We start from the raw sequence: 57040 nt of genomic DNA on the forward strand, positions 1-57040 counted from the left end.
CGAGGTCCACGGCGCCGTCGCCCTGGAGCGCGTTCATCTTCTCCACCAGTTCGGGCAGGGTCGCCGCGGTGACGGTGTCCGGGCTGTTCTCGATCACCTCGCGGACCAGCCAGCGGTTGCCCAACAGGGTGTCGCGCAGGAAGCCGGCCGCGCTGCGCTCCCGCAGCGACGGATTGAACTCCGCACCGGAGATGGCAAGCTCCTTCAAGGCGATGCGCTGGTTCAGAAGCTGCCAGGACCAGGCCCGCTCCTGCCCGCAGATGCGGGTGACCAGCTCACGCGTGTCGAAGCCGCCGACCAGGGGCGCCGGTCCGATCCGCTCGCCCCGCCAGTTCAGCCAGAGCGCCGATTTCGGCGGCACCAGCGACAGGCCGTGATCGGGCTTGCGCGGGCGCCAGTGGCGGATGCCGGCGGCATAGTTCCACATCCGGTCCAGACCGGAGACGACCCCGCCGACGGCCTCCACGGCATCGTGCAGGCGGCCGTCGGCGAAGCGGTGGGAGCCGTTCAGGATCGTCTCCGGCGGCCGGCCCCAGTCGGCGTGCCAGTGCCGGCGCACCCGCTCCAGGCAGCCGTTGATGCCGCCCGCGGCCACCACGACGCAGTCGGCCGTGGCGGTGAAGGGCCGCTCCGTCTCCCCCGTCATGACGCCGATGCAGCCGCTGACGCGGCCCGCCGCCTCCGTCAGCGCCTCGACCCGGTGATCGAAGCGCAGGGTCAGGGCGTCGCGCCGCGGATGCTCCCGCAGCAGGCCGGCCAGCCGCGTCGCCAGCCGGTGCCCGGTCCCCCAGGTGACGTGCCAGCGCGGGACCGAGTTGCCGTCGCCCTGCTCGCCCCGCTCGACCCAGAGCGGCACCGGCAGGAAGCCGATGTCCCGCGCCCTGAGCCAGCGGTAGATCTCCCCCTCGCTCTCGTGGACATAGGCTTCGGCCCAGCGCCGGGGCCAGCGTTCGGCCTCGGCTTCGCGGCCGAACGCCCCGAAGGAGAGCCAGTCGCGCAGCGCCAGGTCCGGGGTGTCGCGGATGCCGGTGCGGCGCTGCTCGGGCGTTCCCACCAGCAGGATGCCGCCGAAGCTCTCCTTCGCCTGCCCGCCGAAGGCGTCTTTCCTGTCGCGGTCCAGCAGGGTGACGCTGCGCCCCGCCGACAGCAGTTCCAGGGCCGTGACGATGCCGGCCAGACCACCCCCGATCACCAGAACATCGCTACGATACTGCTGCATCCGCCGCTTTCCGACCTGTCCGCCGAAAGGAGGGTCGGCCCGGATCATGCCGCAGTGCGAAAAGAACTTCCGCACGACGGCAGGCGGGGCCGGCACCTTTCCAGAGGACTATCGGCAGCGGCAACGCAGACTGTCCAATGACTTATCTTCCCTGACCGATAGCCGGTGGTTATCGATCGGGGGCGGCTGGCCCCGGCAGGCTCCCTGAAGGTCGGGCCGAAGATACCAACGCGGAGGTCGTGCCCCCCGGAGCGGCGCAAGCCGGTCAGAAGAATTCGTCGAGCAGGCAGTAGCAGTCCAGGCGGTCGGGATCGGCCGGACGACCATAGTGCGCCAGGAAGGGGGCGATCCAGGCCTCGCCCCAGCAGTCCGCGATGCTGCGGCAGGCCAGGGCAAGGTCCTGGTGGCGGTCGGCCACCCCCAGCCGGCCGCAGTCGATGAAGCCGGCGAAGCGCCCGCCATCAGTCATGAGATTGTCCGGGCAGGCGTCGCCATGCGTCACGACCAGATCCTCCCGCGCGGGACGCCGTGCCCGCAGCTCTGCCAGGAGATCGGCCGCGCTCCGGCCCTGCCGCACCTCGTCGAAATCCTCCTCGTCCACCAGACCGGCGGCGACCCGCGCCGCGGCCAGCGCGATCTGCCCGTCGATCCGCTGGTCGAAGGGGCAGGCGGCGATGTCCAGCGCGTGCAGGGTGCGGAGGGCTCCGGCATAAAGGGCAACGCGGCGCCCGGTGTCGAGGTCCGGCGCTTCCTCCAGGACATGGCCCGGCAGGGCCGACATCAGAAGCCAGTGCCGCCCCGCCTCTTCCGTGGCCTGCAGCACCGCCGGACAGGGAATGCCCTGCCCGGCCAGCCAGCGCAGCCGGGCGATCTCTCCCGGCAACTCCGCAAGAGGCTCCGCGGGTTCCGTCTTGACGTACAGGACCGGTCGTCCGGGCGCGTCCAGCCGGAACACCGCCGCGTCGGAGCAACCGCCGGAGGGCCGGGTCCAGGCGTAGCCTTCCAGCCGCTCCCGCCAGCCGGCCGGCGGCTCCGGCATCCCGCCCGCTCCAGGGTTCCCGTAATTTCCGGCCTGCATGTCGCCTCCGCTCCGTCCGTTCTTCAGGCCGGCAGCGGATGCAGCGCGGCCGGAATGGTGCCCGACGGCGCTTCCGCCGTCTCCTTCAGGAACTGGAGGAAGCTCCGCGCCGCGCGGGACAGCGTCTTGCCCTGGAGATGGACGGCATTCCAGCGGCGGCACAGCGGGAAGCCGGCGATGTCCAGGATCACCAGCCGGTGCGCCGCCAGTTCCAGTTCGATGCTGTGCATCGGCAGCACCGACAGGCCCAGCCCCGCCATCACCGCCTGCTTGATCGCCTCGGTGCTGCCCAGTTCCATGTAGGGCTCGATGGTCAGGCCCTGCCCCGCCAGTTCCCGCTCGAAGGAGGTGCGCGTGCCGGACCCCGGTTCGCGCATCAGCCAGCGCTCCCCGGCCAGGTCCGGCAGGGCGAGACCCGCCTGGTCCGCGCCGGGATGGTGCGGGTGCGCGACCACGACAAGCCGGTTCTCGATGATCGGGTGCGCGACCAGGGGCAGGTCGTCGGGCACCTGCCCCATGATGACGAAATCGTCCAGGTTCTCGCCCAGCCGCTGGATCAGCCGCGCCCGGTTCGTGACGACCAGCCGCGGCACCACCGCCGGATGGTCCGCCACGAAGCGGCCCAGCAGATGCGGCGTGAAATACTTGGCCGTCGTCGCCACGGCCAGCCGCAGCGGACCGCGCAGCGTGTCGGCCAGTTCGTCCAGTTCGTCGTCCAGCGACCTCAGCCGTGTCAGGACGTCGCAGGCGGTGGCGTACATCGCCTCCCCCGCCGGGGTCAGGAAGAAGCGCTTGCCCAGATGCTCGATCAGGGGCGTCCCGGCATTCTCCTCCAGCCGGCGGATCTGGATGGAGACCGCCGGCTGGGTCAGGTGCAGTTCTTCCGCGGCACGGGTGAAGCTCCGGTGCCTCGCCACCGCCTCGAACAGGCGGAGCTGCTGAAGGGTCAGGTGCATGACAGGGGTCCCACCATCCGGCCGTCGATAAACGGAAGTAAATACTGACGATTAGATATATTAGTTTTTATCTATATTCGCGCTCCTCTAGGGTCAAGGCGCAACAACGCCGCTGCCCCGGCCGCCATCCGCGGAGGGCGGCGGCGTGTACCGGGACAAGAGGAGCACAGGATGGGCAAGACCTATCAGGCAGGCGTCAAAGAGTACCGTGAGACCTACTGGGACCCGAACTACACGCCGAAGGACAGCGACATCCTGGCCTGCTTCAAGGTGGTCCCGCAGCCGGGGGTCCCGCGCGAAGAAGCCGCAGCGGCCGTCTGCGCCGAATCCTCCACCGCGACCTGGACCACGGTCTGGACCGACCTGCTGACCGACCTCGACTACTACAAGGGCCGGGCCTACGCGATCGAGGACGTGCCGGGCGATGACGAGGCGTTCTACGCCTTCGTGGCCTACCCGATGGGCCTGTTCGAGGAGGGCTCCATCGTCAACGTCTTCACCTCGCTGGTCGGCAACGTCTTCGGCTTCAAGGCGGTGCGCTCCCTGCGGCTGGAGGATGTGCGCTTCCCGCTCTGGTTCGTCACCACCTGCGACGGCCCGCCCCACGGCATCCAGGTCGAGCGCGACAAGCTGGACAAGTACGGCCGCCCGCTGCTGGGCTGCACGATCAAGCCGAAGCTCGGGCTGTCGGCGAAGAACTACGGCCGGGCGGTCTATGAGTGCCTGCGCGGCGGCCTGGACTTCACCAAGGACGACGAGAACGTCAACTCCCAGCCCTTCATGCGCTGGCGCGACCGCTTCCTGTTCTGCCAGGAGGCGATCGAGAAGGCCGAGGCGGAGACCGGCGAGCGCAAGGGCCACTACCTGAACGTCACAGCGCCCAACATGGAGGAGATCTACCGCCGGGCCGAGTACGCCAAGGAGATCGGCTCGCCGATCATCATGAGCGACTATCTGACGATCGGCTGGGCGGCCCATTCCAGCCTGTCGCGCTGGTGCCGCAACAACGGGATGCTGCTGCACGTCCACCGGGCGATGCACGGCGTCATCGACCGCAACCCGCGGCACGGCATCAACTTCCGGGTCCTGGCCAAGCTGCTGCGCCTGCTGGGCGGCGACCACCTGCATTCCGGCACCGTCGTCGGCAAGCTGGAAGGCGACCGCGAGGCGACGCTCGGCTGGGTGGACCTGATGCGCGAGCGCCATGTGAAGGAGGATCGCAGCCGCGGCCTCTTCTTCGACCAGGAATGGGGCCACATGGCGCCGGTCATGCCGGTCGCTTCGGGCGGCATCCATGTCTGGCACATGCCGGCCCTGCTCTCGATCTTCGGTGACGATGCCGTCTTCCAGTTCGGCGGCGGCACGCTGGGGCATCCCTGGGGCAACGCTGCCGGCGCCTGTGCCAACCGCGTGGCGCTGGAGGCCTGCGTCGAGGCGCGCAACCAGGGCCGCGACGTGGAGCGCGAGGGCAAGGACATCCTGACCGCCGCCGCCCGCCACAGCCCCGAACTGAAGATGGCGATGGAGACCTGGAAGGAGGTCCGCTTCGAGTTCGACGTGGTGGACAAGCTCGACGTCGTCCACCGCTGACCAAGCCCTTCCCGAACCGGAGACCCCGACCATGAGCGTGATGCAGGACTATCCTTCCCGTCTTTCCGATCCGGGCAGCCGCAAGCTCGGCACCTTCTCCTACCTGCCGCCGCTGGACGCGACGCAGATCCGCCGGCAGGTGGAGTACATCGTCGCCAAGGGCTGGAACCCGGCCCTGGAGCACACCGAGCCCGAGCATGCCGCCAGCCACTACTGGTACATGTGGAAGCTGCCGCTGTTCGGCGAGACGGACGTGGACCGCGTCCTGGCCGAGATCGAGGCGTGCCGGCAGGCCAATCCCGGCCACCACATCCGCCTGATCGGCTACGACAACATCAAGCAGAGCCAGGGCACCAGCATGGTCGTCCATCGGGCGCCCGTGGCGCGCTGATCCGGCGCGCTTCCGGTGTCCGCAGGGGCCGGCGGCCTCCCCCTTTCACCGCCGGCCCCGTTCCTGCCGCCCCTTCCCGAGGATGCCTCCCATGAGCGAGATCGACGCCGCGCAGTACCGGGTCGCGGCGATGCCCTACTACCGCCCGGTCGGCAACGAGACGGAGCTGTACGAGGCCGCCTACGCCGCCCGCATGCCGCTGATCCTGAAAGGCCCGACGGGCTGCGGGAAGTCCCGCTTCGTCGAACACATGGCCTGGCGGCTGGACCGGCCGCTGATCACCGTCGCCTGCAACGAGGACATGACGGCCGCCGACCTGGTCGGGCGCTTCCTGCTGGACCTGAACGGCACCCGCTGGCAGGACGGCCCGCTGACGGTGGCGGCCCGCATCGGCGCCATCTGCTACCTGGACGAGGTGGTGGAGACCCGTCAGGACACGCTGGTGGTCATCCACTCCCTGACCGACCACCGCCGCATGCTGCCCCTGGACAAGAAGGGCGAACTGGTCGCCGCCCATCCCGACTTCCAGATGGTGATCAGCTACAACCCCGGATACCAGAGCCTGAACAAGGAGCTGAAGCCGTCCACGCGGCAGCGCTTCGGGGCCATGGCCTTCGACTATCCCCTGCCGGAGATCGAGGCCGAGATCGTCGCGCACGAAAGCGGGGTCGCCCCTGCCCAGGCGGCGAAGCTGGTGCAGATGGCCCACCGCTCCCGCAACCTGAAGGGCCACGGGCTGGACGAGGGCATCTCGACCCGCCTGCTGATCTATGCCGGGCGCCTGATCGTGCAGGGCATCCCGCCCGCCGAAGCCTGCCGCATGGCGCTGGTCCGGCCCCTGACCGACGATCCCGACATGCAGGACACGCTCGACGCCGCCATCGACACCCTGTTCGGCTGACCGGCCGACCGCAGCCCGAGGATCGACGTTCCATGTCCACCGACCTTGAGGACATCCGGCGGGAGCTTGTCGCAGCCGCACCGGACCTGGCGGGTACGCTGGCTGTCCCCCTGCACGAGATGTCGCGCCTCGTCTCCCCGGCGGGCCGGCGCGACTACCTGGACGGTGCCCTGGCACTGGCCCGCCTGGGCCGGGGCAGCCGCCTGCCCGCGGCCTATCTGGCGGCGATGCCGCAGGTCGCCCGCGACTGCGGTGAGGATGCGGTGGCCGACTGCCGGCATGCCGCGATGAAGCTGGCTTCCATGACCTCGGGCGAGGTGCTGGAACTGGTCTTCGCCAGCCTGCCGACGGCCGCGGCACGGCTGGGCGACGCAGACCTGCTGGCCGCCTACATGCAGGTCCTGCACCGGCTGGCGGCGCGGGCGCCCCGCGGCCTGCGCCCCATGCTGGGGGTGCTGGACGAGCTGCTGAGCCGGCTTACGCTCTCCGGCCTGCGCCGGTGGGTGGAATTCGGGGCCGAGAGCCATCGCGGCGACGTGGCGGCGCAGGTCGCCTATTTCGGCCTCACATCGCCGGAAAGCCGGTCGGTGCTGCAACGGGAACGGCGCGGCACGCAGTTCGTGGACAGCCAGCGCCGGCTCGGCGCCTTTCTGCGCGCCCTCTGGGGCCGCGATTTCCGACTGCGGCCGGCGGCGTCCGACCAGCCGGGGTTCCGCCCCTTCGTCGATGCCGGCGCCCTGCACCTGCCCGACGCCGTGGACGCGGCCGGCGGGCTGGGCGGGCTGGACGTGCTGCGCGCCATGGCGGCGCACATGGCGGCCCATCTGCTCTACCGCCGCCGGCCGCTGCCGGTGGACGGTTCCGCCCCGGCCGCCCGTTTCCTGATCGGGCTGGTGGAGGACGCCCGGGTGGAGCGGGAGGCCCTGATCCGCTTCCCCGGCCTGCGCCGCCTCTGGGCGCCGTTGCTGGCCGCGAACCTGCCCCCCTTCCCCGGGCATCCCGGCATGGATCTGGTGGAAGCAGCGGCCCGCGCCCTGCTGGACCCCGCGCAGCGCACCGGCGATGCGGCGCTCGACGCCCTGGTGGACCGCTTCCATGCCGGAGCCGGCCTGCCGGGGGCGGAGGAGACGCTCGCAATCACCCTGGGCCACGACCTGCACGATCTTCTCTCGGCGCGCCGGCTGCTGCCCAGCCTGCGCATCCTGGAGAGCCACCGCCTTGCCTACCGCGACGACAACCACCTGCTCTGGACGGCGGAGGCGTTCGACGACTTCGGCGACCCGGCGGGCGACGGGGAAGCTCAGGGACAGGTCCGCCGCCGCGTCGGCCTGATGGAATTCATCAATGAGACCGACGTGGAGAATGCCGGGGAGGACGCGCAGGAGATCTGGGTCCTGGGCACCGAGCTGTTCCCCTACGAGGATGACGGCATCTCCTTCAACGAGCGGGAAGGCCGGCCGCCCGTCTCCGATCCCGTCCGCTACCCGGAATGGGACGACCGCGGGCAGCACTACCGGCCCGACTGGGTGACGCTGCGCGAGCACCGCCCGGCCCGGGGCGATCCCGCCACCATCGACGCGGTGCTGGAGCGGCACCGGGGCGTGACGGCGCAGGTTCGCCGGATCGTGGACCGTCTGCGCCCCCAGGGCGTGGAAAGGCGGCGACGTCTGGACGACGGCGACGAGCTGGACATCGGCCCCGCCGTGGACGCCATGGTGATGCTGCGCGCAGGGCTCCAGCCCGACAGCCGCATCACCCGCCGCTCCATCCTGCACCGGCGCGACCTCGCGGTGCTGGTCCTGCTCGACCTGTCTGCCTCGACCAACGATCCCGTGCGCGGCAGCGACACCACGATCCTGGAGCTGACGCGCGACGCCTGCACCCTGCTGGCAACGGCCGTATCCGGGATCGGCGATCCCTTCGCCATCCACGGCTTCGCCTCCGACGGGCGGCAGGATGTCCGCTACTACCGGATCAAGGACTTCGAGCAGCGGTTCGACGGCGACGCCCGGAGCCGGCTGGCCGGGCTGGAGGGCGGGCTCTCCACCCGCCTGGGCACGGCGCTACGCCACGCCGCCCACCATCTGGGCCGGCGCCCCGAGGCGCACCGACTGCTGCTGGTGGTTACCGACGGCGAGCCGGCCGACGTGGACGAGCGCGACCCGCAGCATCTGCGCCAGGACGCCCGCCGGGCGGTGGAGGAGCTGCGCGCCCAGGGCATCCGGCCCTTCTGCCTGACGCTGGACCCGCTGGCCGACCGCTATGTCGCCCGCATCTTCGGCATCAACGGTTACACGGTGATCGACCATGTCCGTCGCCTGCCGGAACGGCTGCCGGGCCTCTTCGCCGCCCTGACCCGCTAGCACCGCAGCCACAGGCCCGGCACCAGACCGTTCCCCCGGTCGCCCCCTTTCACTTCCTGGCGACCAGGGGGGAACGGTCCAGCCAGAGATCCACATAGGCGGAGACCTTGCCGTAGCTGTTGTCCAGGGCCGTCACCCGCCGCGACAGCAGCGCCGACAGGATCACCCCGTGCAGCCGGTCGGTCACTACATGGTCATGGCGGGCGAGCAGCCGCTCCGCCCGGCGCGCCAGCCGGCGGGCCAGCGGCTGCCAGAGCGGGGCGACGGGCAGATGGCGCCGCGCCGCGATCTGGAGCAGGCGGAAGCAGCGCCGCTCGACGGGGTGGATCAGATCGCCCCAGTCGCACACCGCGGCCGGTGCCGTGGCCTCTGGTCCCGCCGTGGCCGGCGCCTCCTGGTCACGGCGCAGGAGGTGCAGCCGTCCGCCACCGCCGCCGTCCGGCCGGTTCCGCCAGAGCAGGTGGGCCATGTCGGGCACCAGCACGACATCCTCGATCCCGGCCTCGGCCAAAGCCCGCGCGGATGTGCGGTCGCGCACGCAGACGGTCAGGCGCCGATGCCGCCGGAAGGGTTCCAGCAGGTGCCAGAGACTGCCGTCGCCGAAATGCACCGTCTGCGGCATGACGACGATGCGGTTGTCCGGAAACCGTTCCACGACCGCCCGCCGGAACTCCTGGTGCGCCGGATAGAGGTCCCCGAAGTTCCCGCCGCCATGCAGGCAGATCAGGTCTCCGGTTCCGATCCGGCGCGCGATCCGCGCGGGGGATGCGGCGCAGGTCGTGCGCAGCACCACCCGTTGCTGCTGCTCCGCCAGGAACCGTTCCGTTCCCAGATAGATCAGCAGGTCACCGACATTGCCGTGCAACGGCAGGTCCAGATAGGCGACGCGGCCGCCCGGCGGGAAGAGGCGCGCGAGGGTGCGGACCTGCGCCGCCAGCCGGGCCATGACCCGTGCGTGTGCGGCCGCCCCTTCAGGAAGCGGCGCGGCATGCGGACCGTCGAAGATCACGCCAGGGGCGGAAACGGCAGGCGCAGGAACAGCAGGGGCGGCGGCGCAGCGGCCCCGTCCGGCGGAAAGCGGCATCGGTCAGCTCCGGGAAGATCAACCCGACCGATGAACACCCCGCACGGCAAGAGGGCGCTGGCGCCGCGGTGACAAAGATGCGGCATCCCCTTCCGGTGACCGCGGCTGCGCTCCCTCCCTCAGGCCCGGCCGGGCAACGGGGCCGAACGTCCCGTCTGTCCCCGCATCCAGCCGTCGATCCAGGCGGCCGATGCTCCGGGTTCCTCCACGAAGGGATTGTCCAGCGCCGTCTCTCCCCGGCCGGCGGCTGCCAGTCCCATGGCCTGGGCCAGCAGGGCGAAGCCGGTCAGGGGAAGAACCGGGGTCCGACCGTCCATGAGCATCGCGCGCCCTCCCGAATGGTGAAGGGACCATATCGTTTCACCATCCGGGGCACCTTGACGTGGATCAACCGCCGGACCGGACACGCACCGTCGCAGCCGGTCAGGCCGCCTGCGGGCCGGGGCGCCTGGGATCGACCGTGAAGACGGCGCGGGTGGAGAGCGTTCCGCCGGGCGTGCTGACCTTGTCCAGAACCTTGACGTGCGCCGTCCAGGCCTTGGGCGTGACCTCGTGCAGGTGGTAGCCGCGCTGGTCGTTCAGCAGCTTGAGGTGCGGGTTGGCGGCCAGGATGCCGGCACCGTTGGCGCGGATCTCCCCGCCATCGGCGCCCGAGCTGATGGAGGTCGCCAGGAACTCCGTCGCCACGGTGGGCGAGTCGGGATCGCCGGCCCGCAGCTTGACGTCCCCGATCCAGTTCTGGTGCTCGTCGCCGGTGAGGACGACCGTGTTGCTGATCCGGCGGTCGTGCAGGAAGGACAGCAGCCGGGTCCGGGCCGCCCGGTAGGCGTCCCAGCTGTCCATGTTGCGGATGTCCTCCTCGCCGGGCTCGCGGTCCATGTCCATCAGCATCACCTGCTGGGCAAGCCCGGTCCAGCGGGCCTTGGAGGCGGCGAGCCCGTCATAGAGCCACTTCTCCTGCTCGGCCCCCAGCACGGAGGCGGTGTCCGCATCCATACCCGCGCACGGCGCCTTGAAGCCGTCGCCGCAGGGCTGGTCGGTGCGGAACTGCCGGGTGTCCAGCACATGCAGGTCCAGCAGCGATCCGAAGGAGAGGCGGCGGTAGATCTGCATCGCCGGTCCCAGCGGCCAGGCCGACCGCCGGAACGGCAGGTTTTCGTAATAGGCCTGCGCCGCCGCGATCCGGCGCAGCAGGAACACCTCCGGCGGGGTGCCGTCCTGATCGCGGTCGGCCACCCAGTTGTTGTCCACCTCATGGTCGTCCCAGGCCGGGATGAAGGCGGCCGAGGCGTGCGCCATCTGGAGGTTCGGGTCGAGCTTGTAGAGCGCATAGCGCCGCCGGTACTCGTCCAGCGAATAGAGTTCCCGGCCGTCGAAGGGACGCGGGGTCGGCAGCGTCCGTTCCTGGTGACGGTCGAAATAGAAGCTGCGGACGCCGCCTTCGTAGATGTAGTCGCCGTAGTGGTAGATGAAATCCAGATCGCTCTCGTCGGAGATGCAGCGCCAGGCGGTGTAGTGCCCGTGCTCGTAGGCCTGGCAGCCGCCGACGGCGAAGCGGAGCCTCTCCACCGGCGCACCGAGGGCGGGGGCCGTCCGCGCCCGGCCGACCATCGACCGCTCCGTTCCGGCGACGAAGCGATACCAGTAGGGCCGGCCCGGCTCCAGCCCGGCCACCTCCACATGCACCGCATGGCCCAGCTCCGGCCGGGCCACGGCCGTCCCTTTCTGCACGACGGTGCGGAAGCGGTCGTCGGCCGCGACCTGCCAGTCCACCTCCACCGGCTGGGCCGGCATGCCGTAGCCGGGCTCCAGCGGCTGCGGCGCCAGCCGGGTCCAGATCACGAAGCCGTCCGGTGCGGGGTCACCCGCCGCGACCCCGAGCTGGAACGGCGGCGCGACGAAGACCGGCTGCGCCAGGGACTGGCGGAGCGTCGGCGGCAGCGACAGGGCGGTGACGGCAGCAGCGCCGAAGGTCTTCAGCAACTGCCGCCGGCCGAGGCGGAAGGGATCGAGGATCGGCATCGGAGTTCCGGTGGAAATCAGCGGACGGGCGGCGTCAGGAACCGATCGGCCCCCCGCCGTCCTTGGTGATTACCACCACCGAGGGGCGCGGGGGCACTTTCTCGTCGAAATCCGGCCAGCGGGTGCCCGGATGCTCGAAGGTCGCCCGCTCGCCGGTGGCCACGACCTGCGACACGCCGTCCACGCCAGGATGCTGCACGGCCAGGAACAGCGCCGTGTCGTCGGGCGTGAAGAAGGGGCCGCACATCTCCGCCCCGATCGGGCAGCGGAAGAAGGCCTTGGCGGTGCCGCGCAGGGGACCTTCCGTCTCCACCGCCCAGAGCCCGTCCGCCGAACCGCTGGAGGTGGGCCAGGAATTGCCCTGGTCGGTGGCGACCCAGAGGCGGCCCTGGCCGTCCACCACGCAGTTGTCCGGACAGGCGAACCAGCCGTTCTCCGTGGTCGCGGGGTTGAAGGTCGCCTTCACCTTCGGGTCGGCCGGGTTGCCGGCCTGAAGCAGGATCGTCCAGCGGAAGGTCTCCGCCGTGTGGTCGTCCTCCGGCGCCGACATCTCGACGATGTGGCCCCAGAGATTGCCGACTCGGGGATTGGCCGCATCCACATGGGTGATGGACGGATGCTCTGGGCTGACCGGACGGCGGTCGCTGTTGTTGGTCAGCATCGCATAGACCTTCTGGGTCCTGTGATTGACCTCGATGTCCTCGGGCCGGTCCATGCGGGTGGCACCGACCAGGGTAGCGGCGTGGCGGGTGTTGATGGAGACGTCGGCCTGGGTCCGGAAGCCGTTCTCAGGAGTCAGCGGCCCCTGCCCCTGGACCAGCGGCAGCCAGGTCAGGGTGCCGTCGGCGTTGTAGCGGGCGGCATAGAGCGTGCCGTCCTCCAGCAGCGTCATGTTCTTCGCCCGATCGTTCGGATCGAAGCGGTTGCGGCTGACGAAGCGGTAGATGTGTTCGAACACCTGGTCGTCGCCCATGTAGACGACGACGCGGCCGTCCTTGTTGACGACGACGCCCGCCCCTTCATGCTTGGCGCGGCCCAGAGCCGTGTGCTTGCGCGGAGTCGAGGTGGGGTCGTAGGGATCGACCTCGACCACCCAGCCGAAGCGGTTGGCCTCGTTCGGTTCCTTGTTCACGTCGAAGCGCGGGTGGTGCAGGCCCCAGAGGTAGCGGCTGCCCGGCACCGTGTAGCGGTCGTAGTTGCGCTGCTCGGGGTGCGACTGGTCGATGGTCCCGATGAAGTAGCCGTCGAAGTTCTCTTCGCAGGTCAGGAAGGTGCCCCAGGGCGTGACGCCGCCGGCGCAGTTGTTCATCATGCCGATGACGCGGGTGCCGGTCGGATCGGCACTGGTGCGCATCCGCTCATGACCGGCGGCGGGGCCGGTGAACGCCATCTCGGTGGCGAGCGGGGAGAGGCGGCGGTTGTACGGGCTGCCCTTCACATAGGTCCAGTCGCCGTCGGCACCGCGCTTCAGTTCCACGATGCTGCCGCCGTGCGCGGCCATCTCGACCTCGGCGATCTCCCGGGTGATGAGCTGAGCGGCCCTGTCCTGCGGGATGCGGTCCATGCCGGCCGGGATCAGGCCGGGGAACATCACCTCGGTGTTGGTGTATTCGTGGTTCACCCAGAGCAGACCGTGGTCGCTCGACCGGCTGCCCAGCGGCAGGGGCAGGTAGCCCACGAAGTCGTTGTTGTAGCCGAACTGCCCGAGCTGCTTCTCCGCCGTCTGGGCATAGGGGTCGAACTCGGGCGCCCCCGGCAGCAGCGGATCGCCCCAGCGCAGCAGCACCTTGGCCTGATAGCCCTTGGCGACGTGGTGGGTCTCGTCGACTCCGCGCGCCAGCTCCTCGAAGGGGAACCGGCTCTCCGCATCGACGGACCGGGCCGCGTCCTGCGCCGCCGCCGTCCGCGACGCCGGCAGCAGCAGCGACAGCGGCAGTGCGGCCAGCGCCGTGCTGGCGAGCGCACCGCGCAGCAGCTCGCGCCGGCCGAACCGCCGCTGGAGCACCTCACCGAAGGTCGGCGTCGTGTCCGGGCTGGACGGGAGGTCCGCGCGGTCCTCGAACTCGTCCGCGGAAAGGTGCGTGAAGGGGGCGGTCATGGCAGGGAACTCCGGTGGGGCTGGGGCGTCCGGGCAGATATCGTGGGGCCGTCCGAAGGGACAACGGCGCCGGCCATCCCGCTGACCGGACAGGCGATTCCGCCGCACCCGGGGCTTATAGCGGCCTCATCTTACAATCGTATGACAGTGCCGCGGAACAGCGGCCCGATCCTTCCGGGACAGGCACGGTCGGCGGAACGCGCGCCCGACCTTGCCGAGGACGGGCGAAGCCGTTACGTTCCGTGGCTCCATCTCGGAATTGTTGTATCCTGCGGGTTCAGCCTGATGAAGACGCTGTTGCGCGCCGCCTTCGCGGCCGTCCTTGTGCTCTGTGCGGCGATGGCGGGGCCGGCCGCGGCCTTCGAACCGGCCATCGTGTTCGACATGGGCGGCCGCTTCGACAAGTCCTTCAACGAGGGCGCCAACGACGGTGCCGAGCGTTTCAAGGCCGAAACGGGCGTCAACTTCCGATTCTTCGAAGTGACGAACGAGGCGCAGCGGGAGCAGTTCCTGCGCCGGCTGGCCCAGCGCGGAACGGACATCGTCGTCGCGGTCGGATTCTCGATGGCGCCGGCGGTCGAGAAGATCGCCAAGGAATTCCCCAAGGCCCGCTTCACCCTGATCGACAACGTGGTCGATCTGCCGAACGTGCAGTCGATCATGTTCGCCGAGCACGAGGGCTCCTACCTCGTCGGCATGCTGGCCGCGATGGCGAGCAAGACCGGCACGGTCGGGTTCGTCGGCGGCATGGACATCCCCCTGATCCGGCGCTTCTCCTGCGGCTATGAGCAGGGGGTGAAGGCCGTCAATCCGCAGGCCACCCTGCTGGTGAACATGGCCGGTTCCACCCCCGCCGCGTGGTCGGACCCGACCCGCGGCAGCGAGCTGGCGAAGAGCCAGTTCGACCGCGGGGCCGACGTCGTCTTCGCCGCCGCCGGGCAGACCGGCATGGGCGTGCTCCAGGCGGCGGCGGATGCGGGCCGGCTCTCCATCGGCGTGGACAGCAACCAGAACCACCTGTTCCCCGGCAGTGTCCTGACCTCCATGGTCAAGCGGGTGGACGTGGCCGCCTACAACGCCTTCAAGACGGCACAGGACGGCACCTGGAAGCCGGGGCTGCAGTATCTGGGTCTGAAGGATGACGGCGTCATCTGGGCCTATGACGAGAACAACAAGGACCTCATCACGCCCGAGATGAAGGCGCGCGTCGACGCGGCGGCGCAGGAGATCAAGGCCGGCACCCGCACCGTCGCGAACTACAGCGACGCCGACGGCTGCAAGTACTGATCCCCGCGCGCTCCGTGACCCGTCCAGCCCCCACTCCGGACGCCACCCGTTCCGACTCCGTCCCCTTCGCCGTCGAACTCCTGGGCATCGACAAGCGGTTCGGTCCCGTCCACGCCAACCGGGACGTGACCATCCGCTTCGCCCCGGGCAGCATCCACGGGCTGGTGGGCGAGAACGGCGCCGGCAAATCGACGCTGATGAGCATCCTGTACGGCTTCTATCAGGCCGACGGGGGCGAGATCCGCGTCGGCGGGAAACCGGCCCGCATCGCCACCCCGCAGGACGCTATCCGGCTGGGCATCGGCATGGTCCACCAGCACTTCATGCTGGTGGAGACCTTCACCGTGCTGGAGAACCTGCTGCTGGGCGCCGAGGGCGGCGCCCGACTGGGTCCGGCGCGCGAGCGCACCCGCGTCGAGGTGGAGGAGCTGGAAAGCAGCTTCGGCCTGGAGGTGCCGCTCGACGCACGGGTGTCGGACCTGCCGGTCGGGGTGCAGCAGCGGGTGGAGATCCTGAAGGCCCTGCACCGCGGTGCGGAGGTGCTGATCCTGGACGAGCCGACGGCCGTCCTCTCCCCGCCGGAGGTTGCGCAGCTCTTCCGCATCCTGGAACGCCTGCGCGAGCAGGGCCGGACGGTCGTGCTGATCACCCACAAGCTGAAGGAGATCATGGCCGTCACCGACCGGGTGACGGTGCTCCGCCAGGGTCAGGTGGTCGCCGAATTCGCCACGGCCGGGACGGACGAGCAGCAACTGGCGGACGCCATGGTCGGGCGCCGGGCCTCGCTGTCGCTGGAGAAGGCGCCAGCGGCGCCCGGGGCGCCGGTGCTGGAGGTGCGCGACCTCAGCGTCGTGGACGCCCTCGGGGTCGAGCGGCTGAAATCCGTGGGCTTCGATCTGCGCGCGGGTGAGATCGTCGGCATCGCCGGCGTGGCCGGGAACGGCCAGTCGGAGCTGCTGCACGCGCTGGCGGGCATGACCGCGCCGTCCAAGGGCAGCATCCGCCTGAAGGGAACGGAGATCGCCGGGCTCACGCCGGGCGAGGTGCGGCGCAGGGGCGTCGCCCATGTCCCCGAGGACCGGCTGCGGCTTGCCCTGGTGAAGCCCTTTCCGGCCTACCAGAACGCCATCCTGGGCTATCAGGACGATGCCGGGCTGGGACGCGGTCCCTGGCTGGACTGGCGTCGGGCGCTGGAGCGCACCGCCGCCCTGATGGAACGGTTCGATGTGCGGCCACGCCAGCCGGGGCTGCGCTCCTCCCTCTTCTCCGGCGGCAACCAGCAGAAGCTGGTGATGGCACGGGAGATCACCCGCGACCCGGACGTGCTGCTGGTCGGCCAGCCCACCCGCGGCGTGGACATCGGCGCGATCGCCTTCATCCACCGGCAGCTCGTGGACCTGCGCGACCGCGGCAAGGCGATCCTGCTGGTCTCCGCGGAACTGGACGAGATCATGGCCCTGAGCGACCGCATCCTGGTGATGTGCGACGGCCGCATCGTCGGCGGACTGGCGCCGTCGGAGGCGAGCGACGGCCGCATCGGCCGCATGATGGCCGGCATCGCCGATCCCCTCCCCGCTTCCGGCGCGGGAGCGACGGCATGAGCGCGGGCATGACCGCGGCCGACGGGCTGCCGCGCTGGGTCTCCCTGGCGCTGCTGCCGGCCATCAACATCACCGTCGCGCTGCTGGTGTCGGCGCTGGTCATCCTCGCCATCGGGGAGGACCCGGCGGGGGCGCTGTGGACGATGCTGGTCGGCGCCTTCGGCAGCGGCACCGGCCTCGGCTACACGCTCTACTACGCGACCAGCCTGATCTTCACCGGCCTGTCCGTCGGCGTCGCCTTCCATGCCGGCCTGTTCAACATCGGCAGCGAGGGGCAGGCCTATATCGGCGGGCTGGGCGTCGGGCTGGTCTGCCTCACGCTGGGGGGCTGGCCCTGGTGGGCGGCGCTGCCGCTGACGGTGCTGGCCGCCATGGCCTTCGGGGGCGCCTGGGCCTTCATCCCGGGCTATCTCCAGGCCTACCGCGGCAGCCATGTCGTCATCACGACGATCATGTTCAATTTCCTGGCCAGCGCCCTGATGGTCTACCTGCTGGTCAACGTGCTGATCCGGCCGGGCCAGATGTCGCCGGAGAGCCGGGAGATCGACCCGTCGCTGTTCCTGCCGACGTTGCACGACATGCTGGGCGCCCTGGGGCTGGAGATCGACGTCACGCCCCTGAACCTGAGCTTCTTCCTGGCGCTGGCGGCCTGCCTGCTGGTCTGGCTGTTCATCTGGCACACCCGCCAGGGCTTCGCCCTGCGCACGGTCGGCGCCAACGAGCAGGCGGCGCACTATGCCGGCATCGACCCGCGCCGGACCGTGATCGTCGCCATGCTGATCTCCGGTGCGCTCGCGGGGTTGCTGGGGATCAACGAGATCCAGGGCGTGCAGCACCGGCTGATGCTGAACTTCCCGGCCGGCATGGGCTTCACCGGCATCGCCGTGGCCCTGATGGGCCGGGCCCATCCGGCCGGCATCATCCCCGCCGCCATCCTGTTCGGCGCGCTCTACCAGGGCGGAGCGGAACTGGCCTTCGAGTACCAGTCGATCAGCCCCGAGCTGGTGGTGGTCATCCAGGGCGTGGTGATCCTGTTCGCCGGGGCGCTGGAGCACCTGTTCCGGCCGGCGCTGGTCCGGCTGTTCGCCCGCCGGGGCGACCGCGCGGCGGAGGCGTGAGATGGATTCGGTCTGGCTCCTGTCCCTGCTGGACAGCACGGTGCGCCTTGCCGCCCCGCTGATCCTGGCCGCCATGGCCGGCTATTTCTCGGAGCGGGCCGGCGTCGTCGATCTGGCGCTGGAAGGCAAGATGCTGGCCGGGGCCTTCGCCGCGGCCGCCGCCGCCGCGGCCACCGGGTCGGCCTGGCTGGGGCTGGGGGCGGCCATCGCCGCATCCGTCCTGCTGGCGCTGCTGCACGGCTTCGCCTGCATCTCCCAGAAGGGGGAGCAGGTGGTATCCGGCGTCGCCATCAACACCATCGCGCTGGGACTGACCACGGTGCTGGCCTCGGCCTGGTTCGGCCTGGGTGGCCGCACGCCGTCGCTGGAGGCCGGCGCCCGCTTCCAGGAAATCACCCTGCCGCTGGCGGAGACGCTGCGGCCCGTGCCGCTGCTGGGCCCTGTCTATGCCGAGCTGGTGAGCGGGCACACGCTGCTGGCCTACGTCGCCTTCGCGGCCGTGGCGCTGGCGGCCTGGGTCTCCGCCCAGACGCGGTTCGGCCTGCGCCTGCGGGCGGTGGGCGAGAACCCGGCCGCGGTGGACACGGCCGGGATCTCCGTCACCGGGCTGCGCTATCAGGCCGTGGCGATCGCCGGCGTGCTCTGCGGCATCGCCGGCGCCTATCTGTCCACCGCCCAGGGCGCGGCCTTCCAGGAGAACATGACCGCCGGCAAGGGCTTCCTGGCCCTGGCGGCGCTGATCCTGGGCAAGTGGCGCCCGGTCCCGGCCATGGCCGCCTGCCTGCTGTTCGCCGCCGCCGACGCCGTGCAGACGCGGTTGCAGGGTGTGCCGCTGCCGGGCGTCGGGCAGGTGCCGGTGCAACTGATCGAGGCGCTGCCCTATCTGCTGACGGTGCTGCTGCTGGCGGGCTTCGTCGGCCGCGCCATCCCGCCGAAGGCGCTGGGCACCCCCTACGTCAAGGACCGCTGAGCGGACGGAGCGCAGGTCGTGGGGGACCGCTGGCCGTTTTGCGCCGGCCCTGCCATGCCCATGCGCTTTAACCCGTCACCGGCCCTGGGGTATATGGTCGCCTCCTCATCCGTTCGGGCTGTATCTTCAGGGAGCCATCGTCCGTGATCCGTGCCCTTGGCCGCCGCCGGCCCTTCGCCGGCCTCGCCCTTCTCGCCGCGCTGGTCCTCGTCCCGCTGCTGCCCGCCCGGGCAGAGGACCGGATCGAGTTGCAGGTCCTGACCACGACCGACCTGCACATGGCGCTGATGGACTACGACTACTATGCGGACCGCCAGGACCCGTCGATCGGGCTGGTCCGGGTCGCCTCTCTGATCCGCGCGGCGCGGGCCGCCAACCCGAACACGCTGCTGCTGGACAACGGCGACCTGATCCAGGGGACGCCGCTGGGCGACTGGGTGGTACGGGAGCGCGGCATCGGCCCCGGCCGGCCGCACCCGGCCATGGTGGCGCTGAACCATCTCGGCTACGACGCGGCCGTGCTGGGCAACCACGAGTTCAATTTCGGCCTGGACGTGCTGAAGCAGACCTATGCCGCAGCGGCCTTCCCGGTGCTGGCCGGCAATGTCTTCGTCGTGGACGGTGACGACGATCCCGCCAACGACAGGCCGCTCTATCCCGGCTACACGATCCTGGAGCGGCAGCTCCGCGATACGGCCGGCGCGATGCACACCGTCCGGATCGGCGTCATCGGCGTGCTGACGCCGCAGATCATGGTCTGGGACCGCGACAAGCTGGACGGCAAGGTCACGACCCGGGACATCGTGGACACCGCCCGCCGGCTGGTGCCGGAGGTCCGGGCCGCCGGGGCCGACATCGTGATCGCGCTGTCCCATGCCGGGCTGTCCGGCGCACCGCGCGTCGGCGGGGAGGAGCAGGCCTCCGCCTACCTGACGGAGATCCCCGGCATCGACGCCGTCGTCACCGGCCATTCGCACGGCGTCTTTCCCGGACCGGACTATGCCGGCCTGCCCGGCGCCGATCTGACGAAGGGCACGGTGAACGGCGTGCCCCTGGTCATGGCCGGCTACAGCGGCAACCAGCTCGGCGTGATCGAGCTGACGCTGGAACAGCGCGACGGCCGCTGGACCGTGGCGGACGGGCGCGGCTCCACCCGCCCGTTGACGGAGCGGCGCGACGGCCGCAACGTCCCCGCCGCCGAGCCCGACGCCGGACTGGCCGCGCTTCTGGCGACCGACCACCAGGGCACGCTGGCCTATGTCCGACGCGCCGTCGGCCGCACCAGCGGCCCGATCCACAGCTACTGCGCCTTCGTCGGCGACACGCCGGGCCTGGAGCTGATCTCCGAGGCGGAACGCTTCTACATGGAGCGGGCCCTGCGCGGCACGCCCCATGCCGGCCTGCCGATCCTGGCCGCCGCGGCGGTGTTCAAGTCGGGCGGGCGCTTCGGCCCCGACTTCTACGCCGACATCCCGGCCGGGGAGATCGCCATCCGCAACATCGCGGACATCTATCCCTATCCGAACATGCTGGTCGCCGTGAAGGTGACCGGCGCCCAGGTGCGCGAGTGGCTGGAGATGTCGGCCCGCGTCTTCAACCGGATCGACCCGGCCGACGCGAAGCCGCAGATGCTCCTGGACCGGCGCGTGCCGGGCTACAATTTCGACGTCATCGACGGCGTGACCTATGCCGTGGACCTGACCCAGCCGCCGCGGTACGACCGTGACGGCAAGCTGGCGGCACCCGACGCGCACCGTATCCGCGACCTGTCCTTCCAGGGGAAGCCGATCGACGAGGCGCAGGAGTTCATCGTCGTCACCAACAACTACCGCGCCAACGGCGGCGGCAGCTTCCCCGGCCTGGACGGCAGCACCGTCGTCTTCCAGGCGCCGGAGACGGCCCAGGAGGCGATCCTGGACTACATCCGCACCCAGGGCGTGGTCGAACCGCGCACCGATTCGACCTTCCGCTTCCAGCCGGTGACGGCTCCGGTCACGGTGCTCTACGACAGTTCGCCCCGGACCCGGCAGCATCTGGCGGAGTGCCCGACCCTGACCTATCACGGCCCCGGCGAGAACGGCTTCGACCTGTTCCGGGTCGATCTCTCGGGCAAGGGGACCCGGCCGTGAGCGCCGCCCCCCGCGTCTACCTTGCCGGGCCGGATGTCTTCCTGCCCGACCCCATGGCAGCGGCGGAAACGATGCGCGCGGCCTGCGCCGCCGCCGGGCTTGAAGGGGTGTTTCCGCTGGACGCCGCCCTGGTCCGGATGCACGAGGAACCGCTGACGGCCTTCGCCGCCCGTATCCGGGCGGCCAATCTGGACCTGATCCGGGGCTGTGCGGGGGTGATCGCCAACGTCTCCCCGTTCCGGGGGCCGTCGGCCGACGACGGTACGGCCTATGAGATGGGCTTCGCCACCGCGCTGGGGCTGCCGGTCTTCACCTGGTCGTCGGACACGCGCAGTCTGCTGGCGCGCACCCGCGACCTGATCGACCTGTTCGCCCATGGCGCCGACTGGCGCGATGCCGAGGGCATGCTGGTGGAGGAGTTCGGCCTGCCGGTCAACCTGATGCTGGTCGATCCGGCGACCGGACCGGTGCATCCGCATTTCGAGGCGGCCGTCGCCACCGCGGCCGCCCGCCTGCTGACGGACTGACAGAGCGGGTCACGGCCAGGCCGGGGACCGGCAGGCCCGGACCCCGGACATGGCAAGGGCGCCCGGCGGTTTCCCGCGGGCGCCCCGTTCCCCTTGCCGGCACTGACCCTGCCGCGGCTGTTTCAGGCCGCGTTCTGCGTGGTCGGTCCCAGGCGGCGGAACCGCTCGGGATCGTTCACGACCTCCAGGGCCAACGACAGCCGGTCGCTGGACCGGCCGTCCACCAGGAATTCGACATGCGGCGGATGGCCGGGACGTGAATGGACGGCATGGACGAGCAGGCGGCGCCTCGGCAGCTTCACTTCCTCCATCCACTCGCCCGGTTTAGGCGGCTCGGGCGCACGCCTCGACAAGACCATGGTGATGACTCCCCAGATGCAGGCCGGAATCTCCGCAGGCGGCCGGCCAACCGCGCGGGCGTACGGGGGTACGACCAGGAAAGCTGTAAGATAGTGCAATCCCCGGCCGGTTGGGTATAGCGACCTTCAACGGTTGTCGTCGGCAACGATCGATGGCGGGGGGGTGCCTCATTTTTGCTACGGTGCCTGCCCGCCGGACCGACGGGGGCAGCGGAACATCCCCCGCCGCACTACATTGTTGCGGATCAGGAGGTGCCGGTGCGCTCAGCTCCGGTGCCGCCAAGGCTGTCCGAAGGACCCCATGTTCGACTGGATTCTCGACGTCATCACATCCGCCGGCTATCTGGGTCTCGTGGCCCTGATGTTCCTGGAGAATCTGTTTCCGCCGATTCCGTCCGAACTGATCATGCCGCTGGCCGGGTTCCTGGCGGCGCGGGGAGAGATGGACCCGGTCCTGGTCGTGCTGACCGGCACGCTGGGGTCCGTCCTGGGGGCGCTGCCCTGGTACTGGGTCGGCCGCCGCTTCGGCCGAGACCGGCTGGACCGCCTTGTCGAACGGCACGGCGTCTGGCTGACGATGGAGCCGTGCGACGTGGCCCGGGCGCATGACTGGTTCCGGCGCAGAGGCTGGCGCGCCGTTCTGTTCGGCCGGCTGGTGCCGGCCGTCCGTACCCTGATCTCCGTCCCCGCGGGGCTGGCACGGATGCGTCTGCTGCCCTTCCTCGCGTTGACGACGGCCGGGTCGCTGGCCTGGGTCACGGTCCTGACCGGGGCCGGCTATCTGCTCCAGGACCAGTACCAGCGGGTAGAAGCCGTGGTGAACCCGGTCTCCACCGCCGTGGTCGCCGGCATCCTGCTGCTCTATGTCTGGCGCGTCGGCACACGGCTGGCGCGCGGCTGACGCCGGGCGCCGAGGCCAGTGTCAGTGTCAGTGTCAGTGTCAGTGTGCCATCAGCACGGGCAGGGGCGCATTGCGCAACACATGCCGCGTGGCGCCCCCCAGGGCCCATTCGCGCAGCCAGGAGCGGCCATAGGCCCCCATCACCAGGAGATCGGCCCCGCCCGCCGCGGCATGGCGCAGGATACCAGCCCCGGCCTCGGCCTCCGGCACCTCCAGCGGGACAGCCTCCACGGGCGCGCAGCCCGGCCCGGCATGGCGGGCGAGATGCACGGCGATGTCAACCGGTGGGCGCCGGGTGATGCTGGGATACCGCTCCTTGGAGCGGCCCAGCAGTACCGTGATCCGCTCCGCCAGGGCGATGAAGGGCAGGGCCGCCTGCACGGCCCGGGCGGATTCGCGGGAGCCGTTCCAGGCCACAAGCACATGCCGTCCGACAACGGGAAAGGCGCCCTGCCGCGGGACGACCAGCACCGGCCGGCCACAGGTCCCCAGGGCCGCCTCCGGCACGTCCACGCCCAGCTCCTCCGTGCCGGGGTCGGTCTGCCCGATCACCACCAGGTCATGGTAGCGGCCGGCAAGGCCCAGCAGTTCGGCCGTGTCCCCCTCGCCCACCTGGAACCCGAACTCCACGCCCCCGCTGCCGGCCAGGGTCCGCAGCCGCTCCTCCGCGTCCGTGGCCAGCCGGGCCGCCTCCTGCACGCGCTGTTCCACGATCGCGGCGCTGGACGGATAGAGCAGCTTCAGCATGGCCAGGTCGCGCAGCGTCAGCAGGCCGGTCAGCCGGGCGCCGTGCCAAGCGGCAAGACGCAGGGCGACCTGCACGGACTCGCCGTCCACGGCATGCGGCCGCACATGCACCAGGATGTCTTTGAAGCCCATCGCATCCTCCCTCCGGCTGTTCGTCGCGCTACCCTCGGCTGCCGGACGGCGCGCGGGCGATGACCTGGGTCAAGCTGCGCCGAAGGAGCCCACCGGCGTGGACACCGGCGCAGGTCCGCGCCACATGGTCCACTGACAGGGGGCGCCCGGCAGCGGGCGGTCCTGCTTCACCAGCCGGAAGCCGTGCCGCTCGTAGAGCCGCAGGTTCGCCGGCGTGGAATTCTCCAGATAGGCCGGCAGCCCGTCCGCATCCACCCGGGCGAGCGTCGCCGCCAGGATGGCGGAGCCGAGCCCCCGCCCCTTGAGGGCGGGATCGACCGCCAGGAAATAGAGATACCAGTGCGGTGGCGCGGGGGGATGGTTCCTCTCCATCATGTCCCCGAGCGCGATCAGCCGCCGTGCCCGCGCGACCCCGCAGAAGCGAAGATAGCGGGGCACCATCATCAGCTTGCGCCAGAACGGATAGTGCCGGACAGCCATGTCGGGCGGCAGCCAGATCGCACAGGCGGAGGCATCACCCGCCATGAAGCTGGTGCCGAACGGCAGCACCTCCGCAAGCTGGTCATCGTAGAAGCCGTACAGCGCCTCCGCCCGGCCGGCCCCGTCCCGCACCCACCAGTCCATCACCGGATCGGTGGCGAAAGCCGCCGCCAGCAGGCGCGCCAAGGGAGCGCGGTCCTTCGGTCCGGCGACCCGGGGGCTGGCGGCGGCGGCCCGGGCTTCGTGCGGAACCGATACCATCTCAGGGACCGGACAGACGCCGGATGATGCCGGAGAAGCCGAACAGGGTGCGCTCGCCCGACGTCAGCAGGCCGCGCACGAAGACGAGGCTGCGCGAGGCGCGGGTCACCTCCCCCGTCGCCTCCACCAGCTCCCCCTCCTTTCCGGCCGCGATGAAGTCCCCGTGCAGGGACACCGTGACCGCCGGCCCGGTGCCGATCAGGGGATGGGCAATGGCGAACAGGGCGAAGTCGGCGAAGGTCATCAGGCACCCGCCATGGATCACGCCCAGACCGTTCAGGTGCTTGGGCTCGACCCGGAAGGCGCAGCGCACGACCTCGCCCTCCCGGCGGAAATAGAAGGGGCCGGTCAACGTCTCCCAGGGGTCGCGCCCGCTCCAGCTCCGCCAGCCCGCGAACGGCCCCTCGGTGACCAGCGGCAGGTCGGTATCCGCTCCGTCCTCCGATGCGCCGGAGAACGGGGTCGCGCAGGCCGCAGATCGGGCCATCAGGCGCCCCCGCCGGCTGCCATGTCCGCCGGCAGAGTCCGCGCGCGCACCATGCCCATGCCGACATGGCTCATCACCACCTCACCGTCCTGGTTCAGGGCCTCCAGCCGCTGGCGGACGATCCCGATGGAGGGCTTGCTCTGCGACCGCCGGACCTCCAGCGTCGTGACCCGGACGCGCAGCCGGTCCCCCGGCCGCACCGGCCTGTGCCAGCGCAGCTCGTCCAGGCCCGGGGAGCCGAGGCTGGTCTCCGGATGCAGGTACTCGTCCACCAGCATCCGCATCACCATGGCGGCGGTATGCCAGCCGCTGGCGACCAGCCCGCCGAAATGGGTGCGGGCCCCGGCCGCCTCGTCCAGGTGGAAGGGCTGGGGGTCATAGTCACGGGCGAAGGCGACGATCTCCTCCGCCGTCACCAGACGGTCGCCGAACTCGACCGTCTGGCCCGGTTCGATGTCTTCCAGATAGCGCGGCTGTGCGGGCACTCGTGGTCTCCCTGCAGGGACGCCCGCAGCATCGGGCGCTTGCATATGGTGACCGACCCGGCGCGAGGATGCCAGCACACGGCAGGCCGGCGCGTCCGGCCGATCGGCATCGCACCGCAGCGCGGTCACCCGCCCCGCCCCAGGAGCTACCGGGAGCTGCCGAAGGCGGCCGCGATCTGGGCGACCTGGGTCTCCGAGGTCCGGGCGACCAGCGCATAGGCGAAGTTCTTGCCGCGCCAGCAGCCGACGACATAGCCGTGGACCTCACTGAGTTCGAGCTGGTCGGGACCGGCCGATTCCTCCGGCACCATGGCGAGCGTGACCCGGCGGCCGGTCCGGTCCTCGTAGACCAGCATGCCGGACATGCCCTGGTCCCCGTCCTCCAGCGTCGCCCCCACGAGGCGGAGCCCGATCATGTGCAACTCGGGAAGCTTCACCGGCTCGCCCATACGGGCGGAGAGCCAGCGCGACACCTCCTCCTGGCGGACACCGGCCGCCTCGATCACCTTTGCATCAGCACCGCCCAGCGCCTCATGGACGGCCAGGGCATCCTGCGCATAGGCCGGCAGGACCAGCGCGGGCATGCGGTCGGACAGTTCCGCCGCGATCCAGCCCGCCCCGAACAGCAACAGCCCCACCGCGGCCCGCAGCGCCCGCTCGCGCGGGCGGGAGCGCTGCCAGCGCGCCAGCAGATGCCGCATCACCGGCAGCGCCGCGGCCTCCCGTCCGTCCGCCTCCCCTTCCGCCTGGGACATGCGCAGCAGCAGCATCTGCTCGGCATAGGCCCGCATCCGCTCGCGCGTTGCGGGGTTCGCCTCGATAAAGGCCCGGACGGCGGCTTCCCGCCGGGGTTCGAGCTGCCCGTCGAGGTAAGCGTGCAGGTCGAACTCGTCGATCTCGTCGATCTGGTCGGTCATGACTTGCCCCCCACAAGGCGCAGCCGGGGCCGCACCCCCTCATCCATAAGCCGCCGCAGGGCCTCCCGCCCGCGGGCGAGACGGGACATCAGCGTACCGACCGGAATGCCCAGCCGGCGCGCCGCGTCCTCGTACTTCATGTCCTCCAGGGCGACCAGCACGATGGCCTCCCGCTGCGCCGCCGGCAGCCGGTCCAGCGCGGACAGGACACGCTTCACCTCCAGCCGGCGGGGCTGTTCGGGATCGGCGGACGTCTCCGGCACCTCCCCCTGCTGCGCCCGGGCCCGCACCTGCTGCTTGCGCAGGAGACTGACATGGCAGGTGTAGAGGATGCGGAACAGCCAGGCGCGCAGATCCGTGCCGGGCTGCCACTGGTCCGCGCAGGACAGCGCCTTGGCGAGGCAGTCCTGCACCAGATCTTCCGCCTCCGTCCGGCTCCGGGTCAGGACCAGCGCATAGCGCCTGAGGGCTGCGATCTGTTCGGCGAGCTGGTCCTCGAACGGGTTGCTGGGCATCTCAGCGGCCGGCCTCCGGAAGGAATGATGGATCACGAACGCACGGGCGCCGGCTTTAATCCCCGGGAGGGGCGGGGCCAGGGGCACGGGCGCGATTTCCGCTCGCCTTCCGCCGCCGCTCCCGGCAGGGTGCCGGAAATCCGTGCCCGCCTGGAAGCGAAAGATGCGCCGCGACCGCTACCGCCTGATCGAGAGTCCGCAGAACCCCGGCTTCAAGCTCTGGGACTCGCTGCTGGACCGGCGGGGTCTGCGCCGGCACGGCCGCTTCCTGCTGGCCGGACGCAAGACGGTGCCGGAGGCGCTCATGCGCCACCCGGATCGGTTCGGGACCGTGCTGGCGGCCGATCCGGGCCAGATCGACGCGCTGCCGCTGCCGCCGGGGATCGAGGCGCTGCTGCTGGCGCCCGCCCTGTTCGAGCGGCTGGACGTCACCGGCACCGGCTTTCCGCTGTTGGTCGGGAGCGTGCCGGCGATGCCGGCGATCGACCTGTCCGCCCCGCCTGTGGGGCTGGAACTGGTCTGCGCCCTGGGCGACCCGGCGAACCTGGGGGCCCTGATGCGCAGCGCCGCCGCCTTCGGGGTCCGGACCCTGATCCTGCTGGAGGAGGCGGCGCACCCCTTCCACCCGAAATGCCTGCGCGCCGCGGCGAACGCGCAGTTCGAGCTGTCCCTGCGGACGGGACCGGGCTGGCGGGGGCTGGCGGGGATCGCGGGGCCGGTCTTCGGGCTGGACGGGGGCGGACACGACCTGACGGATTTCGACTGGCCGGCGGATGTGCGGCTGGTGCTGGGCGAAGAGGGACAAGGACTGCCGCCGGACCTGCCGGTCGAACGGCTGGCCGTTCCGACAACGGGGGCGGTGGAATCGCTCAATGCCATGGTGGCCGCCAGCATCGCGCTCTACAGCCACCATGCATCCCGGCGCCATCGTCCTGACGCATGACTGAGACATGCGAACCTTCCTCTCATCCTACCCCGATCTATACTGGTAGTCTTCGCTGATTTCCCCGCGCGGGGTCTTGCCGGAGCCGTTGCCTCCCACGTCGCCGCTGGTCCATCGTGCCGGCGGACCAGGAGGACGTGAGCATGGCAACCCAGGAGACGCCCCTGCGGGAGGCGGCCGCCGCCCTGCGCGGCGATTCCGACCCGGCGCCCGGCGCAGAGGCGCCGCTGGTGGAGCGGCTGACCCGTGAGCTGATGCTGGCGCGGGCACGGATCGACGAGTTGCAGAGGCGCCTGGAGACGGTGCAGGAACAGCGGCTTGAGGAGGCGCGCGAGCTGGGCGAGGTGCGCCGCCACCGGGAAGGACTGCTGTTCAAGGTCGATTACCTGGAAGAGAAGCTGGACATCGCCAAGCGCGCCGTCCGCCCGCGCCGCCGCTCCCTGTGGCAGCGCCTGACCGGCAGCGGCAGTTCCGCCCCGGACTGACGATCACCGTCGTGCCCACCCTCCCGGCGGCTTGTGCCCGGCCGGCGCGCCCCGCACACTTCCCCCGGGGCCTGTCGGTCCCCGGAACGGACGGAGGCGGCGGATGGACGGTCCGGTGGACCTGCTGGTGGTGGGCGGCGGCATCAACGGCACCGGCATTGCCCGCGACGCGGCCGGCTGCGGCCTGTCGGTCGTGCTGTGCGAACAGGATGATCTGGCCGCCGCGACCTCCTCGGCCAGTTCGAAGCTGATCCATGGCGGCCTGCGCTACCTGGAGCACCGGGAGTTCCGGCTGGTGCGGGAATCCCTGGCGGAGCGGGAGGTGCTGCTGCACTCGGCCCCGCACATCATCCGGCCCCTGCGCTTCGTGCTGCCGCACCATGACGGGCTGCGCCCGGCCTGGATGCTGCGGGCGGGACTGTTCCTCTACGACCATCTGGGCTGGCGGCCGGGCGTCCGCTCGCACCTGCCGCCGACGCGGACGCTGCACCTGCGCACCGATCCGGCCGGCGTGCCGCTGCGGCCCGCCTTCCGGCTGGGATTCGCCTATTCCGACTGCTGGGTCGAGGATTCGCGGCTGGTGGTGCTGACCGCCCTGGACGCGGCCGAGCGCGGCGCCCGCATCCTGACCCGGACCCGCCTTGCCGCCGCCCGCCGGGCCGGCGATGTCTGGGAGGCAGAGCTTGAGGATGCCGGAACCGGCCGGCGGACGCCGCTGCGGGCCCGTGCCCTGGTGAACGCCGCCGGCCCCTGGGTCGCGTCCGTGCAGGCGCTGCTGGGTTGGCCGGCCGGGCGCCGGGTGCGGCTGGTCAAGGGCAGCCACATCGTCGTGCCCCGCCTCTACGAGGGGGAGCAGGCCTATACCCTTCAGAACGCCGACGGCCGCATCGTCTTCGTCATTCCCTACGAGGGGGCGTTCAGCCTGATCGGCACGACCGACGTGCCGGTCACCGGCGATCCCGGGACGGTAACCGCGTCGGCGGAGGAGACCGCCTATCTCTGCGGCGTCGTCGCGGACTACTTCGAGCGGCCGCCGACACCGGCGGACGTGGTCTGGAGCTTCGCCGGGGTGCGCCCGCTGCATGATGACGGCAGCGCCGATGCGTCGGCGGTGACCCGAGACTATGCGCTGGACCTCGACGGGCCGGCAGACGGGCAGGAGGACGGGCCGCCGCTGCTGACCGTTCATGGCGGCAAGCTGACCACCTTCCGTCGGCTGGCAGAGGATGCGCTGGTGAAGCTGATGCCCCGGCTGGGTCGGCAGGCTGCCCCCTGGACGGAGGGTGCGACGCTGCCGGGCGGCGACATTCCGGACGGTGACGTCGACCGCTTCGAGGCGGAAACCGCGCGCCGCTATCCGTTTCTGCCGCCGGCAATGCGGCACCGGCTCTGCCGCGCCTACGGCACCCGGATCGCGCGGGTGCTGGGCGATGCCCGCTCGCTGGCTGCGCTGGGACGGGATTTCGGCGGCGTGACGGAGGCGGAACTGGACCACCTCCGCCGCGAGGAATGGGCCAGGACCGGCGAGGATGTGCTGTGGCGCCGGTCCCGGCTGGGGCTGCACCTGGACGCCGACGCCATGGCGGGCGTCGGCGCCTGGTTCGCGGGGGAACGCGCCCCCGCCCCTATTCCTGCTTCAGCCCGGCCTGGATGAACTTCCGCACATCGTCGACCAGCTTATCCAGCGCCGGCTTGTTCACGTACATCATGTGACCGCCCTGGTAGTAGGTGAAGGTCACCCGCTCGGTCGGGACGCCGTTGTTGTTGAGCGTGTTCTCCTTGGCGAAGAAGGGCGTCGCCAGATCGTAGTAGCCGCTGGCGGACAGGGTGCGCAGATCCTTGTTCTCGCGCATGGCCTGACCGATCCAGGGCGTGACGTCGATGTAGCCGTTGCGGCTGGAATTCTCGCCCACCGACCAGTTCCACCTGTTCCACATGGAGCCGAGGACCTTGTACTCCCGGTCCATGTCGATCCCGAGATCACGCTCCATGTAGTCGTTGATCGCTACCGTGTAGGCACCGGCCACGCCGTAATAGGACGGATCGTTGTCGAAGGTCTCCCCGGCGTCGTCGAAATCGTCGCCGGTGTAGCGACCGTCGAAGCGGCCGATGGTCTTGCCCTGGTCGCGCAGCAGTTCCTTCTGGAAGCGGGCGGCGCTGACACGCAGGTTGGCGCGGTCGATGAAGGTCTCCGAAAGGCCGGTGAAACGGGCCAGCTCCTTGACGATGGCGGCGCGTTCGGCCGGTGTCAGCCGGTTGCCCTTCAGCAGGGCCGGGGCGTAGCGGTCCAGCGCGAAGCGCCGCGCCTCCTCGATGAACGCTTCGAAGTTGCCCTTGTTCGGCACCTTGCCGTGATACCACGCATTGGCGGCGTAGGACGGCAGGAAGGTCCAGTAGGCCTCGTCATTGCCGCGGCCGAAATCCAGCGTGGCGAAATCCACCGCGCCGGAGATCAGCAGGAGACCGTTCAGCGACACCCATGAATCGCCCTTGCTCAGTTCCTTCGCCACGGCGGCCGTGCGGACGGCGCCATAGCTCTCCCCGCCCAGGAACTTGGGCGAGTTCCAGCGCTTGTTGTCGCTCAGCCACTGGCGGATGAACTTGGCGACGGAGCGCGCATCCTCGGAGACGCCGAGGAAGTCCTTCTCCTCCCCCTTGCCGACGACGCGGCTGTAGCCGGTGCCCACCGGGTCGATGAAGACCAGATCGGTGACGTCCAGGATGGTCTGGGCGTTGTCCACGATGGGATAGGGCGGCGCGCCGGCGTTGCCGCCATCGCTGGGCACGTCGATCCGGCGCGGGCCGAAGACACCCATGTGCAGCCACAGGCTGGCCGAGCCGGGACCGCCGTTGAACAGGAACGTCACCGGCCGGCGGGTGGGGTCCTTCACCCCCTGGCGCAGATAGGCGATGGAGAACATGTCGGCCACCGGCTCGCCCTTGTCGTTCTTCAGGCGGGTCTCATGGGCCACGACGGCGTAGTCGATCTTCGTGCCGGCGAAGGTGCCGCTGCGCTCGACCTTCCAGGTCCGGGGTTCCGGAAGATCGGTCGCCTTCTCCGCCTCCTTGCCGGCCGGGGGTTTCGCGTCCTGGGACAGGGCAGGCGACGCGACCGCGAGCGCCAGCAGGAAGGCCGAAAGCAAGGCACCGACACGCATCATTCTTTCCTTCGATAGGTAAAGGACTTGCCGACAATAATGGCTAGGGTCCAACAGACAAGAGAATCCTGCGCTGGATGCGGCTTGAGGATGGAACCGCGCTGTGCGCTTTACCGCCGCATCCGGCCGACGCACAATCGTCGGCCCTGTCGTCCGACGCGGCGGCCCCCGTCGCCCGTACTCTGCCCCCGAGATGAAAGCGCCCATGATGAGCGGTCCGATCCGCATGACCCTGCAGGAGGCCGAAGGCCTTGCCATGGACGCCCTGGTCGCCTGCCGGACCAGCCCGGACACTGCGCGCGCCACCGCCCGCGCCCTGGTCCAGGCCGAGGCGGACGGGCAGAAGGGGCACGGCCTGTCGCGCGTGCCCTGCTATGCCGCCCAGAGCCGCAACGGCAAGGTCGATGGCTTTGCCAGACCCAGCGTGCGGAAGCTGGCACCGTCCGTGCTGCGGGTGGACGCGGCGCACGGCTTCGCCTACCCCGCCCTGGATCTGGCCGTGGCGGAGATCGCGCCGCTGGCCCGCAGCCAGGGCATCGCGCTGGCCACCATCCATCGTTCCCATCATTTCGGGCAGGCCGGCGCCGTGGTGGAGCGGCTGGCGGACCGGGGTCTGGTCGGGCTGCTGCTGGGCAACGCGCCCAAGGCCATGGCCTTCTGGGGCGGGCGCCAGCCGATGATCGGCACCAACCCCGTCGCCATCGCCGCCCCGGTGCCGGAGGGGCCGCCGCTCGTGATCGACATGGCCCTGTCGCAGGTGGCGCGCGGCAAGGTGATGGCGGCGCAGCAGGTGGGCGAACCCATCCCGGAGGGCTGGGCGCTGGACCCGGACGGCAATCCCACGACGGATGCAGCGGCGGCGCTGAAGGGGTCCATGCTGCCCATCGGCGGGGCGAAGGGGGCGGCGCTCGCCCTGATGGTGGAGGTGCTGTCGGCGGCGCTCACCTCCAGCCATTTCGGCTGGGAGGCGTCGAGCCTGCTGGACGATGTCGGCCCGCCGCCCGATCTGGGCCAGACTCTGGTGGCGATCGACCCGGCCCCGTCGTCGGAGGGCGGCTTCCTCTCCCGCATGGGCGACCTGATCGCCGCCTTCGCGCGGGAGCCGGGGGTGCGGCCGCCGGGCAGTCGGCGGCTGGAGAACCGCGCCCGCGCCGCCCGGGAGGGGATCACCCTGCCGCCGACCCTGCATGCGGAGATCCTCTCCCTGCTGGAAGCGGCGGCCTGATCAGGGCCACGGCACATGTCAGGGATTTGCCGGGCCGCAGCGCCCGGCCGGCATTCGGGGAGGCAACGCGATGGGTGAGAGGCCTTGCATCCTGGCGATCGACCAGGGCACCACCAGCAGCCGTGCCATCGTCTTCGATGCCGCGGCCTCGGTGCTGGCGGTGGCGCAGACGGAGTTCCCGCAGCACTATCCGGCTGACGGCTGGGTCGAGCACGATCCGGAGGACATCTGGCGCTCGACGCTTGAGGTGTCCCGTCAGGCCCTTCAGGCGGCGGAGGCGAAGGGGGCGCGGGTCGTCGCCATCGGCGTGACCAACCAGCGCGAGACGACGCTGATCTGGGACCGGCGGACCGGCCGGCCGATCCACAACGCCATCGTCTGGCAGGACCGCCGCACCGCCGCCGACTGCGCCGCCCTGGCGGCGGACGGGAACGAGACGATGGTGCAGGCCCGCAGCGGCCTGCTGCTGGACCCCTATTTCTCCGCCACCAAGGCGGCGTGGCTGCTGGACCATGTCTCCGGCGCCCGGATGCGGGCCGAGAACGGGCATCTGGCCTTCGGCACGGTGGACAGCTTCCTGCTCTGGCGGCTGACCGGCGGCCGCGTGCATGCCACCGACGCGACCAACGCCAGCCGCACCAACCTGTTCAACATCCATACACAGGACTGGGACCCCGAGCTGCTGCGCCTGTTCCGGGTGCCCGCCGCCCTGCTGCCCGAGGTGAAGGACAGCGCCGACAGCTTCGGCCAGACGGACCCGGCCCTGTTCGGCCGCCCGCTTCCGGTCCTGGGGCTGGTCGGCGATCAGCAGGGCGCCACCATCGGCCAGTGCTGCTTCGAGCCCGGCACGATCAAGAGCACCTACGGCACCGGCTGCTTCGTCGTGGTCAACACGGGCGCGACGCCCGTGCCGAGCCGGCACCGGCTGCTGACGACCATCGCCTACCGCATCGACGGCCGCACCGACTATGCGCTGGAGGGCTCCATCTTCATCGCCGGGGCGGCGGTGCAGTGGCTGCGCGACGGGCTGGGGATCGTCCGCACGGCGGCGGAGACGGAGGCGCTGGCCGCCGGCCTGCCGGACAATGGCGGCGTCTACATGGTGCCGGCCTTCACCGGCCTGGGCGCGCCGCACTGGGACGCCGCGGCCCGCGGCACCCTGACCGGCCTGACCCGCGCCAGCGGCCGCGCCCATCTCGCCCGCGCCGCGCTTGAGGCGTCCTGCTACCAGACCTGCGACCTGCTGGCGGCGATGCGCGAGGACGGGGCCACGCCCGCGGCGCTGCGGGTGGACGGCGGCATGGTCGCCAACGGCTGGATGGTGCAGTTCCTGGCCGACCTGCTGGACCTGCCGGTGGACCGCCCGGTGGTGATGGAGACGACGGCCCTGGGGGCCGCCTATCTGGCGGGCCGCAAGGCCGGCCTCTACGGCGACTTCGCCGAGTTCACCAGGGTCTGGCGGCGCGACCGGCGCTTCGACCCGGCGATGCCGACCTCCACCCGCACGGCCCTGCTGGCCGGCTGGCAGGATGCGGTGCGGCGGACCCGGAGCGGGGCGCCGGACTGACCCGGCGCACCCCGCGGGCGGCCGTCAGCGCAGCGCCTCGGACAGGTTGATGTCCACCATGATCTCGCCGGAGATGTGCTCCAGCGCGTCGGCGACCACCTCCAGCGGCAGGCTGGCCGGCACGAAGATCTGCACATCGGCGCGGAACAGCTTCTGGCCCGTCCAGGCCTCGTGCTCCAGCCCCGTCTCCAGGCTCTCGATGTTCACCCCCATTTCGGCCAGGACGGACGTCACTTCCCGCAGGATGCCCTGGCGGTCCTGCCCGACCAGGCTCACAGAGAAGCGGCTGCCCTCCGGCGGGTGGGGCTCCGGCGTCACCTCCACGAGGGTGACGGTCAGGTCGTCGGGCAGGCACCGCAGCGCCTGCTCCAGCGCCGGCAGTCCGCCGGCCGGCAGTTCCACCAGCACGGACCCGACATAGTGGCCGCCGAGCCGGGCCAACTGGCTGTCGCCCCAGTTGCCGCCCGTTTCCGCCACGACGTCCGCCAGCGCCTGGGTCAGACCGGGCCGGTCCCGGCCGATGACCGTCAGGATTGCCGAAACATGCATCCCCTGTCTCCTGCTTCACGTCGTGTCATCTATACCATGTCCGCCGGCCGCTTCACCGCCGTTCCGCCGCGACCGATGCGCGCCGCCGGTTCCGGGGTCGCATTCCGGTCCGCCTCTGCTAGGATGCGGCCCCGCCGCCCGAGCGCGGGACAACAGTGGCAACGCAATCCGGCCGCGGAACGGCCGGGACCGGAAACACCGGGGAGGGATCATGAAGACACGAGCCGCCGTCGCGGTCGCGGCCGGGAAGCCGCTGGAGATCATGGAGGTCGATCTGGCCGGCCCCAAGGTCGGGGAGGTGCTGGTCGAGGTGATGGCGACAGGCATCTGCCACACCGACGCCTATACCCTGTCGGGCCAGGATTCCGAAGGCGTCTTCCCCTCCATCCTGGGGCATGAGGGGGCCGGCATCGTCCGCGAGATCGGACCCGGCGTCACCTCCGTCGCCGTGGGCGACCATGTGATCCCGCTCTATACGCCCGAGTGCCGGCAGTGCAAGACCTGCCTGTCGCGCAAGTCCAACCTCTGCACCGCGATCCGCACGACGCAGGGCAAGGGGGTGATGCCCGACGGTACCAGCCGGTTCAGCCGGAACGGGGAGCCCCTGTTCCACTACATGGGCTGTTCCACCTTCTCCAACTTCACGGTGCTGCCGGAGATCGCGGTGGCGAAGATCCGGCCGGACGCGCCCTTCGACAAGGTCTGCTACATCGGCTGCGGCGTGACCACCGGCATCGGCGCCGTCATCTACACGGCCAAGGTGGAGCCGGGGGCCAGCGTCGCCGTCTTCGGCCTGGGCGGCATCGGACTGAACGTGATCCAGGGCGCCCGCATGGTCGGGGCCGACAGGATCATCGGGATCGACATCAACCCGGCCAAGCGGGCGATGGCCGAGGCGTTCGGCATGACCCACTTCGTCAACCCCGACGAGGTCGGCCGCGACAAGGTCGTGCAGGCGGTCATGGACCTGACCGGCGGCGGTGCCGACTACAGCTTCGACTGCACCGGCAACGTGCAGGTGATGCGGCAGGCGCTGGAGTGCTGTCACCGCGGCTGGGGCCAGTCCATCATCATCGGCGTCGCCCCGGCGGGGGCCGAGATCTCGACCAGGCCGTTCCAGCTCGTCACCGGACGCGTCTGGAAGGGCTCCGCCTTCGGCGGCGCGCGCGGCCGGACGGACGTGCCGAAGATCGTCGACTGGTACATGGAGGGGAAGATCAACATCGACGACCTGATCACCCACACCATGCCGCTGGAGAAGATCAACGACGGCTTCGAGCTGATGCACCACGGCGAGAGCATCCGCTCCGTCGTCGTCTACTGACGGCGGCACCCCCGGGGACCCGGCAACCAACAGGCAGGCCATGACCGGCGCGAGCATGACCGTAGAGACCATCAGCCGCCACCGCTGCTTCGGCGGCATCCAGGGCATCCACCGCCATGTCTCCGCCGAGACGGGGACGCCCATGCGCTTCTCCGTCTTCGTCCCGCCGCAGGCGGAGCACGGGCCCGTCCCCGTGCTCTGGTTCCTGTCCGGGCTGACCTGCACGGAGGAGAACTTCACCGTGAAGGCCGGGGCGCAGCGGGTGGCGGCGGAGCTGGGCCTGATGCTGGTCGCCCCCGACACCAGCCCGCGTGGCGACGGCGTGCCCGACGACCCGCAGGGGGCCTACGATTTCGGCCTGGGGGCGGGCTTCTATGTCGATGCCGTACAGGACCCCTGGGCACGGCACTACCGGATGTACAGCTACATCGCGCGGGAGCTGCCGCAGGTGCTGGCGTCCGCCTTCCCCGCCGACACGGGGCGCCAGGGGATCAGCGGCCATTCCATGGGCGGCCATGGCGCCCTGACCATCGCGCTGAAGAATCCGGGCCGTTTCCGCTCCGTCTCCGCCTTCGCGCCCATCGCCGCCCCCATGGCCTGCCCCTGGGGGGAGAAGGCGCTGGGCCGCTATCTCGGCCCCGACCGCCGGGACTGGCGCGCCTACGACGCCTGCGCCCTGATCGAGGACGGGCACCGGCTGGAGGCGCTGCTGGTGGACCAGGGCGGTGCCGACCAGTTCCTGGAGACGCAGCTCCGCCCCGACCTGCTGGAAGCGGCCTGCGCCGGCGCCGGCATCCCGCTGACCCTGCGGCGGCAGCCGGGCTACGACCACAGCTACTATTTCATCGCCAGCTTCATGGAGGACCATCTGCGCTGGCATGCGGCCCGTCTGACGGAGCGGGACTGACCGCGGCGGGCGCACCGACCGGTTCCGAGCGCGGGACCAGGACGGCGAAGGTCGAGCCGCGGCCGGGCGTCGAGCGGACCTCGATCCCGTGGTTCAGCACGCTGGCCATGCGCCGCACCACGCCCAGCCCCAGCCCGAAGCCGCGGCTGCTGCCGTCGCCCCCCTCCCCCAGGCGGGTGAAATCCTCGAAGACCGCCTTCAGCTTGTCGGCCGGAATGCCGATGCCGGTGTCCACGACGCAGAGGGCAAGCTGCCGTCCCCGGGGCCGGCAGCCCAGCAACACGCCGCCCGACGACGTGAAGCGCAGGGCGTTCAGCAGCAGGTTGCGCAGCAGCCGCTCCAGCAGGACCGGATCGCTGACCACCCACGCCGACGTGGGAACGACGCGGAGGCTGAGCCGCTTCGCCGCCGCTTCATCCCGCACCTGATCGGCGAGCGACGCCAGCAGCGGTCCCAGCGGGAAGGCCGAGACGTGCGGCTGGACCTGACCGGAATCGAGCACGGCCGCGTCGAGCAGGGCGTTCAGCAGGTTCTGCGTCGCCGCGACCGCCTGCTGGAGCTTGTCGACCGTGCCTTCGTGCTCCGTTCCCGCCAGCCGCTGCGTCAGCAGTTCGGTGAAGATGGAGACCGCCTGCACCGGCTGGCGCAGATCGTGGCTGGCATGCGCGAGGAACCGGCTCCGCTCGGCCTCGCGCTGACGCGCCTGCTCGACCAGGGTCGCGCTGTGGACGACGAGCTGGTCCCGTTCCTCCCCCTCCGGCGGCCTGGGAACGATCTCGTACTGGGATTCGACGACATGGCAGCCGGGACCGAAAGCCTTGCGGTGCAGAAGCATCCGGACGCCGAGTCGTTCGGCCAGATCGTAGAGGCAGAGATTGAGCGGACAGGCCAGGAACGGATTGTCCGAGAAGCGGTGCAGTTCGGCATAGGCCGGGGCGCCGTAGAGCTTCCGCCAGACATAGGTACTGCCCCGGTCGGCCGGCACGATCTCCACGCCCTCGGCGAAGCCGTTGGCGACGAACAGCCGGATCAGGACATCCAGATCCGAAACGGAGCCGGTTTCCTTGAAGCCCAGGCCCTTTCTGTTGAGGTATTCGATGAGTTCCCGGCCGACGTCGCGCATGACCTCTGCCTGCGCGAAACCGTCGAACCTCGCCATCGCCTTGCCGAACGCGACCAGCACCCCTTCATAGAGGGCCTGTCTGAAATCATCCATGGCGCGCCTGCCAGAAACCGACGCAGCCCGGCGTCGGATTGAACCGGACACCCTGAGGATACTGCCCCGCCCCGGAAAACGCCTGCGCAGCGGAGCGGGCCGCGGCAGACACCCTTTCCGGCAGTGAGCGGAAAAGGGAAAGGACCCGACATTCAATCGAAACGATACACGGCGTCCGGAGAGGGGAAAAGGTAAATTGCCGGTCCCCATCGGCGGAGGATGAGCAGCCGTTACAACAGAATCCCCTCATGGTCATTGACTATAACGCCCTTACTCGCAGCGGAGCGCCAGGGGGGCCGTCCTGCCCTTCAGATGCGGCGGCCCGGGACACTGATCCCGCACAGCAGCATGTCGGTCGCCGTGGCGACCAGCTCGTCGACGGGCGTCCAGTTGAAATGCGCGTGCGTGATCAGCAGCGACACGATCCCGTGCATCGTGGCCCAGAGGGCGTCGGCATAGGCATGGCGGTTGCCGGGGACCAGCAGACCAAGCTCCAGCAGCCGGGCGATCTCCGCCTCCAGCACGCCGAAGGACTGCATGCCCTTGTTGGGTGGACAGACCGGATCGGCGTCCGGCGGGGCGCGATGACCCGGCACAGGAGAGAAGGCGGGCAGCGTCGTCATGAACACCAGCCGGTATTCATGCGGATGCCCGGCACCGTAGCGGACATAGCCGCGGCCCAGCGCCCGCAGTCGGTCCAGAGGATCGGCCGGATCGGCCGGTTCCTCCTGCATGGCGACGATCAGCCCGTCCAGGAAGTCGCCGGCGATGGCCGCAAGCAGATCCTGCTTGTCCGCGAAATGGTCGTAGATGGCTGTCGGCGTGATCCCGGCACCGTCCGCGATGCGCCGCAGGGACGTTCGCTCGATCCCCTCCTGCACGAACAGGTCGCGCGCCACCCGGAGGATCTGTGCCCGCCGTTCGGCGGCGGGCAGACGCTGGGTGCGCCCGCCGGGACGCTCGCTCCCGGACGGCCCCGCCTCCTCCGTCATGCCCGCTTCCCCCCTTTTTGCGTGAAGCTTCCGCAAAGCCATTGACGAACCCCTGGATGACGCTAACCTAACGCCGTAAACTTAACACTGTCAGGTCGAGGGTGCCATGGTACGCGCGCCGCTGCTCCCCGTCCCCCTCGCCCTCACCGCCCTGGTGCTCGCGGTGCCGCTGCTGACCGGCTGCGGCCGGCCGGAAGCCGGGGAGGCCGCGGTCGGCCCGGCCCCCGTCGTGGTCACCGTGGCGGAGGCGGTTCCAGCCCCGGGCGCCAGTCTCGTCCGCGGCACCGGCACCCTCGCCTACAAGCGCGAACTACCGCTCTCCTTCAAGGTTTCCGGCCGCATCGCCGCAATCAGCGTGGACGTGGCCGACAGCGTCCGCAAGGGCACGCGGCTGGCGCTCCTGGACCAGGCGGAAGTGTCGGCCCAGCTCCGCGAGGCGGAAGCGGCGGTGACCCGGGCCCGGCAGGACCTGGACCGGCTGGAGCCGCTGCTGGAGAAGGGCTTCGTCGAGCTGTCGCGGATCGAGACGGCGCGGACCTCGTTGCAGGCCGCGAAGGCCCGGCGCGACGCCGTGGCCTTCAACCGCAGCCTGTCGGAGATCACCGCCCCCGCCGACGGCGTGGTGCTGTCCCGCCCGGTGGAGCCGGGGGAGATCGTGCCGGCCGGCGCGCCGGTGCTGATCCTGGGCGACCGCGGCAGCGGGCTGATCGTGCGGGTCGGGCTGGCCGACCGCGACATCGGCCGGATCGCCCCCGGCAATGCGGCGGAGGTGCTGCTGGACGGGCGCACGCTGCCGGCGACGGTGGACCGCATCGCTGCCAAGAGCAGCCCCGGCACGGGTGTCTTCGATGTCGAGCTGGCCCTGGACCCGGCACCGGAGCGGCTGTCCAGCGGCCGCATCGTCGGGGTGCGGATCGCCCCGGTGGCGGGGGCGGATGCCGGCCTGCTGGCCATCCCCTCCTCCGCCATCCTGGAAGGTTTCGGCATGGAGGCGACGGTCTATGTGCTGGACCCGGAGACCGGCCGGGTGTCGCGGCGGATGCTGACCGTCGCCGGGCTGGACGGCCCCTTCACCCTGATCGCGGGCGGGCTCGCCCCCGGCGAGCAGGTGGTGGCGACGGGGGCGGCCTATCTCCGGCCCGGCGATCCGGTGACGGTCGCCGGACCGCAGACCGCCACCATCGACCGCTGAGGCCGCCATGTCCGGGATCGTCGGCTTCGCTGTCCGGCAGTGGCAGTTCATGCTGGTGCTGTTCGCCATGCTGGCGGCCATGGGGGTGGGGGCGTTCCTCTCCATCCCGCGGGCCGAGGACCCGGACTTCCCCACCCCGATCTTCAACGTCATCGCCGTGCTGCCGGGCGCCGACCCGCTGGACATGGAAGAACAGGTGACGGATCCGCTGGAGGATGCGCTCGACGGGCTGGACGACGTCATCAAGATCACCTCCCGCACGCGCGACGGCAGCACCGTCATCCATGTCGAGTTCGACTGGAACAGCGAGCCGGAGCGCAAGTACGACCAGGTCGTGCGCGAGGTAAACGCCCTGCGGCCGAGCCTGCCCGACGGGCTTGTCCGGCTGGAGGTGAAGAAGGTCGAAACCAGCCTGACCAACTTCGCCCAGGTCGCGCTGGTCAGCGACCGCGCCAGCGACCGCGAGCTGGAGGAGCGGGCGACCGACCTGAAGGACATCATCGACCGCATCCCCGGCATCCGCGAGACGGAGGTCTGGGGCGAGGCCCGGACGGAGGTGCGGGTCGCCGTCGATCTCGGCCGGCTGGCCGCGCTGGGCATCCCCGTCTCCGCCCTGGCCGAGGCGCTGAAGGCGGAAGGGGCAGCACTGCCCCTGGGGGCCGTGCATTCCGGCGAGCGCCGCTTCAATGTCAAGGCGACGGGCGATTTCCGCAGTCTGGCGGACATCGGGGAGACGACGGTGCGTGCCGCCGACGGCCGCGTCGTCAAGGTGCACGACGTGGCCGCGGTGTCCTGGGCAGGCGACGAGCCCAGCCACGTCACCCGCTTCAACGGCCGGCGCGCCGTCCTGGTCACCGCCAACATGAAGCCGGGCCAGAACATCTTCGATCTGACGGCGCGGCTGGACGCGGCGCTGGGGGGCTTCGCGGCGACCCTGCCCGACACCATCCGGATCGAGCGGGGCTTCGACCAGTCCGTCAACGTCGCGCACCGCCTGTCGCGCCTGTTCAAGGATTTCGGCATCGCACTGGCCCTGGTCCTGGTGACCCTGGTGCCGCTGGGGCTGCGTGCCTCCCTGGTCGTCATGCTGGCGATCCCGCTGTCGCTCGCCATCGGGCTGACTCTGTTGCAGGCGGCGGGCTTCTCGCTGAACCAGCTCACCATCGCGGGCTTCGTGCTGTCGCTCGGCCTGCTGGTGGACGACAGCATCGTGGTGACGGAGAACATCGCCCGCCACCTGCGCCTGGGACGCCCGCGCGAACAGGCGGCGATCGAGGGGACACGGCAGATCGCCGTGGCCGTGCTGGGCTGCACCGCCACGCTGATGCTGGCCTTCCTGCCGCTGATGTTCCTGCCGGAGGGGTCGGGCAAGTTCATCAAATCGCTGCCGGTGGCGGTGCTGGTGACGGTGGCGGCGTCGCTGTTCGTGGCCCTGAGCATCATCCCGTTCCTGGCCGGCCGGATGCTGAGCCGGCACGGCGACCCGGAGGGCAACCGCGCCCTGCGCGCCGTCATGGCGGCCATCCACACGGTCTACCGGCCGCTGCTGCACCGGGCGCTGGAACGGCCCGGCCTGACCGTGCTGCTGGCGGCGGGCCTGTTCGCGGCGTCGCTGCTGCTGGTGCCGCGGATCGGCTTCAGCCTGTTCCCGCCGGCCGGCACGCCGCAGTTCCTGGTCGAAGTGGATCTGCCCGACGGCGCCTCCCGCGCCGCCACGCAGGCGGCGGTGGACTTCGTGGAGGCGGAGCTGCGGGCGACGCCGGAGGTGGCGTGGTTCATGGGCAATGTCGGCCACGGCAATCCGCGGGTCTACTACAACGTGCAGCCGCGCGAGGAGGACCCGACCCACGGCTCCGTCCTGGTCGGGCTGGAGAGCTGGCAGGGCGAGGCGGGGGTGGCCGTGCTGGACGGACTGCGGACCCGGCTGGCCCGCTATCCCGGCGCCCAGATCATCGTGCGCGCCTTCGAGAACGGCCCGCCGATCGAAGCGCCCGTCGCCATCCGCGTGCTGGGCCCCGAACTGGACGTGCTGAAGGAGATCGCGGGCCGGGTCACCGCCGCAATGGAACGGACCCCGGGAACGCGCGACATCGTCAACCCGGTGCGGCTGAACCGGACCGACCTGAACCTGGGCGTGGACCTGGAGAAGGCCGGCGTCCTGGGCGTACCGGCCGGCGCCATCGACCGCGCCGTGCGGCTGGCCCTGTCCGGCGAGCAGGTGGCCCTGTTCCGGGAGAGCGACGGCGACGCCTTCCCGGTGGTTCTACGCCTGCCGCTGGGGGAGCGGCACGAGCTGGAGACGCTGGGCGAGATCTACGTACCGGCAGCCGGCGGCGCCACCCCGCTGGCCGCGGTCACCGACCCGCGCTTCGAATCCGGCCCGGCCCGCATCGACCGCTACAACCGCGAACGCGCCGTCACGGTCACCGCCTACACGGCGACGGGCCACAACACCGACCAGGTGACCAGAGCCGTCATGGCTGCGGTGGCGGAAATCCCGCTGCCGCCCGGCTACCGCATCACGGCCGGCGGCGAGGCGGAGGCGCGGGCCCGCAGCTTCGCCGGCCTGTCCAGCGCCATCCTGATCGCCGTCTTCGGCATCGTCGCCGTGCTGATCCTGGAGTTCCGCAGTTTCTCCGCCTCCGCCGTGGTGGCGGGGGTGATCCCGCTGGGAATCGTCGGCGGCCTTGTCGCCCTCCATGTCGCCGGCTACACGCTGAGCTTCACGGCGATGATCGGCTTCGTCGCCCTGATCGGCATCGAGATCAAGAACTCCATCCTGCTGGTGGACTTCACGACCCAGCTCCGCCGCGCCGGCGTGCCGCTGAAGCAGGCCATCGAGCAGGCGGGAGAGGTCCGCTTCCTGCCGGTGCTGCTGACCTCCGCCACCGCCATCGGGGGGCTGCTGCCGCTGGCGCTGGAGGAGTCCGGCCTCTACTCGCCGTTGGCCGTCGTCATCATCGGCGGTCTCGTCTCCTCCACCTTCCTGTCGCGGCTGGTGACGCCGGCCATGTATCTGCTGCTGGCCCCGCGGGAAGTGGCGGCGGCCAGCCCGCCTGCCCCGGCGACCGCGGCTCCCTGAACCTGCGGCCGGCGGGAGCCCGGACCCGGCCGGTCAGCCGCGCTTGGCCGTCTTCCAGTCGTCCGTGCCGCGGAACATCAGGGTGCGGACGCCGCCGGTGCCGTCTGCCGAAAAGTCGATGTTCACCTGGTTGAGCTGGTCGGAGAAGACATCCAGCATGATGGTATCGCGCACCGCCAGTTCCGCCGGCGGCGCCGGAAGCGCCAGCTCCTGGTAGACATAGACATGGTCCATCTCCACCTCGGCGCCGACCAGCGTCAGGGCCAGCGGCGCACCGGCCGCATCCGCCAGCGCGAAATTCTTCTCCACATAGAGGGCGAGGATCGCCCGGGTCTTCAGGTCGGCAAGGTCCGGGGCCGCCACCTTCTCCACCCGGTTGAGCGCGATCTCCGCATCATGGGCGTGCAGGCGGTGGACCACCTCCAGCGTCCCGCTGCGCGGATTCCAGGCGATGGTGGTGAGCGCCGCCTTGGCCCGGTGCGCCAGCACCGGCCCGGGGGCACCCGCCACCCCGGCGAGGCCGAGCCCCGCCAGGGCGAGCGAGAGGAGGCGACGGCGTGCGAGCACGGGTGGCCTCACTTCGACGGGGCCGGCGCCGCGGCCGGAGCCGGCTTGCCGTCCCGCGGCGCGTCCTTCGGCGCCGGGCCGAGCGGCACGGTCTTGCCTTCCCCGGCCTTGCCCTCGCCGGCCTTCCCCTCGTCCGCCTCGCCCTTGGTGTCGCCCGTCCGCTCGGACTTCAGCTCGACCAGCATGTCCGACATCAGGTTGCGCGTGGACTCCCTGTCCTTGAACAGTTCCAGGCGCGACGCCTCGATCCGGCGCGGGAAGCTGTTGTCGCTGCGGTCGGCGTCGGCGATCTCGTGCCGCGGGTCCAGCTCGATGGAGACGAGGCGCTTCGGACGGATCAGCATCTTGGTGACGCGCTTGGGGTTGTAGCGCCAGATCTCCACCGGGATCATCACGAACTCGCTGGAGCCGTCCGCGAAGGTAAGCTTGAGGGGCAGCGGCATGACGAGGCCGCCCTTGTTGGTGAAGTCGGCGAAGTAGATGAAATCGCCGTCCTTCTGCGCCCGCTCCAGCGCCGCCCGCTCCCAGTCCTCCAGGCCTTTGATCAGATCGGCGTAGTCGTTGCGGTCCTTGTTCGTGACCGTATGCTGGTCGTTCTCGTTGTAGAAGTCCTTGAGGTCGGGAATGCGCTCCACCCGGGTCTTCAGCCCGTCCTCGCGGTTATGGATCTGCATCAGCGGCTCGACCCGCTCCTGCCGCTGCTCGGTCCGGGCCAGCGGCTTCTCCACCTCGGGATTGCGGGTGGAGATGGTGTATTCGCGGACGCCGTCGATGGCCATGTCCACATGGTCGGTCGTGTAGAACCAGCCGCGCCAGAACCAGTCGAGATCCACGCCCGACGCATCCTCCATGGTGCGGAAGAAGTCGGCCGGGGTCGGCCGCTTGAACTTCCAGCGCGTGGCGTATTCGCGGAAGGCGTGGTCGAACAGGTCGCGGCCCAGCACCGTCTCGCGCAGGATGGTCAGCGCCGTCGCCGGCTTGGTGTAGGCGTTCGGGCCGAACTGCAGGATGCTGTCCGACTGCGTCATGACCGGCACCTGGTTCTCGCTCACCATGTAGGCCGTGATCGTGTCGGGCAGGTTCGGGTTGCGGTCCTGGCCGCCGAAATTCTCCTCCCACTCCAGATGGGCGACATTCTGGAGGAAGGTGTTCAGCCCCTCGTCCATCCAGCTCCACTGACGTTCGTCGGAATTCACGGTCATCGGGAAGTAGATGTGCCCGATCTCATGGATGACGACACCGATCAGGCCGTACTTGGCCTGCGAGGAATAGGTGACCTTGCCCGTCTTCTTGTCCTTCACCGGCCGCGAGCCGTTGAAGGTGATCATCGGGTATTCCATCCCGCCCCGGTCCCAGGTGTTGACCGACTGCGCCGTCGGGTAGGGATAGGGGAAGGAGAACTTGGAATAGACCTCCATCGTATGGACGACCGCCTGGGTCGAGTACTTGGACCAGAGCGGCTCGGCCTCGTTCGGGTAGAACGACATGGCCAGCACCTGGGGCTGCTGCGGGCTGTCCTGGCGGAACCCCATGGCATCCCAGATGAACTTGTTGGAGCTGGACCAGGCGAAGTCGCGCACGTTCTTCGCCCGGAAGACCCAGGTGCGGGTCGCCGTCTCCGTCGCCTTCTCGTTCTCCTTCGCCTCGTCCGGGGTGACGATGAAGACGGGGCTGGTAGCGGTGCGGGCCTGTTCCAGGCGGCGGCGCTGCTCCGGCGTCAGCACGTCGGACGGGTTCTGCAACTCGCCCGTGGCGGCGACGATGTGGTCGGCCGGCACGGTGATGGAGACATCGTAGTCGCCGAATTCCAGCGTGAACTCGCCGCGGCCGAGGAACGCCTTGTGCTGCCAGCCCGCATAGTCGGTGTAGGCCGCCATGCGCGGGAACCACTGGGCCAGGAAGAACAGGTCCGTATCGGTGTCCTTGAAGTGCTCGTAGCCGCTGCGGCCGCCGACGCGCTCCTCGTCCACGATGTTGTAGGCCCAGTCGATCCGGAAGGTCGTGGCCTTGCCGGGGGAGAGCGGCTGCGGCAGGTCGATCCGCATCATCGTATCGACGACGCGATAGGGCAGCGGGTGGCCGGCCTCGTCCGTGACGGCCCGGATCTCCACCCCGAATTCGATGTCCTTGAAGATCTGTTCGCGGGCGAGGCCGTTGTAGGTCAGGCGGTCACCGTTGTCGCCGCCGCCCGTGGCCGGCCGGCGGGCCCCGCCGGTCTGCACCGTCTCGGTCATCCGGGCGATGCTGTCGTCCTTGTAGATGTTCTGGTCGAGCTGGACCCAGAGATAGGACAGCGTGTCGGGGGAGTTGTTGGTGTAGCGCACCGTCTCGCTGGCCGTGAGGCGCTTGCCCGCAGCGTCCAGCTTCACGTCGATGCGGTAGTCCGCGCGCTGCTGCCAGTACTGGTGTCCCGGCGCGCCCGATGCGGTGCGGTAGGTGTTCGGGGTCGGCAGGTCCACCTCAAGCTGGCGGAACTTGTCCTCCCAGTCGCCCTTGGTCTGCTGGATGGCATCGGCACTTGCCGACGCGGCGGCCAGCAGCAGGAAACCGGACCCGACCGCGACGGATACCCAGGCAGACCAACCACGCATGCGCACGCTCCCACCAGCCACGTTCCCTGGCCGGCCCACGCGGACCGGCAGCAGCACTTTAGTAGAGTCCGGCGGGTAACCAAGCGAATTCTGGGGCAGGGAGCGCTATTCGTTAACCATCCAGTCCGGGGTATCCTTCGGCAAGGAACTTGCGCACGGGTTCCAGCGACCGCGCCGGCGCCTCCTCCTGCGGGACATGGCCGAGATCGGGGAAGGTCACCGTCCGGCTGTCGTGCAGCGCGCGGGCATAGTCCGCGGCGTTCGAGACGGGGATCATGGCGTCCTTCTCCCCCCACAGCAGCAGGGTGGGCGCCTGGATGCGGCGCAGCAGCGGCTCGGGCGGCTCCAGCATCACCTGCTCCAGCCGGGCGAACATGGCATCGCGCACGCCAGGAGCCAGCATCAGGTCACGGTAACGGGTGGTGAGCTGGTCCGTCAGCACGGCCGGGTCGCCGTAGGCCGGTTGCAGGTTGGCCCGCACCGCGGCGGTGGGCAGGATGAAGCGCATCAGATTGAGGATGCCCGGCACCTCCGCCTTCCGGCCGTACTCGAAGCCGGGGCTGGCGAAGCCGTCGGGCGAGACGAGCACCAGCTTCTCCACCCGGTCGGGATGCAGGGCCGCGAACTTCCAGGCGATACGGCCGCCGATGGAGTTGCCGATGAGGCTGGCCCGGGCGATGCCGAGCCGGTCCAGCAGCGCCTCCAGCACCACCATGGCGCGCTCGTCGCCGTAGTCGCCCGTCGGGTCCGGTCCGGTCAGGGCGAAGCCGGGCAGGTCGAAGCGGACGACGCGGAACGGACCGGCGAGCCCCTGTGCCCACCCCTCCCAGGTGTGAAGGCTGGCCCCGAACCCGTGCAGCATGACCACCGCCGGCGCGTCGCGCGGGCCGTCGTCGCGCACATGCAGGCGCATCCCCGCCGCCTGCACGTAGTCCGCCGGAGAGCGCAGATAGAGCGCCTCAAGCTCGTCGCGCGGCCTGTCGGGGGTGTGTAGCCAGACCCCCAGCCCGAACAGGCTGGCCACCAGCACGACAAGAAAGGGAAGCGACAGCTTCATGGATTCCGATCCCGGTCCCGTGTCCCTGGCCCCGTCCGGACAGCCGAGGTCCAGCGGCACAGGGTTCCGTAAGGTTAAGATGGGGCGCCGGCGCCATCGTCAAGACCGCGCCGCAACAACCGGCCGCCCCGGACCGTTGCTCCCGGATGATGCCGGGAAACGGGGGGACGCCATGACGGAGAATGCCGCCGCGCGGTACGAGGCGATGCGGGACAGGCTGGCCGGACTGGTCGAGGCCGAACTGACGGCCGCAGCGCTGGCCCAACAGACGGCCGCCCTGCTGAGCGACACCGCCATGCGGGAACAGGCCGGCGCCCTTCTGCGCGACCTGCGGGACCTGCTCGACCGCGCCTCCGCCGAGGCGGAAACCGATCTCCAGACCTGGCGGGCGGAGCGGGGCATCCATCCCGACGACTGACATGCCCTGGATTGCCGGAATGCCCAGGGGCTTCGACCCTGGGTAATTCGGGCGCCTTCCTGTACCCGTTGCGCGCCCGGATCGACTCGCCCTAGGATTGTTGCCACCGGGAGTACATCTTCCGCCCCCCTCCAGCAACGGGCGCGGACGGTCGATGCTCCCGGCAGGGCCTTGCGGACGGTGCCGCCGGAGTGCCGCCGTCCCGCAGGAGTCGCGCAACGAAGAAGACAGGGGGAGCATTCATGCCTATGGTCACCACCCGCGGACGCCTTGTCCGCGGAACGGCGGTCCTGGCCCTGATGGCCGGCGCACCTCCGGCACTGGCGCAGTCGGCACCGCCCGGCGGCAGCCCGCCGCCGCAGGGCGGCTTCATCGAGGAAATCCTGGTCACCGCGCGCAAGCGTGAGGAGACCCTTCAGGACGTGCCGTTTTCCATCAATGCCCTGGGTCAGGCGCAGCTCCGTGCCCGCGGCGCCGAGACTCTGGAGGACGTGTCGCGCAACGTCGTCGGCCTGACCATCGAGAATCTGGGGCCGGGCCAGAGCCAGGTGGCCGTGCGCGGCATCTCCGCCGGGCAGATCGTGCGCGACCAGCCCGGCGTGAAGGAGCAGGTCGGCGTCTATCTCGATGAATCGGTCATCTCGCTGTCCCTCTTCACGCCGGACCTCGACCTGTTCGACCTGAACCGGGTGGAGGTGCTGCGCGGGCCGCAGGGCACGCTGTACGGTTCGGGCTCGCTCTCCGGCACCATCCGCTACATCACCAACCGTCCGACGACGGAGCAGGTGGAGGGTACGGCGGAGGCCGGAATCGAAACGCTGAAGGACGGCGGTACCGGCTGGTCGGCACGCGGCGCGGTGAACGTCCCGCTGGCCGAGAAGGCGGCGTTCCGCGCCGTCGGCTACTACACCGACTATGCCGGCTTCGTCGATGCGGTCCGTCCCGACGGCAGCATCGACAAGAACGTCAATGACGGCACCCGCAAGGGCTTCCGCCTGTCGGCCCTGGTCGAGCCGACCGAAGGGCTGAGCGTCGTCCCGCGCGTCATCTACCAGAAGATCGAGACGAACGGCTTCAACCGCGAGGATGTCTTCAACATCCTCGCCAACGACCTGACGCCGACGACCGATCCGCAACGGCTCTACCGCTTCGACGAGCGCCAGCAGTTCACCCAGCTTGAGGAGCAGTTCGAGGACGATTTCCTGCTGGCCGACCTGACGCTGGAGTGGGAACTGGACGCGGTCACCCTGACCTCGATCACCACCTACACCGACCGCGACCTGCTGGTGGTGCGCGACGCCTCACCGCTCACCGGGTCGATCACCGGGCAGCCGGGGTCCTTTGCCCCGGGCGGGCTGCCGCGGTCGGTCTATTCCATCGCCACGCCGCTGAACGACACCACCGACCTGGAAGTCTTCACCCAGGAGGCGCGGGTCGCATCGAACGGCGACGGACCGTTCCAGTGGGTGCTGGGCGCCTTCTATTCGGATATCGAGCGCACCTATGCCCAGCGCCTGGACGTGCCGGGCTTCGAGGCCCTGACCGGCATTCCCACGGCCGGGCCGCTGGCGCCGCGCGACGTGCTCTACTATTCGCTGATCCCTTACGACTTCAAGCAGCTCGCCCTGTTCGGGGAGGGCAGCTACGACCTCACGGACCAGCTCAGCGTCACGGCCGGCGTGCGCTGGTTCGACTTCGAGGAGGAGCGGGTCCTGAACTTCGACGGTCTGTTCGCCGACCAGAGCATCGGGCAGGCGGGCAAGACCAGCAGCGACGGCTTCTCCCCGCGGGTGATCGTCAGCTACGCGGCGACTCCCGATCTGACGCTGAACGCCCAGGTCTCGAAGGGCTTCCGGCTGGGCGGCATCAACGACCCGCTGAACGCCCCGCTCTGCTCGGCGCAGGATCTGGTCACCTTCGGCGGCCGCTCCAGTTTCGACAACGAAACCGTCTGGAACTACGAGGTCGGGGCCAAGCTCGGCTTTGCCGAGGGGCGCGGTCAGCTCAATCTGGCCGGCTTCTATGCCGACATCAGCAATCTCCAGGTCACGCTGGACGCCGGCACCTGCTCCTCCCGCATCGTCTTCAACGCCGACGCCCGGACCATGGGCGGCGAGGCCGAGCTGAGCTTCCAGGTGACCGAGGCGCTGTTGCTGGCCGTCTCCACCAGCTACACGGACAGCGAGTTCACGGAGACCGTGTCCTCGGTCGGGGCCGGGGGAGCCGCCACGGTCGTCGGCGGCATCAAGGACGGCAACCGCCTGCCCACCGTGCCGCGCTTCCAGTTCAACGCCAGCGCCAACTATGAACAGGAGATCGCGGACGACCTGCTGGGCTTCGTCACGGCCACCTACCAGCATGTCGGCTCGCGCTACACCCAGGCGGTGGACCAGGACCCGGCCGCGGTCGGCACCGTCACCCGCATCCCGATCGGCGGCCAGCCGGCGACCAGCTTCAGCTTCGACCCGAAGCTGCCGGCCTACGACATCGTCAACCTGCGCCTGGGCGTCCGCCGCGACACCTGGGAGATCGCGGGCTATGTCAACAACCTGTTCGACGAGAATGCGCGCCTGTCGCTGGACCGCGAACGCGGCTTCCGCGCCCGCGTCGGCTATCAGGTCATCAAGCCGCGCACCATCGGGCTGAACGTGCTGACGCGCTTCTGAACGGATTCCGACCACGCGACGCCCCGCCCTGCCGGGCGGGGCGTTCCGCGCCGGGCACCGGCCGTTCAGGCCGGATCGCGGATCAGGGCCTCGACCGCCGCGATGGCGCGGCGGAGCACCTCCTCCCGGTCGTCGGTCGCCGTCGCCACCCACTCCGCCAGCTTCCCGACGGCGCCGTCCACGATCCGGATCGCGGCGTCCGTGTCGGCCGGCAGGCTGGCCCCGGCCGCGATGGCGCCACGCACCGTCTCCATGAAGCGCGGATACCAGGTGCCCTGGTCCAGTTCGGCCATCGCCTCCCAGCCAAGGACGGCAGGACCGTCTGTCAGCACGATGCGGGCGAAGTCGGGTTCCGCCGCGCGCCGCAGGAAGGCAATGCACCCGGCCCGGAGCTGCTCCACCGGGTCTCCTGTCGCGGCCCCCGTCTCCGAGAGGACCTCGTTCCCGCAACTGTCCATCATGTCCCGGCAGACGGTGCGGAAGAGATCCCGCATGCCTGAGAACTGGTGATAGAGCGCCCCCCGGGTCAGGCCGAGCGGCTGGAGGATGTCCTCTGCGGTGGTGGCGGCGAACCCCTTGACCGCGAAGTGCCGTTGCGCCTCGGCCAGGAGCGCTGCCCGCGTCGTTGCCGACTGTTCCGCCTTGCTGCCGCCCCGCCGTGCCGGCGCAGTCCGTCCTGCCATCGTCCCTTCCCGTCCCGCCGCCGCCCGCGGCCATGATTGACATACAGCGTGTATGTGCGTATCCATACATACTGTCTGCATGGTAATGACCGCGGCCGGCCGCGCCAAGGCGGAATCCACTTCCGCCGATCGTCCGCCCCGATCCATACCTTCGTCATCAGCCCGGCGGGCCGCCCCATGGCCTCTGCCGGGTTCGTCGTCTTCAGCCATCAGGTCCGCCCCGACTGCGGGGCCTTCGACAGGGTCGGGTCATGCGCATCAGATCATGGGTCATCGCCGTCCTTGCCATGCTGGCGATCCTCGCCGGGCTGGGCGGCTACAAGACCATCGAGATCACCAGGGCCATCGCCGCGGCCGAGTCCTATCCCGAACAGCGGGAAACGGTCCAGGGGGCCCGGGCGGAACCCGGAACCTTCACGACCAGCGCCCGGACCGTGGGCACGGTCATCGCGCTGCGCCATGTCGAACTGCGCAACGAACTGGCCGGGCGGGTCATCGACGTGGCCTTCGATTCCGGCGACGTGGTCGAAGAGGGACAGGTACTGGTCCGCTTCGACACGGCGCAGGAGGAAGCGGATCTGGCAGCCCTGAAGGCGGAAGCGGACCTTGCCCGACTGACCCTGGAACGCCAGCAGCGGCTGGTGAAGACGCAGGCCACGGCGGAGGCGACGCTGGACCAGGCCCGCTCGCAGCTTGCCGCGCTGCGGGCCCGGATGCAGGGGATGGAGGTGCAGATCGCCAAGAAGACCCTGCGCGCCCCGTTCAGGGCGCGGGTCGGCCTGCGCGACCTGCACCCCGGCGCGTACCTGTCGGAAGGCACCCTGATCACCGGCCTGCAAGGCGTGTCCGACGACGCCTTCGTGGATTTCGCCTTCCCGCAGGACATCGCCCCGCTGCTGGCCGGGAGCGGCACGGTCGCCCTGTCCGGCGCCCAGCTTCCCGGCGGCACCGCGGTGGCGCGCATCGTGGCGCGGGACGCGGCGGTGGACGACGGCGCCCGCTCGCTGCGGCTGCGGGCGGTGGTCCCCGGCCTGGGCGACGCCCTGACACCCGGCGCCTTCGTGGATGTCGTGGCGGAGACGGGCGCCCCCCGCCCCGCCCTGTTCGTGCCGCTGACGGCGGTGCGGCGGGCGCCGCATGGCGACCATGTCTTCGTGCTGGCCCAGGAGGACGGCCAGACCCGCGCCCGCCAGCGCTTCGTCCGGCTGGGTCCGGTGCGCGGCGCGGAGGTGGCGGTGCTGTCCGGGCTGGAGGCGGGGGAGACGGTCGCGGCGGACGGGTCCTTCAAGCTGCGCGAGGGGATGCTCGTGACGGTCAACGGCCTCTACACCCGCCCGGCACCGGGCGGTGAGGCGGCGACCGACGCCGCAGGCGCTCCGGCGCACTGAGGGGGCCGCCATGCGTTTCGTCGAACTGTTCGTCCGCCGGCCGGTCGTCGCCATCGTCGTCAACCTGCTGATCCTGCTGATCGGGCTGCGCGCGGCGCAGGAGCTGCCGGTGCAGCAGTTCCCGCAGATCGAGAGCGCCTCCGTCGTCGTGACGACGGTCTATGTCGGCGCCCCGGCGGAGGTGGTGAAGGGCTTCATCACCACGCCGGTGGAACGCGCCGTCTCCTCCATCTCCGGCGTCGATTATGTCGAGTCGAGCAGCGTCGCCGGGGTCAGCACGGTGACGGTGCGGCTGCGGCTGAACCACAGCAGCACCGTGGCCCTGGCGGAGATCGGCAACCGGCTGGACCAGATCCGCAACGAGCTGCCGAACGAGGCCGAACCGCCGACCGTGGAGGTGATCCGGGCGGACCGTTCCTATGCCGCCTTCTATGTGGCGGTCACGGCGACCACGCTGGACCTGCCCCGGCTGACCGAATATCTGGACCGCGAAGTGCAGCCCCGGCTGACGGTGCTGCCCGGGGTGCAGAAGGTCGGGCTGGAAGGGGCACGGCCGCAGGCCATGCGGATCTGGCTGGACGCCGCGCGCATGGACGCCTTCGGCATCAGCGCCGACGACGTGCAGGCCGCGCTCACGCGCAACAACTTCCTGGCCGCCATCGGCCAGTCGAAGGGCAATGCCGTGCAGGTCGATCTGCTGACCGACACGGACCTCAAGACCGAGGCGGAGTTCGAGCAGCTCATCGTGCGGGAGAGCGCGGATTCCATTATCCGCCTGTCCGACATCGCGCGCATCTCCCTGGCGTCGGAGGAACCGGCGGCGGATGTCCGCCTGGACCATGTGCCGGCCGTCTACCTGTCCGTCTGGCCCCTGCCCGGCTCCAACGAGATCACCCTGGGCTACGATCTACGGGCCGAGCTGGACCGGATCCGGGCGGCGCTGCCGCCGGGCGTCGAGATCAAGATGGCCTATGACGGCACCATCTACATGGAGCGGGCGCTCACGGAGATCGGCAAGACCCTGGCCGAGACGGTGTTGATCGTCGGGCTGGTGGTCTTCCTGTTCCTGGGTTCCGTCCGCACGGCCCTGGTGCCGCTGGTCGCCATCCCGGTGTCGCTGATCGGCGCCGCCGGCATGATGCTGGCGCTGGGCTTCTCCTTCAACCTGCTGACCCTGCTGGCGATCGTGCTGTCGGTCGGTCTGGTGGTGGACGACGCCATCGTCGTGGTCGAGAACGTCTCCCGCTTCATGCGCGAGGGCCGGTCGCGGACCGAGGCGGCGCTGGCCAGCGCGCGCCAGCTCTTCGGGCCGATCGTCGCCATGACCATCACGCTGGCCGCGGTCTATGCCCCGATCGGCTTCCTGTCCGGCCTGACCGGCGTGCTGTTCCGGGAGTTCGCCTTCACCCTTGCCATCGCCGTGCTGATGTCCGGCGTCGTCGCCATCACGCTCTCGCCGGTGATGAGCGCCCGCTTCGCCGCGGAGGGTGGCCGGGAAGGCTGGTTCACCCGCCGGGTCAACACGATCTTCGACGCCGTGCGCGACGCCTATGCCCGCGGCCTGGACCGCACGCTGCGCTACCGGCCGCCGGTGCTGGCCTTCGGCCTGTTCGTCGCCCTGCTGTCGGTGCCGCTGTTCCTGTTCTCCGGCAAGGAGCTGGCGCCGGTCGAAGACCAGGGCGACATCTTCATCATGGTCACCTCTGCCCCGGATGCGACGCTGGATTATACCAGCGGCCACATGGACGCTCTGGTCGATACGGCGAAGACCTTCCCGGAGACCAATTTCCTCTGGCAGGTGGTGCTGCCCTCGAACGGATTCGGCGGCGTGGTCCTGAAGGACTGGACCGAGCGCGACCGCTCGGCCCAGGAGCTGCAACCCCTGTTCTTCGAGGCCCTGTCGCAGATCAGCGGCATCCAGGCCTTCCCCGTGCTGTTCCCCGCCCTGCCCGTCTCCGGCAACTACGACGTGGAGCTGGTGGTGAAGGGCATCGCCTCGCCGGAGGAGATGGCGGCCTTCTCCCAGCGCCTGGTCGGCGCGGCGTTCGGGAGCGGCCTGTTCATGTACGCCGACACCGACCTGCGCATCGACCTGCCGCAGGTGAAGATCGCGGTGGACCGGGAGCGCGTCGCCGATCTGGGCATGGATCTGGCGGAGGTCGGGCGTCAGCTCGGCGTGCTGCTGGCCGGCAACTATGTCAACCGCTTCAACTATGACGGCCGTGCCTACAAGGTGGTGCCGCAGGTCGGCAACGACGCCAAGGCCACGGCCGACCAGCTTCTGGACCTGAAGATCCGCACGCCGTCGGGCGCGGCGGTGCCGGTCTCCAGCATCGCCCGGCTGGAGACCGGGGCGGCCCCGCGCGCCCTGACCCGGTTCCAGCAGGCCGACAGCTTCCGCGTCTATGGCGGTGTGGTGCCCGGCGTCACCAAGGAACAGGCCCTGAGCGCGCTGGAGCAGGCGGCCCGCGAGATCCTGCCCGCCGACTATGTGCTGGACCATGCCGGCGAGTCCCGGCAGATCCGGCAGGAGGGCAACACCCTGATCGGCACCTTGGGCTTCGCGCTGCTGCTGATCTATCTGGTGCTGGCGGCGCAGTTCGGCAGTTTCCGCGATCCGCTGGTGGTCCTGCTGGGGTCGGTGCCGCTGGCCCTGTCCAGCGCGCTGGTCTTCCCGTTCCTGAGCCTGACCACCGTGAACATCTACAGCCAGGTGGGCCTGATCACCCTGGTCGGGCTGATCGCCAAGAACGGCATCCTGGTCGTGGAGTTCGCCAACCATCTCCAGGAGGAGGGCCGGTCGAAGCTGGAGGCGGTGCGCGAGGCGGCGCTGACCCGGCTGCGGCCGGTGCTGATGACCACCGCGGCGACCGTCGTCGGCCACTTCCCGCTGGTGCTGGTGGAGGGACCGGGGGCCGCGGCGCGCAACAGCATCGGCATCGTGCTGGTGGCCGGCATGGCCATCGGCGCGCTGTTCACGCTGTTCATCCTGCCGTCGGTCTACATGCTGATCGCCGCCGACCGCCGCGCAGCGCCGGAGGCCGTCCCCGGCACGGGTGAGACGCTGCCGCCGGTCCGCGCCGCCGCCGAATAGGGGGCGGAGCCTGCGCAACACCTTCTGCCCCGGTGTTGCGCATGACCGCGACAGGCTGCGCCCTGGGAGAGGCTTGGAAGAGGCTTGGAAGAGCCTTGGGAGACCTTGGGGGGGGGCGGAAAAAGCGGAAGCCCCCGGCCGGCGGTCGGGGGCTTCGTTCCATCGGGACCGGCTCGGAAGAACAGCGCCTACCAGCGCACCTCGAAGGTGCAGCGGGAGGCCCCTGTCACTTCGCACTCCGTCTCCTCGGCCTGGGCGCGGGGATGCACGAGCACGCGGTACAGCCGCTCGAAGGTGCCGGTGTAGAAGTCGCAGACCGGCTCCGTCCCCGTCGCGCCGCGGGCGATGGGGCAGTTCTCGATGCTGACGACGGCCGGGCTGGCCGAGCGGATGGTGAAGGTGCCGGACCCGGAGAAGGTCCAGGAATGCTTGCCGATGGCCGAGAGCAGGACGCGGCTGGCCAAGGGGGCCGGCAGCAGCTTCAGGATCACCTGCACCGGCTTCGGAATGCGGTGAGCCAGCAGGTAATCGCCGGTGCGCTGCCCCGCCTCATGCGAGAGGCGCCGCGCCTGGGCCACGCCCAGTTCGGCCCGCAGAACCCGGTGCAGGGCATTGACCTCCCGCTCGTCCACCATCTGGCCGGGCGGGGTGTCGAGATAGCGGGACAGGCCCGCCTCGGTCAGCAGGCGCACCGTCTCGGCCGGACCGAGACGGTCCCGCAGCACCGCCTCCATCTGGATGATGGCGTTCGGGCCGATGCGGAAGGCCATGTCCACGCCATGATCGGTCCCACCCTGGTCGGCCCCGTGTCCGGAGCCGCCGGGTGGCTGCCCCTGCCCGCCCCGGTCCGCGACCGGAGCAGGCAGGGGCGAGACGCTGTCAACGCTCACGGGTGCGGGTCCTCAGTCGTCGCCGCCCACCGTCTCGGCGAGCTGCTCCTTGCCGCCACCGCAGGCCATGGGAACCGCGGCCGGCTTCTTCCCGGCCTCGGTCGTCTCCTCGACCTCGTCGGGAAGCTGGTCCTTGCCACCGCCACAGGCCATCGGGATGACGATCCCCTTGGCCTCGATGTCGGCGGTATCCTCCAGCTCGACCTCGTCCACCGGCTGCTGGTTCGCCTTCTCCTTCTCGGCGGCCTTCAGCCGGGCCTTGCGCGCCTTGTCGGCCGCGGCCTCCCAGTCGTCCGCCAGCGGCAGCAGCGCCGCGGTACGGTTGCGGTCGAACTTGAAGTCGACCTTCTTCTTCGACTGCGGACCCCAGTAATCGACACGGCCCAGATCGTAGAACTTGCGCTCGAAGCCGCTCTTGAGGAACGCCT

At 70.4% G+C, this 57040-nt stretch carries 48 protein-coding genes (2 of these 48 running past the window's edge); 24 read left to right on the top strand and 24 right to left on the bottom strand.

From position 1 onward, the window contains the following. The 3 genes from RC1_RS01090 to RC1_RS01100 all read right to left on the bottom strand — a co-directional run. Positions 1–1219, bottom strand: the 5' portion of a protein-coding gene (locus RC1_RS01090; protein ID WP_012565476.1) for an FAD-binding dehydrogenase. 404 nt of this gene lie to the left of the window's left edge; only the first 1219 of its 1623 coding nucleotides appear in the window; it begins with the start codon at positions 1217–1219; its stop codon lies off the left edge, out of view. Positions 1220–1484: 265 nt separating this feature from the next. Continuing rightward, entirely contained in the window at positions 1485–2258 is a 774-nt protein-coding gene (locus RC1_RS01095; protein ID WP_041785050.1) for an APH(3') family aminoglycoside O-phosphotransferase, read from the bottom strand. Between the two features lie 62 nt (positions 2259–2320). Next, positions 2321–3253, bottom strand: a complete 933-nt coding sequence (locus RC1_RS01100; protein ID WP_012565478.1) for a LysR family transcriptional regulator — start codon at positions 3251–3253, stop codon at positions 2321–2323. Between the two features lie 171 nt (positions 3254–3424). Between RC1_RS01100 and RC1_RS01105 the strand changes: the two genes are divergently transcribed. From RC1_RS01105 to RC1_RS01120, 4 genes are all read left to right on the top strand, one after another. Continuing rightward, positions 3425–4843 (top strand): form I ribulose bisphosphate carboxylase large subunit, encoded by a 1419-nt coding sequence (locus RC1_RS01105; protein ID WP_012565479.1) that lies wholly within the window; start codon positions 3425–3427, stop codon positions 4841–4843. A gap of 31 nt (positions 4844–4874) precedes the next feature. Then, positions 4875–5234 (top strand): ribulose bisphosphate carboxylase small subunit, encoded by a 360-nt coding sequence (locus tag RC1_RS01110; RefSeq protein WP_012565480.1) that lies wholly within the window; start codon positions 4875–4877, stop codon positions 5232–5234. Positions 5235–5325: 91 nt separating this feature from the next. Further along, entirely contained in the window at positions 5326–6135 is an 810-nt protein-coding gene (locus RC1_RS01115; protein WP_012565481.1) for a CbbQ/NirQ/NorQ/GpvN family protein, read from the top strand. Positions 6136–6167: 32 nt separating this feature from the next. Further along, entirely contained in the window at positions 6168–8498 is a 2331-nt protein-coding gene (locus RC1_RS01120) for a nitric oxide reductase activation protein NorD (RefSeq protein ID WP_012565482.1), read from the top strand. A 49-nt stretch (positions 8499–8547) separates the two neighbouring features. On the opposite strand, the gene RC1_RS01125 is transcribed toward RC1_RS01120, so the two are convergent. The 4 genes from RC1_RS01125 to RC1_RS01140 form a co-directional block, all read right to left on the bottom strand. Next, complete coding sequence (locus RC1_RS01125; RefSeq protein ID WP_012565483.1) at positions 8548–9444, bottom strand: polysaccharide pyruvyl transferase family protein; 897 nt, start codon at positions 9442–9444, stop codon at positions 8548–8550. 257 nt (positions 9445–9701) lie between these two features. Continuing rightward, positions 9702–9905 carry a hypothetical protein gene (locus RC1_RS01130; RefSeq protein WP_012565485.1) on the bottom strand — a complete coding sequence of 68 codons (204 nt, stop codon included), beginning with the start codon at positions 9903–9905 and terminating at the stop codon, positions 9702–9704. Between the two features lie 100 nt (positions 9906–10005). Further along, positions 10006–11604 (bottom strand): alkaline phosphatase D family protein, encoded by a 1599-nt coding sequence (locus RC1_RS01135; RefSeq protein WP_012565486.1) that lies wholly within the window; start codon positions 11602–11604, stop codon positions 10006–10008. A gap of 34 nt (positions 11605–11638) precedes the next feature. Continuing rightward, on the bottom strand, positions 11639–13702 hold the full coding sequence (locus RC1_RS01140; protein WP_012565487.1) for a PhoX family protein: 2064 nt from the start codon (positions 13700–13702) through the stop codon (positions 11639–11641). Positions 13703–13987: 285 nt separating this feature from the next. Here RC1_RS01140 and RC1_RS01145 point away from each other — a divergent pair, with 285 nt between their 5' ends. From RC1_RS01145 to RC1_RS01170, 6 genes are all read left to right on the top strand, one after another. Next, entirely contained in the window at positions 13988–14989 is a 1002-nt protein-coding gene (locus RC1_RS01145) for a BMP family lipoprotein (RefSeq protein WP_012565488.1), read from the top strand. A gap of 14 nt (positions 14990–15003) precedes the next feature. Further along, entirely contained in the window at positions 15004–16590 is a 1587-nt protein-coding gene (locus tag RC1_RS01150) for an ABC transporter ATP-binding protein (RefSeq protein ID WP_012565489.1), read from the top strand. After that, positions 16587–17708: an ABC transporter permease gene (locus tag RC1_RS01155; RefSeq protein WP_012565490.1), complete on the top strand. Its 1122-nt coding sequence runs from the start codon at positions 16587–16589 to the stop codon at positions 17706–17708. The genes RC1_RS01150 and RC1_RS01155 overlap by 4 nt, the downstream gene beginning before the upstream one ends. A gap of 1 nt (position 17709) precedes the next feature. Beyond that, on the top strand, positions 17710–18678 hold the full coding sequence (locus RC1_RS01160; protein WP_012565491.1) for an ABC transporter permease: 969 nt from the start codon (positions 17710–17712) through the stop codon (positions 18676–18678). 143 nt (positions 18679–18821) lie between these two features. Then, positions 18822–20807, top strand: a complete 1986-nt coding sequence (locus tag RC1_RS01165) for a bifunctional 2',3'-cyclic-nucleotide 2'-phosphodiesterase/3'-nucleotidase (protein WP_012565492.1) — start codon at positions 18822–18824, stop codon at positions 20805–20807. After that, a complete protein-coding gene (locus RC1_RS01170) occupies positions 20804–21334 on the top strand; it encodes a nucleoside 2-deoxyribosyltransferase (RefSeq protein ID WP_012565493.1) in 531 nt (176 codons plus the stop codon). Before RC1_RS01165 ends, RC1_RS01170 begins: the two co-directional genes overlap by 4 nt. Positions 21335–21456: 122 nt before the next feature. On the opposite strand, the gene RC1_RS01175 is transcribed toward RC1_RS01170, so the two are convergent. Next, positions 21457–21636, bottom strand: a complete 180-nt coding sequence (locus RC1_RS01175; RefSeq protein WP_148213350.1) for a hypothetical protein — start codon at positions 21634–21636, stop codon at positions 21457–21459. A gap of 358 nt (positions 21637–21994) precedes the next feature. Here RC1_RS01175 and RC1_RS01180 point away from each other — a divergent pair, with 358 nt between their 5' ends. After that, positions 21995–22594: a DedA family protein gene (locus RC1_RS01180; RefSeq protein ID WP_012565495.1), complete on the top strand. Its 600-nt coding sequence runs from the start codon at positions 21995–21997 to the stop codon at positions 22592–22594. A gap of 39 nt (positions 22595–22633) precedes the next feature. On the opposite strand, the gene RC1_RS21065 is transcribed toward RC1_RS01180, so the two are convergent. The 6 genes from RC1_RS21065 to RC1_RS01210 form a co-directional block, all read right to left on the bottom strand. Further along, complete coding sequence (locus tag RC1_RS21065; protein ID WP_012565496.1) at positions 22634–23473, bottom strand: universal stress protein; 840 nt, start codon at positions 23471–23473, stop codon at positions 22634–22636. Positions 23474–23542: 69 nt separating this feature from the next. Beyond that, entirely contained in the window at positions 23543–24139 is a 597-nt protein-coding gene (locus tag RC1_RS01190) for a GNAT family N-acetyltransferase (RefSeq protein WP_049766617.1), read from the bottom strand. 76 nt (positions 24140–24215) lie between these two features. Then, positions 24216–24701: a PaaI family thioesterase gene (locus RC1_RS01195; RefSeq protein WP_012565498.1), complete on the bottom strand. Its 486-nt coding sequence runs from the start codon at positions 24699–24701 to the stop codon at positions 24216–24218. Then, positions 24701–25186 (bottom strand): MaoC family dehydratase, encoded by a 486-nt coding sequence (locus tag RC1_RS01200; protein WP_012565499.1) that lies wholly within the window; start codon positions 25184–25186, stop codon positions 24701–24703. Before RC1_RS01200 ends, RC1_RS01195 begins: the two co-directional genes overlap by 1 nt. Positions 25187–25332: 146 nt before the next feature. Next, positions 25333–26103, bottom strand: coding sequence for an anti-sigma factor family protein (locus RC1_RS01205; protein WP_012565500.1), 771 nt, complete (start codon positions 26101–26103; stop codon positions 25333–25335). Beyond that, positions 26100–26618 (bottom strand): sigma-70 family RNA polymerase sigma factor, encoded by a 519-nt coding sequence (locus tag RC1_RS01210; protein ID WP_012565501.1) that lies wholly within the window; start codon positions 26616–26618, stop codon positions 26100–26102. Before RC1_RS01210 ends, RC1_RS01205 begins: the two co-directional genes overlap by 4 nt. A gap of 163 nt (positions 26619–26781) precedes the next feature. Between RC1_RS01210 and RC1_RS01215 the strand changes: the two genes are divergently transcribed. The 3 genes from RC1_RS01215 (at position 26782) to glpD (ending at position 29700) form a co-directional block, all read left to right on the top strand. Further along, entirely contained in the window at positions 26782–27561 is a 780-nt protein-coding gene (locus tag RC1_RS01215; protein ID WP_012565502.1) for a TrmH family RNA methyltransferase, read from the top strand. A gap of 143 nt (positions 27562–27704) precedes the next feature. Next, positions 27705–28046 carry a hypothetical protein gene (locus RC1_RS01220; RefSeq protein ID WP_012565503.1) on the top strand — a complete coding sequence of 114 codons (342 nt, stop codon included), beginning with the start codon at positions 27705–27707 and terminating at the stop codon, positions 28044–28046. A gap of 103 nt (positions 28047–28149) precedes the next feature. Continuing rightward, positions 28150–29700 (top strand): glycerol-3-phosphate dehydrogenase, encoded by a 1551-nt coding sequence (gene glpD / locus RC1_RS01225; RefSeq protein WP_012565504.1) that lies wholly within the window; start codon positions 28150–28152, stop codon positions 29698–29700. On the opposite strand, the gene RC1_RS01230 is transcribed toward glpD, so the two are convergent. Then, a complete protein-coding gene (locus RC1_RS01230) occupies positions 29672–31207 on the bottom strand; it encodes a S10 family peptidase (RefSeq protein ID WP_012565505.1) in 1536 nt (511 codons plus the stop codon). The two genes, glpD and RC1_RS01230, sit on opposite strands and share 29 nt — an antisense overlap. 202 nt (positions 31208–31409) lie before the next feature. Between RC1_RS01230 and RC1_RS01235 the strand changes: the two genes are divergently transcribed. Both RC1_RS01235 and glpK read left to right on the top strand, forming a co-directional pair. Next, on the top strand, positions 31410–32429 hold the full coding sequence (locus RC1_RS01235) for an Ldh family oxidoreductase (protein ID WP_012565506.1): 1020 nt from the start codon (positions 31410–31412) through the stop codon (positions 32427–32429). A gap of 70 nt (positions 32430–32499) precedes the next feature. Continuing rightward, on the top strand, positions 32500–33996 hold the full coding sequence (gene glpK, locus RC1_RS01240; RefSeq protein ID WP_012565507.1) for a glycerol kinase GlpK: 1497 nt from the start codon (positions 32500–32502) through the stop codon (positions 33994–33996). A gap of 24 nt (positions 33997–34020) precedes the next feature. On the opposite strand, the gene RC1_RS01245 is transcribed toward glpK, so the two are convergent. After that, positions 34021–34545 carry a glycine cleavage system transcriptional repressor gene (locus tag RC1_RS01245; protein ID WP_012565508.1) on the bottom strand — a complete coding sequence of 175 codons (525 nt, stop codon included), beginning with the start codon at positions 34543–34545 and terminating at the stop codon, positions 34021–34023. A gap of 211 nt (positions 34546–34756) precedes the next feature. Between RC1_RS01245 and RC1_RS01250 the strand changes: the two genes are divergently transcribed. Further along, entirely contained in the window at positions 34757–35869 is a 1113-nt protein-coding gene (locus RC1_RS01250; protein ID WP_012565509.1) for an S-(hydroxymethyl)glutathione dehydrogenase/class III alcohol dehydrogenase, read from the top strand. 55 nt (positions 35870–35924) lie between these two features. Continuing rightward, positions 35925–36776 carry an S-formylglutathione hydrolase gene (fghA, locus tag RC1_RS01255; protein ID WP_041785754.1) on the top strand — a complete coding sequence of 284 codons (852 nt, stop codon included), beginning with the start codon at positions 35925–35927 and terminating at the stop codon, positions 36774–36776. Here fghA and RC1_RS19770 read toward each other — a convergent pair. Together RC1_RS19770 and RC1_RS01265 are read right to left on the bottom strand one after the other, a co-directional pair. Then, positions 36724–37992 (bottom strand): sensor histidine kinase, encoded by a 1269-nt coding sequence (locus RC1_RS19770; RefSeq protein WP_012565510.1) that lies wholly within the window; start codon positions 37990–37992, stop codon positions 36724–36726. The genes fghA and RC1_RS19770 overlap by 53 nt on opposite strands. A 308-nt stretch (positions 37993–38300) precedes the next feature. Beyond that, positions 38301–38984, bottom strand: a complete 684-nt coding sequence (locus RC1_RS01265; RefSeq protein ID WP_012565511.1) for a TetR/AcrR family transcriptional regulator — start codon at positions 38982–38984, stop codon at positions 38301–38303. A gap of 106 nt (positions 38985–39090) precedes the next feature. Between RC1_RS01265 and RC1_RS01270 the strand changes: the two genes are divergently transcribed. Both RC1_RS01270 and RC1_RS01275 read left to right on the top strand, forming a co-directional pair. After that, positions 39091–40176, top strand: a complete 1086-nt coding sequence (locus RC1_RS01270) for an efflux RND transporter periplasmic adaptor subunit (protein WP_012565512.1) — start codon at positions 39091–39093, stop codon at positions 40174–40176. 7 nt (positions 40177–40183) lie between these two features. After that, entirely contained in the window at positions 40184–43258 is a 3075-nt protein-coding gene (locus RC1_RS01275; RefSeq protein WP_012565513.1) for an efflux RND transporter permease subunit, read from the top strand. Between the two features lie 33 nt (positions 43259–43291). On the opposite strand, the gene RC1_RS01280 is transcribed toward RC1_RS01275, so the two are convergent. From RC1_RS01280 to RC1_RS01290, 3 genes are all read right to left on the bottom strand, one after another. Further along, positions 43292–43825, bottom strand: coding sequence for a DUF6702 family protein (locus RC1_RS01280; RefSeq protein WP_012565514.1), 534 nt, complete (start codon positions 43823–43825; stop codon positions 43292–43294). 8 nt (positions 43826–43833) lie between these two features. Beyond that, positions 43834–46416, bottom strand: coding sequence for a M1 family metallopeptidase (locus RC1_RS01285; RefSeq protein WP_012565515.1), 2583 nt, complete (start codon positions 46414–46416; stop codon positions 43834–43836). Positions 46417–46528: 112 nt separating this feature from the next. After that, a complete protein-coding gene (locus RC1_RS01290; RefSeq protein ID WP_012565516.1) occupies positions 46529–47473 on the bottom strand; it encodes an alpha/beta fold hydrolase in 945 nt (314 codons plus the stop codon). A gap of 172 nt (positions 47474–47645) precedes the next feature. Here RC1_RS01290 and RC1_RS01295 point away from each other — a divergent pair, with 172 nt between their 5' ends. Together RC1_RS01295 and RC1_RS01300 are read left to right on the top strand one after the other, a co-directional pair. Continuing rightward, positions 47646–47891, top strand: a complete 246-nt coding sequence (locus RC1_RS01295) for a hypothetical protein (protein ID WP_012565517.1) — start codon at positions 47646–47648, stop codon at positions 47889–47891. 242 nt (positions 47892–48133) lie between these two features. Then, complete coding sequence (locus RC1_RS01300) at positions 48134–50557, top strand: TonB-dependent receptor (RefSeq protein ID WP_049766619.1); 2424 nt, start codon at positions 48134–48136, stop codon at positions 50555–50557. A gap of 65 nt (positions 50558–50622) precedes the next feature. Here RC1_RS01300 and RC1_RS19775 read toward each other — a convergent pair whose 3' ends face one another. Beyond that, positions 50623–51240 carry a TetR/AcrR family transcriptional regulator gene (locus RC1_RS19775; protein ID WP_012565519.1) on the bottom strand — a complete coding sequence of 206 codons (618 nt, stop codon included), beginning with the start codon at positions 51238–51240 and terminating at the stop codon, positions 50623–50625. Between the two features lie 251 nt (positions 51241–51491). On the opposite strand from RC1_RS19775, the gene RC1_RS01310 reads away from it, so the two are divergent. Both RC1_RS01310 and RC1_RS01315 read left to right on the top strand, forming a co-directional pair. After that, positions 51492–52628 (top strand): efflux RND transporter periplasmic adaptor subunit, encoded by a 1137-nt coding sequence (locus tag RC1_RS01310; RefSeq protein WP_012565520.1) that lies wholly within the window; start codon positions 51492–51494, stop codon positions 52626–52628. 10 nt (positions 52629–52638) lie between these two features. Then, entirely contained in the window at positions 52639–55722 is a 3084-nt protein-coding gene (locus tag RC1_RS01315; RefSeq protein WP_012565521.1) for an efflux RND transporter permease subunit, read from the top strand. Positions 55723–55910: 188 nt separating this feature from the next. Here the strand turns inward: RC1_RS01315 and bchJ are convergent, their stop codons facing one another. Further along, on the bottom strand, positions 55911–56612 hold the full coding sequence (gene bchJ / locus RC1_RS01320) for a bacteriochlorophyll 4-vinyl reductase (protein ID WP_012565522.1): 702 nt from the start codon (positions 56610–56612) through the stop codon (positions 55911–55913). A gap of 12 nt (positions 56613–56624) precedes the next feature. Next, on the bottom strand, positions 56625–57040 hold the final stretch of the coding sequence (gene bchE, locus RC1_RS01325) for a magnesium-protoporphyrin IX monomethyl ester anaerobic oxidative cyclase (protein ID WP_012565523.1). 1357 nt of this gene lie beyond the right edge of the window; the window shows 416 of its 1773 coding nt (coding positions 1358–1773); its start codon lies beyond the right edge, outside the window; its stop codon occupies positions 56625–56627.

Source organism: Rhodospirillum centenum SW, from assembly GCF_000016185.1.
Taxonomy (GTDB): domain Bacteria; phylum Pseudomonadota; class Alphaproteobacteria; order Azospirillales; family Azospirillaceae; genus Rhodocista; species Rhodocista centena.

What these genes read in the sequence shown, in the direction of transcription:
- RC1_RS01095 (WP_041785050.1), bottom strand. Translation starts at nt 2,258, where the DNA reads ATGCCGGAGCCGCCGGCCGGCTGGCGGGAGCGGCTGGAAGGCTACGCC.
- RC1_RS01100 (WP_012565478.1), bottom strand. Translation starts at nt 3,253, where the DNA reads ATGCACCTGACCCTTCAGCAGCTCCGCCTGTTCGAGGCGGTGGCGAGG.
- RC1_RS01105 (WP_012565479.1), top strand. Translation starts at nt 3,425, where the DNA reads ATGGGCAAGACCTATCAGGCAGGCGTCAAAGAGTACCGTGAGACCTAC.
- RC1_RS01110 (WP_012565480.1), top strand. Translation starts at nt 4,875, where the DNA reads ATGAGCGTGATGCAGGACTATCCTTCCCGTCTTTCCGATCCGGGCAGC.
- RC1_RS01115 (WP_012565481.1), top strand. Translation starts at nt 5,326, where the DNA reads ATGAGCGAGATCGACGCCGCGCAGTACCGGGTCGCGGCGATGCCCTAC.
- RC1_RS01120 (WP_012565482.1), top strand. Translation starts at nt 6,168, where the DNA reads ATGTCCACCGACCTTGAGGACATCCGGCGGGAGCTTGTCGCAGCCGCA.
- RC1_RS01125 (WP_012565483.1), bottom strand. Translation starts at nt 9,444, where the DNA reads ATGGCCCGGCTGGCGGCGCAGGTCCGCACCCTCGCGCGCCTCTTCCCG.
- RC1_RS01130 (WP_012565485.1), bottom strand. Translation starts at nt 9,905, where the DNA reads ATGCTCATGGACGGTCGGACCCCGGTTCTTCCCCTGACCGGCTTCGCC.
- RC1_RS01135 (WP_012565486.1), bottom strand. Translation starts at nt 11,604, where the DNA reads ATGCCGATCCTCGATCCCTTCCGCCTCGGCCGGCGGCAGTTGCTGAAG.
- RC1_RS01140 (WP_012565487.1), bottom strand. Translation starts at nt 13,702, where the DNA reads ATGACCGCCCCCTTCACGCACCTTTCCGCGGACGAGTTCGAGGACCGC.
- RC1_RS01145 (WP_012565488.1), top strand. Translation starts at nt 13,988, where the DNA reads ATGAAGACGCTGTTGCGCGCCGCCTTCGCGGCCGTCCTTGTGCTCTGT.
- RC1_RS01155 (WP_012565490.1), top strand. Translation starts at nt 16,587, where the DNA reads ATGAGCGCGGGCATGACCGCGGCCGACGGGCTGCCGCGCTGGGTCTCC.
- RC1_RS01160 (WP_012565491.1), top strand. Translation starts at nt 17,710, where the DNA reads ATGGATTCGGTCTGGCTCCTGTCCCTGCTGGACAGCACGGTGCGCCTT.
- RC1_RS01180 (WP_012565495.1), top strand. Translation starts at nt 21,995, where the DNA reads ATGTTCGACTGGATTCTCGACGTCATCACATCCGCCGGCTATCTGGGT.
- RC1_RS21065 (WP_012565496.1), bottom strand. Translation starts at nt 23,473, where the DNA reads ATGGGCTTCAAAGACATCCTGGTGCATGTGCGGCCGCATGCCGTGGAC.
- RC1_RS01195 (WP_012565498.1), bottom strand. Translation starts at nt 24,701, where the DNA reads ATGGCCCGATCTGCGGCCTGCGCGACCCCGTTCTCCGGCGCATCGGAG.
- RC1_RS01205 (WP_012565500.1), bottom strand. Translation starts at nt 26,103, where the DNA reads ATGACCGACCAGATCGACGAGATCGACGAGTTCGACCTGCACGCTTAC.
- RC1_RS01210 (WP_012565501.1), bottom strand. Translation starts at nt 26,618, where the DNA reads ATGCCCAGCAACCCGTTCGAGGACCAGCTCGCCGAACAGATCGCAGCC.
- RC1_RS01215 (WP_012565502.1), top strand. Translation starts at nt 26,782, where the DNA reads ATGCGCCGCGACCGCTACCGCCTGATCGAGAGTCCGCAGAACCCCGGC.
- RC1_RS01220 (WP_012565503.1), top strand. Translation starts at nt 27,705, where the DNA reads ATGGCAACCCAGGAGACGCCCCTGCGGGAGGCGGCCGCCGCCCTGCGC.
- glpD (WP_012565504.1), top strand. Translation starts at nt 28,150, where the DNA reads ATGGACGGTCCGGTGGACCTGCTGGTGGTGGGCGGCGGCATCAACGGC.
- RC1_RS01230 (WP_012565505.1), bottom strand. Translation starts at nt 31,207, where the DNA reads ATGATGCGTGTCGGTGCCTTGCTTTCGGCCTTCCTGCTGGCGCTCGCG.
- RC1_RS01235 (WP_012565506.1), top strand. Translation starts at nt 31,410, where the DNA reads ATGATGAGCGGTCCGATCCGCATGACCCTGCAGGAGGCCGAAGGCCTT.
- glpK (WP_012565507.1), top strand. Translation starts at nt 32,500, where the DNA reads ATGGGTGAGAGGCCTTGCATCCTGGCGATCGACCAGGGCACCACCAGC.
- RC1_RS01245 (WP_012565508.1), bottom strand. Translation starts at nt 34,545, where the DNA reads ATGCATGTTTCGGCAATCCTGACGGTCATCGGCCGGGACCGGCCCGGT.
- RC1_RS01250 (WP_012565509.1), top strand. Translation starts at nt 34,757, where the DNA reads ATGAAGACACGAGCCGCCGTCGCGGTCGCGGCCGGGAAGCCGCTGGAG.
- fghA (WP_041785754.1), top strand. Translation starts at nt 35,925, where the DNA reads ATGACCGTAGAGACCATCAGCCGCCACCGCTGCTTCGGCGGCATCCAG.
- RC1_RS19770 (WP_012565510.1), bottom strand. Translation starts at nt 37,992, where the DNA reads ATGGATGATTTCAGACAGGCCCTCTATGAAGGGGTGCTGGTCGCGTTC.
- RC1_RS01265 (WP_012565511.1), bottom strand. Translation starts at nt 38,984, where the DNA reads ATGACGGAGGAGGCGGGGCCGTCCGGGAGCGAGCGTCCCGGCGGGCGC.
- RC1_RS01270 (WP_012565512.1), top strand. Translation starts at nt 39,091, where the DNA reads ATGGTACGCGCGCCGCTGCTCCCCGTCCCCCTCGCCCTCACCGCCCTG.
- RC1_RS01275 (WP_012565513.1), top strand. Translation starts at nt 40,184, where the DNA reads ATGTCCGGGATCGTCGGCTTCGCTGTCCGGCAGTGGCAGTTCATGCTG.
- RC1_RS01285 (WP_012565515.1), bottom strand. Translation starts at nt 46,416, where the DNA reads ATGCGTGGTTGGTCTGCCTGGGTATCCGTCGCGGTCGGGTCCGGTTTC.
- RC1_RS01290 (WP_012565516.1), bottom strand. Translation starts at nt 47,473, where the DNA reads ATGAAGCTGTCGCTTCCCTTTCTTGTCGTGCTGGTGGCCAGCCTGTTC.
- RC1_RS01295 (WP_012565517.1), top strand. Translation starts at nt 47,646, where the DNA reads ATGACGGAGAATGCCGCCGCGCGGTACGAGGCGATGCGGGACAGGCTG.
- RC1_RS01300 (WP_049766619.1), top strand. Translation starts at nt 48,134, where the DNA reads ATGCCTATGGTCACCACCCGCGGACGCCTTGTCCGCGGAACGGCGGTC.
- RC1_RS19775 (WP_012565519.1), bottom strand. Translation starts at nt 51,240, where the DNA reads ATGGCAGGACGGACTGCGCCGGCACGGCGGGGCGGCAGCAAGGCGGAA.
- RC1_RS01310 (WP_012565520.1), top strand. Translation starts at nt 51,492, where the DNA reads ATGCGCATCAGATCATGGGTCATCGCCGTCCTTGCCATGCTGGCGATC.
- RC1_RS01315 (WP_012565521.1), top strand. Translation starts at nt 52,639, where the DNA reads ATGCGTTTCGTCGAACTGTTCGTCCGCCGGCCGGTCGTCGCCATCGTC.